Below are 57,671 nucleotides of genomic sequence, written 5' to 3' on the forward strand. Positions count from 1 at the left end.
GAGGGGGGCGGCGGGGTGCCGGGCCGGTTCCCCGGGACCACCGGTGCCGCGGTCGACAACTGTGTCACGGCCTATCCCTTGCTGCGAAAGGCTCGGAACTGCACGATGCTGAGCAACGCGATCGCGACGAACAGGACGTAGCTCGCCGCCGACGCCGTGCCGTAGTTGCCGAAGCCGAATTCGTTGTAGGTGAAGTAGCTGACCGACAGCGTGGCGTCGAGCGGCCCGCCCCTGGTCATGACGAACGGCTCCTCGAAGAGCTGGAGGAAGCCGACGGAGAGCAGGACGGCGCCCAGCAGGAGCGTCGGCCGGAGCATCGGCAGCGTCACCCGCCAGAACCGCTGCCACGCGTTCGTGCCGTCGACCTGGGCGGCCTCGAGGACGTCCTGCGGGATGGTCTGGAGTCCGGCCAGGAAAATGATCATCAGCGTGCCCATGTTGCGCCACACGGCCATGAGGATCATGGCCGGCATCGCCCAGGCCGGATCGGCCAGCCAGTCCGGCCCGCTGATCCCCACCCAGCCGAGCGCGGTGTTGATCAGGCCGTCGGGCTGGAGGATGAACCGCCAGACGACCGCGACGGCCACGATGCTGGTGACGACCGGGGCGTAGAAGCCCACGCGGAACGCCGTGCGGAACCGGGTGATGCCGTTGTTCAGCGCCACCGCGAGCGCGAGCGCCGCGATCATCGTCAACGGGATGCCGACGGCGACGAAGTACGCAGTGTTGAGCATCGACCGGACGAACTGCGGGTCCTGGAACAGGGCGACGTACTGGTCGATGCCCACGAACGCGACTGCGAACGGCGTCTCGATGTCGCTGTTGCGGAAGTCGGTGAACGACATCCCGAACGAGCTGAGCAGCGGAAAGACCATGAAGACGGCGAAGCTCAGCAGGAACGGCAGCGCGAACGCGTAGGCGATCACCGCCGTCCGGCGGCGCCGGCCGGCGGGACCGAGGCCACCGGAGCGACGACGCGCCCCGGTGACCACGGCCGCTGGTGCGGTCGTCACTCGCCGGTGCCCAGGGAGTCGGCCGTGGCCTGGAGCTCGGCCAGCGCCGTGGCCGGGTCCTTGCCGCCGCGGACGACCTGCTCGAGCTGCGTGTCGGCGGCCGCCGAGACCTCGGGCCATGCGGTGAGGGCCGGCGGGGTCTTCACGTTCTCCAGCTGCTCGCCGAAGACCGAGACCTTCGGGTCCTGCGTCAGGGCGCTGTCCTCCCAGGCCGCCTGCTGCGCCGGCAGGTCGTTCACCGTCCGGAACCACTCGACCTGGACCTCGGGCTGCGACAGCCACTGGATGACCTTCCACGCGGCGTCGGCGTTCTCCGCGTTGTCGAAGACGACGAGGTTCGCGCCCGCGGCGAACGACGTCGACGTGCCGCCGGGCGCGGCGGGAATCCGAGCCACCGCGAACTTGTCCGCGAACTCCGGCCCGCCCGCGGTGAGCAGGCCGGGAACGTCCCACGGCCCGCTCAGGAACATCGGCACCGAGCCGTCGACGAACCGCGACGCGACCGAGCCGGTCTCGGTGTCCGGATTGGGGTTGGCCAGCCCCTCGGTGAAGAAGCCGGCGACGAACTCCAGCGCGCCGGCCATCTCGGGGGTGTCGAACGTCCACTCCGTCTGTTCGGCGTTCATCACCTCGCCGTTGTTCGACCACACGAACGGCAGGATGCTCAGGAACGAGTTCCAGCCGCCCGACGGCAACGAGATCGCGTACTCGGCGCCGTTGGCCTGGTAGGCGCGGGCGAGCTCGCGCAGGCCCTCCCAGTCGGTCGGGAACGTGTCGAAGCCAGCGGCCTGCATCAGGTCCACCCGGTAGAAGATGAGGCGGGTCTCGACGTACCAGGGCACGCCGTAGTGGGTGCCGCCGAGGTCGGTGGTCCCGACCGAGAACGGGAACATGCCCGAGGTGTCGATCCCCTCCGGCGTGGGCTGCAGCGCCTCGCGGAACGTCGGCATCCAGTCCGTCCCCAGCATCCCGATGTCCGGCGTCGTGCCGCCGGCCACCGCCGTCTGGTACTTGTTCTGCGCGGAGTCCCATGGAACCGCCGTGACGGTGATGTCGACGTCGGGGTTCTCCGCCTCGAACGGCGCCAGGAAGTCCTGCAGCGCCTCGCCCTCGGTGCCCTGCGCCCAGATCGTGACCTCACCGGTCGCCGGTCCGTCGGAAATCTCAGCGGCGACGGCGTCGTCGTCCTCGGCATCGCTCTCGCGACCGCAGGCACTGAGAAGCGCGGTCGTCATGAGGGCGGCCGCTGCGACCGTCATCCAGCTGCGTCGGATCATCGTTGGTCCTTCCTTCGATACCGCGGGGCCTGGCGCGAAATCTAAGCGCTTAACATTCGCCCGTCAAACGGGATGGGTAGCGGGCCATCACGAGGACTTCTGGAGCGTCACCACGATTGCAATCGTGGTGACGCTCCAGAAAACGTGGTGACGTGCCCCGGATCGCGGCGAAATCTCACCACGTGGACACCGCGCGGCACGGCAGTCGATGCTCGCCCGTCGCCGGCCCCCGTCCTCCTGACAGCGCCCAGGGCCGCGGCTCATGTCCCGGCCGGAGGAGGGCAGCCGCAGGTCCCGCCGACGACGAGCACCGACCGGAGGGGCTCGTGGACGTGCGCGTCCGGCACGCCGGCCAGGGTGTCTACGAGAATGCGCACGGCGAGCCGCCCGATCGCCTCCATGGGCTGGCGCACGGTCGTGAGCGCCGGCGACAGCAGCTCCCCCGCCACGATCCCGTCGAACCCGGTCACCGCGACGTCGCCGGGAACCGTCAGCCCCTCGGCGCGGAGCGCGTCGATCGCCGCGAGCGCGCTCTGGTCGGTGTCGCAGACGAGCACGTCCGGCAGGTCGCCCCGCTCGAGGAAGCCGCGGACGGCGGCGGCCGCGGTGGGATCGTCGCCGGGGTGGCTGCGAGTGACCGGAGGAACCGGCAGCCCGGCGTCGCGGAGCGTGGCCGTGAAGCCGTCGAAGCGCTGCCGGAACTCGGGCGTGCCGAGCTCGCCGAGGTATCCGAACCGGCGGTGGCCGTGGACGGTCACGAGGTGGCTGGTGAGGTCGGCCATCCCCTGCCGGTTGTCGACGTAGATGGTCCGGACCCCGTCGACCCGCACCTCGCCGCCCAGCTCGACGACGGGGATGCGGCCGGAGACCTGCTTCAGCGCGGTCTCGCCGACCGCGCCGGCGAAGGCGATCAGCCCGTCGACCCGCCCAGCGACATCGATGACCTGCGACAGATGCGGCGCCGCCCGCGTGCCGCCGATCATGAGGGCGTAGCCGCGCCTGCGGCACTCGACCTGCACGCCGCGCTGCACCTCGTCGGCGTACAGCGGGAACAGCCGCGCGGTGGGCATGTCCGTCGCCTGCTCGTCCGTCGCGTCGCTGTCGAGCAGGTAGTCGAACGCGTACAGGCCTATCGCGCCGGTCCGTCCCCGCGCGAGGCCACGGGCGGCGGCGCTGGGCACGTAGCCGAGCTGGTCGGCCGCCGCCATGACGGCGGCCAGGGTGTCGGACTTGACGCGATCGGGCTTCGTGAACGCGAACGAGACGGTCGCGATCGACACACCGGCGAGCTCAGCGACGTCGTAGAGCGTTGCCTTGCGTGCCACCTGGAGCCCTTCCCACCCGTCCGCGCCTCTCCGACGCGTTCAGGGTAGTCCGCGGCGCCGGGGCCGGCGGTATCAACGTCTCGTCACCGTCGCCACCACCGGGACCGCGCCGCTGCACCAGCTGCTCGGCTCCGACTCGCTCGGATTCGCCGACGCCCGCGTCGAGTCGCTCGAGGCCGGCATCGAGTCCGCACGAGCCCTCGCCGTCACGACCGACATCCCCCAGAGCTGAGCCCGTCGTCACACGTTCAGGGTCAGGCGCGTCGTACCGGGTTCGGCCTGGACGACGGTTCGGGTGCCGGCCAGCTCGACACGCCACGCGACATCGTCGCGGTCGGAGCTGACGTCGATGCGCGCGCCCTCGCGCCGTACCCGGTAGGTGACGCGTGCGTCGTCCTCGGGCGCGGGCACGACGAGGGTCGAGTCGTGACCGTCGGCCAGCTCGTACAGGCGCAGCGTGATGCCGTCGGCGTAGTCGTAGTCGGGCCGGTCGTCGACGGCGCCGAAGGGCAGCACGGAGTCCGGGCGCACCAGCACCGGCGCGCTGTCGAAGCCGTACGTCTCGGTCACCCACCGCGGTCCGGTCACCTGCGTGCCGTCCAGCAGCGACGTCCACGTCCCGGCCGGCACGTAGTACGACACCGAGCCGTCCGCGCTCATCACCGGCGCCACGAGCAGCCGGTCGCCCAGCAGGTACTGGCGCTCCAGGTACGTCGTCGCCGGGTCGTCCGGGAACTCCAGCACCAACGGACGCAGCATCGGCACGCCGTCCTCGTAGGCCTCCCGGGCCATCGCCGACAGGTACGGCATCAGCCGCAGCTTCAGCCGGGTGAAGCGGCGCAGCACGTCGACCGCCTCGTCGTCGAAGGCCCACGGGACACGGTACGAGGTGGAGCCGTGCAGCCGGCTGTGCGACGACAGCAGCCCGAACGGGATCCACCGCTTGAACACCGCCGGGTCCGGGAGGTTCTCGAACCCGCCGATGTCGTGGCTCCAGTACCCGAACCCGGACATCGCCAGCGACAGGCCGCCGCGCAGGCTCTCGGCCATCGAGGCGAACGTGGAGTCGTTGTCACCGCCCCAGTGGACCGGGAAGCGCTGGCCGCCGGCGGTGGCCGAGCGGGCGAACACCACCGCGCCGCCGTCGCCGTGGCGTTCCCTGAGCGCGTCGAAGACCGTCTGGTTGTACAGCTGCGTGTAGTAGTTGTGCATCCGCTCCGGGTCGGCGCCGTCGTCCCACACCACGTCGGTGGGCACCCGCTCACCGAAGTCGGACTTGAACGCGTCGACGCCCATGTCCATGAGCCGGCGCAGGTGTGAGGCGTACCAGGCGCGCGCCTCCGGGTTGGTGAAGTCGACCAGGCCCATGCCGGCCTGCCAGCGGTCCCACTGCCAGACCGACCCGTCGGGCCGCCGCACGAGATAGCCCTTCGCCGCGCCCTGCGCGAACAGCGGCGAGCGCTGCGCGATGTACGGGTTGATCCACACGCAGATGCGCAGCCCGCGGGCCTTGAGCCGGGCCAGCATCCCCTCGGGATCCGGGAACGTCCGCGGGTCCCACTCGAAGTCGCACCAGTTGAACTCCCGCATCCAGAACGTGTCGAAGTGGAACACGCTCAGCGGGAGGTCGCGCTCGGCCATGCCCTCGACGAACGACGTGACGGTCGCCTCGTCGTAGTCGGTGGTGAACGACGTCGACAGCCACAGGCCGTACGACCAGGCCGGGACCCGGGCCGGACGGCCGGTGAGCGCGGTGTAGCGCCGCAGGATCTCCTTCGGGGTCGGCCCGTGGATGACCAGGTACTCGAGCTCCTGGCCGGCGACGCTGAACTGCGTCCGTGACACCAGCTCCGAGGCCAGCTCGAACGACACCAGGCCCGGGTGGTTGACGAATACCCCGTAGCCGGCGTTGGTCAGGTAGAACGGGACGTTCTTGTAGGCCTGCTCGCTGGCGGTGCCGCCGTCGTTGTTCCAGATGTCGACGGTCTGCCCGTTCTTCACCAGCGGACCGAACCGCTCCCCCAGCCCGTACACCACGTCACCGGGCGCAAGGTCCAGCCGCTGGGCCACGTGGTGGACGCCGTCGGGCGTGGTCATGAAGCCCATGCCCTTTGTGCTCGACGACGTGAGGACCCGGTCCCCGGCCACGAAGTCGACCCGCCAGTCATCGCCGCGGACCACTCGCGCCGTCAGCCCGCCCGAGGTCAGCTCGGCGACGTCGTCGCCGGCGTGTGTCGTCACCGGAACGCTCGCGGCACCGGGCAGTTCGAACGACGGCGGCCGCCGCAGCCCTCCGGCGTGGTGGACGATCCGCACGGCGACGACGTCGGGCATGGGCGAGGAGAACCTGACGGTCGCCAGCGGCCGGTTGAGCACGTCGCCACGCCGGCGGATCCGCTGGGTGGGTGCGTAGACCGTGAGGGTGCTCTCCGTCGTCTCGACGTCGTAGGCCTCGGCCGGGTGCAGGGCGGTGACTCCGGGTCGAATGCCCCAGTAGCCGTCGGTGAACTTCACGCTCTGGTTCCTTTCAGGTGTCTCACTTGACCGCGCCGGCGGTGATGCCCCGGGCGAGCGTGCGCTGGAAGATGAGGAAGAAGACGATCGCCGGGACCACGCCGAGCAGCGCGGCGGCACTGGTCGTGGTCGCGTCCATCAGCCGGTCCCCCTCCAGGACGCCGAGGGCGACGGGCACCGTCTGGTTGTCGTTGGAGATCAGGAAGATCAGCGGGATGAAGAACTCGTTCCACGTCCAGATGAAGAAGAAGATGAGCAGGACGGACAGCGTCGGGCGGCTGATGGGGAAGACGACCCGCCACAGCGTCTGCCACTTGCTCGCCCCGTCGAGAGCGGCCGCCTCGAGCACCTCCTTCGGGAAGGTGCCGAACACCGAGGCCAGCAGGTAGGTGCCGAACGCGCTCTGGATCACCGTGAAGATGATGATCACGGCCAACTGGGTGTCGTAGAGGCCGATCTCCTTCGAGATGTAGTACAGCGGGTAGATCAGCGTCTCCTGCGGCAGCATGTTCGCCATCAGGAACAGCACCACGATCGACAGTCGTCCCCTCACCCGGCCGATGCCCAGCGCATAGGCGTTGAACAGCGAGATGAGGACGCCCAGGACAGCGACCGAGCCCGCGATGAAGAACGAGTTCCACAGCTTCTGGCCGAAGTTCACCCGGTTCCAGAAGTCCACCATGCCGGTGGTGTAGATCTCCGTGGGCAGGCTCAGCGGCCCGGCGGTCGAGTAGTCCGCCGGCGACTTGAACGCGTTGAGGACGATGACGCCGAACGGGAACAGCATCACCACCGCGCCGGCGACGAGGACCGCCAGTACGATCCAGCGCACCGCGCCGCGATGATGGCGGTCGCGCCGGCGGCCCGTCGCCGGCGACGGCTCCGCGGGCGGCCCGGCCGCCGTCGACGTGGACTCCAGCGTGGTCATCACCCGCGGTCCTTTCGCTCGCTCGCCGCCTGGGCACGGATGAACACGATGCTCAACACGATGATGATCAGCGTCAGCACGGTGGCGATGGCGGCTCCGTAGCCGACCCGCGCCTTCTCGAAGAAGTTCTGGTAGGCGAAGTACGACGGCACGTTGGTGGCGTTGCCGGGGCCGCCCCTCGTCAGCACGAAGATCGGGCCGAACACCTTGAGGGCTGCGATGGTGCAGGTGAGCGTGACGACGAACGTCTCCGGCCGGATCTGGGGCAGAGTGATGGCCCGGAACCGCCGGAACCAGCCCGCGCCGTCGATCTCCGCGGCCTCGTACAGCTCCGGGTCGACGCGCTGCAGCGCCGCCATGAAGATGACGACGGGGTAGCCGATCTGGACCCAGACCATGATCGCCATGACGGTCGGCATGGCAGTGTCGGGATCGCCGAGCCAGTTCTGCGCCAGGCCGTCCAGGCCGACGGCGTCGAGCAGGCCGTTCAGCGCCCCGTTGTCGGGACGCAGGATCCAGCCCCAGACGATGCCGGCGACGGCCACCGGGATGATCTGCGGCAGGTAGTACATCGCCCGCAGCGCGCTCGCGCTGCGGCCGCCGAACCGCTTGCCGATGACGTCGAAGAGCACCGCGGCCAGGATGAGCCCGATCACGGTGGGCGCGATCACCATTGCGACGATCATCGCGACGGAGTTGCGGAACGAGGCCCAGAAGGCGTCGTCGGCGAAGAGCTCGGTGTAGTTGTCGAACCCGATCCAGGTCAGCTCCCCGATGCCCGGCCACTTGGCGAGGCTCAGGCCGAGGTTCATGAAGAACGGGACGACGATGACACCGAGGAAGAGCAGGCCGCCCGGGAGGAGGTACAGCCAGTACGCCCGGCCGCCCTCGCCGATGCCGGAGGCCACCCGGCCGCGCGAGCGCGGCCGGGTGGGTGGGGTGGATGGTGTCGCGACCACGGGTTCCTCCGGCGATCAGCCGGTGATCTCCGCGACGCCGGCGTCGTAGGGCGCCTTCAGCTCCTCCAAAACGTCCGCGGGCGACGCGCTCTGGTTGATCAGCTGCTGCAGCGCGGCGACGAGGACGTCGTAGTAGCCGGCGACCGGCCAGTCCGGGTAGAAGGCGAGCCCGTCGGAGTCGTTGACCTCGTTGAAGAGCGTGATGAGCTCCTGGCTCTTCGGGTCGGTGATGTCGGCCGGGTCGGCGGCGACCGGCACACCGCCGTTGTTGCCGAGCAGTGCCTGGATCTCCGGGCGCATGGTGATGTCGATGAACTCGTAGGCCAGCTCCTTGTTCTCCGAGCCCGTCGGGACGACCCAGATGTTGCCGCTGGAGCCGGGGTGCAGGTCGGACTCGGGGAAGGTGAACACGCCCCAGTCGAAGGTGTCGGCGATCTCGTCGACGAACCGGCCGTACCACCAGGAGCCGGAGTAGACCATCGGGTACTCGCCGGCCATGAACGCCGTGCCCATGTCCTCGGCGGTGAGGCTGGCGGACTCGCCGCTGACGTAGCCGGCCTTGATCCACTCGTCGAACGTCTCGGCGCCGTAGCTCAATTCGGGGCCGGTGAAGTCGACGGGGTTCTCGTACAGCTGGTAGTCGTTGACGAACTGCCGGTCGGCCTGGGTCAGCGCCAGCTCGTAGAAGAGCTGACCGGCCGGGTACTCCGCGCCCGACATGGCCAGCGGCGTGACTCCGGCGGCGACGAAGGTGTCCATCGCGGCCAGCAGGTCGTCATAGGTCGTCGGCACCTCGACGCCGTGCTGGGCGAAGAGATCCTTGTTGTAGTAGACCATGACGAACTCGCCATAGTTCGGGACGCCGTACCAGGCGCCCGAGCCCATCACGCCGCGCTCGTCGTAACGGGCCGTGGTCTGCAGGCTCTCGGAGAGCTGCTGGTCCCAGCCGCGTTCCTCGGCGACGCCGGTGATGTCGGTCAGCAGCCCCTGCGAGGCCAGCAGCCCGGCCGAGGCGTTGCCCTTGTTGTACTCCATGATGTCCGGCGCCTCGTCGGAGTTGAGCACCATGTTCGCCGTCTGGCGGATCTGCTCGAACCCCTTCTCCTCGAACTCGACGGTGGCGCCGGTCTCTTCCTCGAAGATGCGGATCGCCTCGGCCCAAGCGACGCCCATCGCGCTGTTCGCGCCCTCGTAGTGCCACAGCCGCAGCGTTTCGCCGCCGCCGTCCCCGCTGCCGGTCGAGCTGTCGTCGTCGCCGCCGCATGCGGCGAGGACGAGGGCAGTGGAGGCGAGCACGGCGGCGCCGGCGAGTCTTCTCCTGGTGAACATGTCGCTCCTCGGTTCTGGACGGTCTTGATCAGCTCGTGGTGGGTGCCGGGCCGGTGGTCGCCCCGACGTCGAGCCGGCACGGGATGAGCTCGTGCAGGGTCGAGGCGCCCGTGGCCGCGACGGCCGGCGGTCCCTCGATCCGGGCGAGCAGGGACTCCACGCCGAGGCGGCCCAACCGGGCGCCTGGCGCGGCCATGGTGGTCAGCCGCGGGTGGCTCAGGGCGCCCACCTGCGGCGATGAGACGACCGACAGCACCGACACGTCACCGGGAATGCGGCGTCCGCCGTCGACGATCTGTGCGACAGCACCGAAGGTGGCGTTGTCGTTCAGGGTCACCAGCGCGGTGAGATCCGGGCGCTCGGCGAACAGCTCGGCGACCGCCGCCCGCCCAGCGTCGGCGGTCTCGTCGCAGTGCCGGATGGCGGTGAGCAGGCCACGCTGCCGCGCCTCCCGCTCGAAGGCCGCCAGCACCCGGACCGTCGGTCCGTAACCGGCCTGGAGGCTGCCTCGGGAGTGGCTGAGCAGCCCGATGTGCCGATGCCCCAGCCCGGTCAGGTGGTCCAGGGCGTCGCGCACCGTGGCGTCGAAGTCGATGTCGGCGTAGGGCAGGCCGGCGGGGTCCGCGGTCCGCCCGATCAGCGTGAACGGCGTGTCGCCGCGCTGCAGCTCCACCACACGTGGGTCGTGGAGCTTCACCTCCATGACGACGACGCCGTCGACGAGTCGCTGCCGGACCAGGTCGCGGGTCTCCGCCTCGTCGTCCGCGCCGGTCGGCCAGAGCACGAGGTGGTAGCCGTGCCGGCGGGCGGTCTCGGCGGCCGACGTCACGAACTCCAGGGCCGTGCCGGAGAGCCCCCGCTCGATGGCCGGGAACAGCAGCGCGAGGATGTGCGACCGCCGGCTGGCCAGTCCCCGGGCCAGCGCGTTGCGCTGATAGCCGAGGGTGTCCATGGCGGCCTGGACGCGCTGGCGGGTGGTGTCGGACACCGGCCGGACGCCGGTGAGGACGTAGGACACAGTGCTGACGGAGACGCCCGCGAGCCGTGCGACGTCCTGCATCGTGGCCATCCCCGCACCTCCTCGTGCGCCGCCGTCGAAGTATCGAAGCGTTTCGTCGAAACGCTTCGATCGCACATTCTTCACAGCCCAGCCGGATCAAATCAAGAGCGGGAGGGTCACAAGATGGCGACGCCACCGTGTCGATCTTGGAGTTGTTCGGCCATCGCGGGGTGAAATGTCCGATAGATGGCCGCACTACTCCAAGATCAACACAAAGCGTCGGGCAGAAAGCAGGGCCGTCGCTCAGGAGGCGCGGACCGGCCCGCAGCTCTGGCCCTCCACCAACCGGCAGGGCAGCAGGACCTGGGTCGGCGTGGGAGGCTCGCCGGCACGGAACTCGAGCTCGTCGATCAGCATGTGCACGCCCAGGCGGCCGAGTTCGGAGCTCTGCGGCTCAAGGGTCGTGAGCTTGGGCCGCATCATCTCGGTCACCCTGGTGGACGAGACCATCGACAAAAGGGAGAAGTCGCCGGGCACCCGCCAGCCGATCTCGTCCAGGGCGTCCATGACACCGACGATGGCGTGGTCGTTCATCACGGCCAACGCGGTGAGGTGTGGCGCCATCGCCCTGAGCTCGTGGAACGCCGCGCGCCCGGCAGCGACGTTGTCGCCGCACAGCCGCTCGAAGTGCTCCACGCCGGCCTCCATGGCCGCGCGGCGGAACCCGTCGGCGGCCCGCACCGTCGGCCCGTACCCGACCGAGAACGCCGACGGGGAATGGTTGAGGAAGCCGATGCTGCGGTGCCCCAGCGCCGTCAGATGCGACACGGCATCCCGAGCGGCCTGCTCGAAGTCGATGTCTGCGTAGTTGATCGAGCCGGGTTCGCTGGTGCGCCCGATCATGCTGAACGGCAGGCCGGCCTGCCGCAGGAGGTCGACCCGCTCGTCGTCCAGGCGGACCTCCATGACCACGGCGCCGTCGATCAGGCCCTGCCCGGTGAGCCGGTCGAGCTGCCGCACGTTGCGCAGCTCGCTGGGCCAGAGCACCAGGTGGTGGTCGCGCTCCAGCGCCGCCTCAGCCGCACCGATGACGAACTCCATCTCGGTGACGCCCATGCCACGCTCAGGGGTCGGGAAGAGCAGCGCGATGATGCGGGTCCGCTTGCTGACCAGCCCCCGCGCGATGGCGTTCGGCTCGTACCCGAGCTCGTCCATCGCCTTCTGGATGCGCCGCCGCGTCGTGGCCGACACCGCCCGGGTCCCGTTGATCGCATATGACACGGTGCTCAGCGCGACGTTCGCGCGACGAGCCACGTCGATCATCCGCGGCGCCACCGACGGCTCACCTCACTGCCTCTGACGCATGGTTCGCGAAACGGCATCCGCAAATCATCGCACATGGGCCTACCAGCAGCGTATGGCCGGTTTCCCCGCTGGTTTCCGGGAACGCGAACAGGAAACCCGTTCGACTCCGGCTATTGACATAGCGGACATCTACTGCCACTTTCGAAGCGCTTCGACTCAGACCGACCACTTCCCCGCTCCTGGACGGCGCCCGCGAGGCCGGCGCGTCCCGACCGAGAGGATGTCGAGCTCATGTCGCCGAGTCCACACCCCAGGCGCCGGCCCGACGAGCCCAGCGGCCTTCGCTGGCGGCTCGTCCGCGCGGCGCGCGGGCTGCTGGCCGTTCTTGTCGTCCCGCTGCTGGCCGCCGCGATCCTCCAGGCCCCGGGGGCGGGAGCCGTGGACGCGGCGCCGCCAGGCGGTGCCGCGGCCGCGGCTCAGAGCGGCCGGTACGAGTACCCGTTCCAGGATCCGTCCCTCAGCCCGGACGAGCGGGTGCGCGACCTGATCGCGCGACTGACGCTGGACGAGAAGGTGGGCCTGCTGCACCAGTTCAGCGGCGCGATCATCAGGCTGGGCATCCCGCAGTTCCGGACCGGCACCGAGGGCCTGCATGGGCTCTCCTGGCTCGGGCCGGCCACGGTGTTCCCGCAGAACACCGGCCTGGCGGCGACCTGGAACCGGGAGCTGATCGCCGACGTCGGCGAGGTGATCGGCAGTGAGACGCGCGCCTACAACAGCGTCGACGCCCGGTTCAACGGCGTCAACGTATGGGGTCCGGTGGTCGACCTGGCGCGCGACCCGCGTAGCGGCCGGGCGTCGGAGAGCATGGGCGAGGACGCGTTCCTGTCGGGCGTGATGGCGGACTTCATGGCGCGCGGGATGCAGGGCCAGGAGGACGAGTTCTACTACCAGACCATTCCGACGCTGAAGCACTTCGCGGCCTACGGGCAGGAGGCGCAGCGCACGTCGTACTCGGCCAACGCGTCGCCGCGAAACCTGTACGAGTACTACTTCCGCGCCTTCCGCTACGGCATCGAGTCCGGCGCGGCCAACGGCGTCATGACGGGGTACAACCTGATCAACGGCAAGCCGGTCATGACGATGCCGGAGCTCAGGTCGGTCGTCTATGACGAGTGGGTCCCGGGCGGCTACAGCGGCGGCAGCTTCTTCAACGTCACCGACGCGGCGTCGCCGGGCAACCTGAGCGGCTCGAACGCGTACTACCCGAACAGCACGCTGGGCCAGGCGGCGAGCATGGCCGACTCGATCGGGAACGGCGTCGCGGCGATGACGCCGTCGGACACCGACACGCCCACGACGCGCCGGTGGATCTACGAGGCGCTGGCGCGCGGCATGATCACCGAGCAGGACATCGACGAGGTCATCTACGGCGTCCTGCTGGTGCGCCTGCACGCCGGTGACCTGGACGTGGACCCGGTGAACCCGTACAAGCGGATGAACAAGCGCAACGCCCTGACCACCGAGGCCAACGCCGCCGTCGCCGCGCAGGCGGCGCGTGAGCAGGTGGTGCTGCTGAAGAACGACGACGACATCCTGCCGCTGTCGTCGTCGAGCGATGTGGCCCTGGCCGGCCCGCTGGGCGACGAGAACTCGACGGACTTCTACGCCGGCACGTACCCCTACACGACGCTGATCAAGGACGAGGTCGAGTCGAAGCTCGACGGCGGCGCCGGCGCATTGTCGTTCAGCCGCGGCGTGGACCTCGTGGCGCTGAAGGTGGCGAACGGGACGGGCGCGCCGGCGGGCAGGTTCGTCGTGACCGGCGCCTCGGCCGGTGCTCCGCTGACCGGCACCGGCACATCCGCCGACGACGCGAACGCCCAGTTCTACCTGTACGACTACGGCTACAACAACATGCTGCTCCGCTCGGCCGCGCACGATCGCTACGTCGCCGCCCGCGGCCCGGGCAACACGCTGGTCGCCAGCGCTGACCCGCCCGGCTACCAGTCCAAGAACCGCGCGACCCAGCAGTGGTTCACCGACCAGAACCTCGGCCTGGTCGGCCAGACCGGCGGGCTGGTGTCGCTCCGGTTCGTCAAGGGGACCGGGATCACGGCGCCGAACCAGGCTCCGAACGTGTTCGTGGACCCGGCGTCGTCGAACGTCCTTCACAACGGGGGCGCGTCGAGCCCGAACCGCCAGTTCGAGCTGGTGACCGTGCGCGACGGTGTCGCCGACGCCGTGGCCAAGGCCGAGGGCGCGGAGGTCGCCGTCGTCGCCGTCGGGGACCAGCCGCACATGACCTCGCGCGAGACGTTCGACCGGCAGAGCACCCCGCCCGGCATCGGGCTGGCCCCGCAGCAGGAGGAGCTCATCGAGGCGGTCGCGGCGGCGAACCCGAACACCGTTGTCGTGGTTGTCGGCAGCTACCCGTTCGACCTGCGGAAGGTGCAGGCCAACCCGAACGTCAAGGGCATCGTGTACACGACCCACGCCGGACAGGAGCTCGGCACGGCGGTCGCGGACGTGCTGTTCGGCGACTACGCACCGGCCGGACGGCTCACCCAGACGTGGTACCCGGGACTCGAGGTGCTGCCCACCATCTCCGACTACGACATCATCAAGGGCGAGCGGACCTACCAGTACTACGACGGCGAGGTCCTCTACCCCTTCGGCTACGGCCTGACCTACACCGACTTCGAGCACACGGACCTGTCCGTGTCGCCGTCGACGGTGGCCAACACCTCCGACACGAGGGTGACCACCGTGGTGACCGTACGGAACACCGGTGACGTCGCCAGCGACGAGGTCGTGCAGCTGTACGCCACGTACCAGGACGCCGGCGAGTCCCGGGTGCAGCACCCGATCAAGACTCTGGTCGGCTTCGAGCGCGTGCACCTGGCGCCGGGCGAGTCGCAGGAGGTCAGCATCGACGCCGACCTGTCGGAGCTGGCCATCTGGGACGTCGAGGCCGGCCGCTTCCACGTGGAGCCGGGCACGTACCGGCTGACGACCGCCACATCCTCGGCCGAGCAGGACGAGCGGGCAGCGGGCGAGCTCGAGGTCACCGGCACACCGCTGCCGGTCCGCGACCTCGGCAAGGTGACCCCCGCTTACACCTTCGACGACTACTCCTTCACCGACCAGACCACGACCGGGCTGCGCGCGGACGTGGTACCCACGTCGGTCCACGAGGACGACTCGTACGGCATCGAGGTGCGCAAGGCCGGCGCCTGGGTCGAGTACGGCGACGTCGACCTGTCCGAGGACCAGGAGGGCATCGTGCTGCGGGCGGCCAACCCGAACGCGCAGCCGGCGCAGGTGGAGATCTGGGCCGGCGGGCCCGGCGCCGACGGTGTCAAGGTCGGGACCGTCTCGGTGCCCCCGACCGGGCACGCCCAGACGTTCGTCAACGTCGGCGCGAGCCTGTCCGGGCTGCCCGGCGGCCGCGACGACCTGTACCTGGTGTTCCCCACCGCCGGTGTCCGGGTGGCCTGGCTGCGGCTCGGCGACGTCGACCCGGTCGAGAACGGCAAGGTGTCGGTGACGTCGAACCACTTCAACAACAACATCGGCACCTCGCTGAGCCGCTTCCACGTCGAGGTGCCGGCCATCGTCCAGCAGCGGCAGGGCAGCCTCCTGCTCGAGGCGGGCATCGACGGCACCGGTGTCGTCGACGGCCCGGTCTCGTGGACGGTGACCACGCCGGACGGCGGCGCCACTCCCCTGGCCACGATCACCGCGTCCGGCCAGCTGACGGCGACGGGCTCGGGCGACGGCACCGTGCGCGCGGTGGCGACCTATGCCACCTCGTCCGGGCCGGTCACGGGCTGGCTCGATGTCGAGCTGCGCAACCAGGGTGTGCCGGCCGGGACCGCGGCGGAGGCCGTCATCATCAGGAGCGGCTGGGACTCCCGCCCGCCGGACATCTCGTGGGGACCGAACCAGTTCACGAAGTTCGGGGCGATCCACGAGTACCAGGGCTCGCTGCTGCTCAGCGCGGTCACCTATCCGTTCACCAACACGACCCGGCCCGTCACGTTCACGGTCGCCGACGAGGACGGCAACCCGAGCGAGCTGGCCACGATCGTCGACGAAGGCCCGGGCTTCGTGGAGGGTCAGACCTCCGGGAACAACAACCGGGCCCACAACGCCACGCTGCGCGCCACCGGCGCCGGCGACGGTGAGGTGTACGTGACGGCCACGACGTCGAACGGCCTGTCCTACACGTCACGGATCGTGATCCAGAACCAGGAGACCCGTGACCCCTACGAGGGCCGCTACCAGGCCGAACTGTTCGACGCCTCCGGGAACGTCTCCGGTGCGGCATCGCACCTGCGGGCCGACAACGTCCACGGCGACGACGTCGGACTCCAGCTGAACCGCATCCGCAACGGCGACTACGCCGTGTACCGCAACGTGGACTTCGGCGACCCCGAACTGCTCGACCTCACGCTGCGCTACCTGAAGGTCTCCTCGGCACCCGCGACCGTCACGGTAATGGCCGATGACCCGGTCGAGGGCACCGAGCTGGGCACGGTCACGCTGACCGGGGAGCACGACCTGACCTCCGCGGAGGACTACGCGAACCCCGTCTACGAGTGGGCGGAGACCACCGTCGACCTCGAGCCGCTCGCGGGCGTGCACGACGTATACCTCGTGTTCACGGTCGCGCCGGAGGTGCCGGACACCGACATCTCCAGCACGTACGGCGCGGTGGCCGGCTGGCTGGACCTCGGCATCAACTGGTTCACGTTCCGCGGCGTCCAGTGCGACCGGACCATCTCCGGACCGCACACCCGGCCGCTCGAGGTCGACTCGGGCGTGACCTGCCTGACCGAGGGCGCCAAGGTGGTCGGCCCGGTGACGGTGGCGGCCGGCGCCGGCCTACTGGCCTCGGGGGCGACGATCTCCGGGCCGGTCACGGCGACCGGCGCCGACGTCGTCGACGTGCGCGACACCCGGATCTCCGGCGGCGTCAGGGTCGAGGGCACCACCGACAGCGTGACGATCTCCGGGAACCGGATCACGGGACCGGTGAACCTGCACGACAACACCACCGTGCCCAGGCCGATCGTGGTGTCCGGCAACAACATCAGCGGACCGGTGGCGTGCACGGGCAACGAACCCGCACCGGTCGACGGCGGCGTGCCGAACCAGGTGGTCGGCCGCGTCACCGGCCAATGCGCTGACCTCTGATCGGGCCGAGCCGGCGGAGGCGGGACTGCCGGGTCCCGCCTCCGCCGGGACGGCCACCCATCGCTCACCCGGCGGGACCGCAGCGCCCTCCGGGTCATTCGGCCAACGCCACCATGTTCCCCCAGGCCGTGGGCCTGGGATCGACGTGGGACACCGAGCTACTGGAACAGGTGGGCCACGTCGTCGGCTTCGAGACCAGGTCGCGCAACGCCAACGCGCTGCGGGTCTGGGCACCCGTGCTGGACGTCGGGGTGAACCCGCTGGCGGGCCGGTTCGAGGAGACCTACGGCGAGGACCCGTTCCTGTGCGGCACGCTGGGCACGTCCTACGCGTTCGGCATCAAGGGCCGCGACCCCTTCTACATCCTGGCCAAGCCGGAGCTGAAGCACTTCTTCGCCTACAGCCACGAATGGAACCGGGCGCGGACGAGCAGCAGCATGAGCATCCGGTCGATGTACGAGTTCCACCTCGTCAGCTACCGGAAACCGGTCGAGGCCGGCGCCGTGCTCGGCGCGATGACGTCGTACAACATGGTCAATGGAGTGCCCACGATCATCCACCCGATCACGCAGACGCTGCGCGCGGAGTGGGCGCCGGGCAACTTCATGTTCGTGCCCGGACGCGTGGGACACCTTCAACCTGTACAACACCAAGGGTGCGCCATACGCGTATCCGCTGGAGCGCCCCGCCGACCACGACACCTCCTACCCGGCCGGGCTGAGCCCCGACCCGGACGACGACGTCGCCGTCCGGAACACGACGGGTGCGCTGCTGCTGATCGCGGGGCTGACGAACTTCAACGACGGCAACGGCGCCGGCTTCAACGGCGCCCTCGCCGCCCGCAATGCCGTGCAGTCCGGGGTGCTCGGCGTGTCGATGGACCACGTCGACCGGGTGGTGCGCGACTGGCTCGCGTACAAGATCCGCACCGGTGCCCTGGACGGCGAGACGAACCCCTACAACAGCTCCGTGATCCCGCCCAACCCGACCCCGAACCAGCTGGAGAGCAGCAAGGAGCTCGCTCTGCTGGCCGCGCGGGAGCAAATCGTCCTGCTCAAGAACCGCGACGGCGTGCTGACGCTCGATCCGCGGCAGGTGCGGACGCTGGCCGTCGTCGGGCCGCTCGCGGACGTCAACCTGCGCGACTACTACAGCCCGCGCCCGCCGGCGCGAGTGACGCCGCTGCAGGGCATCGTGGACAAGCTCGGCGCGGACCGGGTCCGGTTCGACAACGGCACCGACGTCGTGGCGTGGCAGTCGGTGGCGCATGGGACGTTCGTGACGAACGGGACCGGCAACGCACCCATGACAGCGGCCTTCACACCGGCGAACGCACCGATCGAGCGCGGCTACCAGCTCGCCGACGGCTCCCACGTCGGTCCCGGGCAGGCGTTCCACGACTACGACTGGGGCTTCGACCAGCACATGTTCCGCAGCGTCGCCACCGGGAACTACGTCAACAGCAACCAGGCGATCGTGAACAACGCCACCGAGCTGCGGACCTCGCAGGCGACGATGGTCGACAACAACATCTGGAACATCAACGTCAACTTCCACCACCTGCGCAACGAGGACGGGACCCGCTCGATCTACGGCGTCGACTACATCCAGGACGACCAGTTCTACCGGTGGTTCACGAACGGCCGCTACGTGCAGGCCGACTCAGACGTCCAGCGCACGCTGCGCCCAACCCTCACCTACGACGCGTTCGCCGCCGGGGACGAAACCGTGCGCGCGCCGGCCAAGTTCACCGAGCACCTGCTGGAGAGCGGCGCCGAGCGGGCTGCCGCCGCGGCGGGCGCTGCGGACTACGCCGTCGTGGTCATCGGCAACCACGTGCTGACCAACGCCCGCGAGAGCCAGGACCGGCCGGGGCTCGCCCTGTCGCCACAGCACGCCGAGCTCGTCCGTGCCACCGCCGCGGCCCGCCCCGGCAGGACCGTCGTGGTGATCGTCAGTAGCTATCCGTTCGCCGTCAAGGAGATCGAGGACAACCCCGACGTCGCGCCCGTCCTGTACACGTCGCACGCCGGGCAGGCCGCCGGGACGGCGCTCGCCGACGTCCTGTTCGGCGACTACGCGCCCGCCGGCCGGCTCAGCGCCACCTGGCTGGTCGACGAGAGTTCGCTGCCGGCCATGGGCCCGGACGCCGACGGCCACGACGATCACTACACGGTCGACATGCTGGAGTACGACGTCATCTCCTCGAAGCGGACCTACCGGTACTCCGACGCGCCGCACGTCTACCCGTTCGGCCACGGGCTGACCTACACCGAGTTCCGCTACCACGACCTCTCCTACCGGCGGCTGGCGAACGCCGACGCGCCGTTCGAGGTCGGGTTCGGGCTGACCAACACCGGTGCGACGACGAGCGACGAGGTCGTCCAGGTGTACCTGCGTTCGCGGGACTCCGCCTACGGCGACCGGGTGCCGCGCAAGCAGCTCGTCGGCTTCCAGCGGGTCAAGGCGATCGCTCCCGGCGAGACCCGCCGGGTCAGCATCCGGGTCGATCCGCAGGACATGTTCGTGTGGGACGTCGTCCGCCAGCGCCCCGTCGTCGAGACCGGTGACCACGACCTCATGGTCGGCGCGTCGTCCGAGGACATCCGCCTCGATGGCCTGCTGTTCATCAAGGGCGAGCGCATCGGCGGCCTGGATCTGACGACCGTGCGCAACGCCTGGGAGCACTACACGATGAGCAGCGGTATCACGCACTGGGAGGTCTCCAAGCGCAACACCCTGCAGCGCGCCGGCGGCTACCACTCGGTCGGCTCCCGCCGCGACGGCGACTGGATCGGCTTCACCAAGGTGCTGCTGAACGGCGTCAACGGGATCGAACTGCGCGTCGCCACCACGACGCACGACTGGGCCGACCTGACCGGCGCCGCCATCGATATCCGCATCGACGCTCCGGACGGCCCGCGCCTGGGCACCGTCGCCGTCGGCCCGACGGACGGCCTGCAGGACTTCGTCACCCTGCGGGCGCCCCTGCCCGGCCGGCCGGGTACCCGGGGCAGCCACGACCTGTACCTGGTGTTCCGGTCCGGCGGCATCTACCTCGACACCGTCCAGCTGCTGCATGCACGACCACGTGGGGCGTAGCTCCGCGCCGAGCGGAGGCGTGGCGGTCGCCGGGTGGGCCGAGCACCCGGCGATCGCCACACCGCTCTCCGGGGGGCATGCCGCGACGTCGACCGACGAGACAGCAGGAGGAGGCATGAGGAAGAACCGGTTGGCGAAGCTCGCCGCGGAGGCCGCCCCTGAGGTACGCAGGGCCCGGCTACCTTTGTGGCTGCGGCCGGGGGTCCTTGGGCAGGACGACGCCAGTGAGCTGCTCGAATGCCGCGACGACTGCCTCCTGGATACCCGGATCATGCGGCTGGTCGTTGAAGCGGGCGGGCGCGCGTTCGAAGAACAGCTCGCCGCTGACCAGCGCCTCCGGGTCACGCGCCAGGGCGAGCCAGACGATCGTGTCCGCGCCCTCCTCGAGGCTCAGCGGGGCCGCTTCGCCGCTCATCTTCGACCGCACCCAGCCGGGGTGGACGACGTTGACGAGCCGCGATGGCCAGTGTCGCGCGACGTAGAGGCCCAACGCGGTGAGCGCGATCTTGGAACGACCGTACGCGGCACCCTGGTCCCAGTCGGCCCCGCTCTGGATGTCGTCGAGATCGAGCAGGGTGTTCCGGATCGAATCAGAGCCCACATAGACGATCCGCTCCGGGGGTGGCATGAGCGCGGTCAGCAGATACGGCGCGACGGCGTTGACCTGAAGGGTGCGCTCGATGCCATCGGCGGTGAGTTCCCGCGCAGGTGGGGCTCCGGTCCCGGCGTTGTGCACGACGACGTCGAACGGCCCCAGGGCAGCAGCCTGGCGGGCGACATCATGCGTCTCGGCGAGCGAGGCGAAGTCGCCGACGGCGATCTGTGTTCCCTCCGGCGCGTCGCTCAGGTAGTCGTCCGCTCGGACGCGGTTGCGCGCATGGCGGACGACCTCGTAGCCCTCGCCGACGAGCGCGTGAGCCACAGCGGCGCCGATTCCGTCGTTGGAACCGGTGACGAGCGCACGGGGAATGCACCTCGCGTCGGCGGCCGCGGTCATCGGGCCACTTCCGCATGGACGCCGTCCGGCACATCCACGGCGGCGCCCCCGGGAATGACGACGCCGATTCCCCGGAGGCCGAGGCGGTTCTCGGCCCAGGCCGCCGGTTGCGCGGTGGCCACATCGAAGCTGAAGATCTCCACCACCGAGCCGCCAGCGCCCAGATAGGTCATGAGGAAGCCGCGTGGATCGTCGTGGTGGCGGATGTCGCCGATGACTTCGTACCCGACTGATCGCCAGTACCTCGAGGTCGTGTCGAAGTCTGACGCTGTGATGCCGACGTGATCGAAGCGCGGCGGCGCGTCCGGCCCGGGCAGGCCGGCGGCCTCGGCGGCGACCAGCCGCGGCGAGCCGACCCGCTCGTAGGCGAGTGCGCCCCTGACCAGCTCCAGCCGCGCGCCGTCGGGATCGAGGAAGAATGCGATCCGGACGTCGCCGAGCACGTCGCGCGGCGGTGCCGTGACCCGCGTTCCCGCCGCCTCGAGCCTGCTGATGAGGCCGTCGACGTCAGCAGTCTTGAAGCCGGCGTGCCGAATGCCGCCTTGGAGGTCGTCGTCACGCCACTCACCGGGGTCACCGTTCACGACCTGTACGACCTTCACAAGGGCCGGGCCGGCGTCGAACCAGCACGCCGTAGCGGCGCCGGCGTCCGGCCGGTCCACTTCGGCGAGTCCGAGCAGTTCCGCGTAGAAGTGACGCGAGCGGTCCAGATCAGCCGCACCGATCTCGAGGTAGCGAATCCCCGAGTTCACGCCCGATCCCCTGGCAGCGCATTGGTGCGGGCCACTCCCCCGAGCCAGCGCCCGCTCCGCTTCGGTGTCCGCTCCTGAGTCTCGAAGTCGACGCGGACGAGGCCGAATCGAGGGCCGTAGCCCTCTGCCCATTCGAAGTTGTCCAGCAGCGTCCACGCGAAGTAGCCGCGGACGTCGACGCCACCGTGGATCGCGTCGAGCGTCTGCCGCAGGTGCGAGTCGAAATAGGCGAGACGCTCCAGGTCGTCGACGACGCCGTCCGGCCCAGCCTCGTCCGGATAGGCGGCGCCGTTCTCGGTGACGAGGAGCGGCATTCCCGGGTACCGGTCCCGCAGCTGCACGAGGAGGTCGTGCAGGTCGTGGTCGGTGACGGTCCAGCCCATCACCGTGACGGGCGTCCCCTCGGGGACGACATGGACGGCGTCGAGCTCCATCGGCGAACCCGATGCCAGCCCTGTGCCGCCCGCAGCGATGACGTGGCCCCGGTAGTAGTTGATGCCCAGGAAGTCGGTGGGGACGGAGATGACGTCGAGGTCGCCGTCCCACACCCACGGTGTGCCGCCGTACCACTCCACCATGTCGTCGGGGTACCTGCCGCGTAGCACGGGTTCGAGGAACATCCGGTTGAAGTTGCCGTCGAACCGCCGGGCGGCTGCGAGGTCCTCGTCCGAGCCGGACGCCGGCCGCACCGGGGTGAGATCGAGCGAGATGCCGATCTGCCCGCCGGCGGCGACCCGCCCGCGCAGCACCGGAGCGGCGAGCCCATGCGCCAGGAGCAGGTGATGGGCCGCGCGTACCCCGCCGAGCGGGTCGGCGACGCCGGGTGCGTGGATGCCCGCCGCATAGCCCGCGTGCGCGGCGACCTTGGGCTCGTTGACCGTGATCCAGTTCTGGACGACATCACCCAGGGCGCCCGCGACGAGACCGGCGAAGTCCGAGAAGCGGTACGCCGTGTCGCGATCGAGCCACCCGCCGCGGTCCTCGAGCGCCTGCGGAAGGTCCCAGTGGTAGAGCGTGACGTATGGGGCCACGCCGTTCTCGAGGCACGCGTCGACGACGCGCCGATAGTGGTCCAATCCCTTCTGGTTGGCCGGTCCGGTGCCGTCGGCCTGGATGCGGGGCCACGAGATGGAGAAGCGATAGGCGGAGAGGCCGAGTTCGGCGAGCAGCGCGATGTCGGTGGGATAGCGGTGGTAATGATCACACGCGACGTCAGCCATCGCGCCGTCCGCGATCGCTCCGGGAACCCGGGTGAACGTGTCCCAGACGGAAGGACCCTTGCCGTCGACCTCAGGAGCGCCCTCCACCTGGAAGGCGGCGGTCGCCGCCCCCCAGACGAAGCCGGGCGGGAATGGACGTTCGGACGTGGTCATGCACGGACCTCCACGGGTCAGGGGCGGCGGGTGCTCTACGGGTGCGATCAGCCCTTGAGCCCGCCGCTCAGCAGGTCGAGCCGCCAGTAGCGCTGCAGCAGCAGGAACAACGCGATGAGCGGCAGGATCGACAGAGCCGCTCCGGTGATGACGAGCGTGTAGAGCGCCGGCTGGCTCGCTCCCTGGTTGAGCAATGCGAACAAGCCCACCGTGAGGGGGTACTTCTCACTCTCCGACAGCATGATGAACGGGAGCAGGAAGTTGTTCCAGATGGCGACGAACTGCAGCAGGAGCACGGTGATCAGACCGGGCACCATAAGCGGCAGGCCGATCGAGCGAAACAGCCTGAACTCGCTCGATCCGTCGAGGCGCCCCGATTCGAGCAGCTCGTCCGGCACCGCCGCGGTCGCATAGATGCGGCACAGGTAGATGCTGAAGGGACTGATGAGGCTCGGCAGCAGGACGGACCAGTACGTCCCCGTGAGGTCGACCTTCGCCAGCAGGAGGTACTGCGGGATGGCGAGCGTCACCTGCGGCACCAGCACACCGGCGAGGATGAGGCGGAACATCAGTTCCCGGCCGCGGAACCGGTACTTCGCAAGTGCGTAGCCCGCGGCTGCCGAGACCACGACCGTGAGCACCGAGCCCACCCCCGCATACAGCAGCGTGTTGAGCGCCCACCGGTAGAAGGCGTTGTCACCGAAGGCGGTGAGCTCGGAGAGGTTCTCCTGCAGGCCCCCGGTGACGCTGGGCCAGAACGAGAATGTCGTGAACAGCTCGCCGGGCGACTTCGTGGCGGCGATGAAGACCCACAGCGAGGGCAGCACGCAGTACATCGCGCCCAGGACGAGGAGCGCCGTCGCCCCCCAGTTGGTCCGGCCGCGGCGCGAGCCGGCGGGCATGGCCTTCGGCGGACGGCCGACGGTGGCCGGAGCGGCGGTAGGTGTGCCGGCCATCACTGGTTCTCTCCGAACGCGCGTCGCTGCATGACACTCAGCACCAGCAGCGACAGAACGAGGGACGCCCCTGCGAGTGCGATCGAGGTCGCGGCCGCTGAGTAGATGTCGTTGAGGACGAAGGCATCGGTGTAGATCTTCTGCAGCGGCATCCACGACGACGAGATGACGTTCGTGAGCGGGCGGAGGATCTGCGGCTCGGTGAACACCTGGAGCGTCGCGATCAACGAGAAGATGCCGGTCATCACGAGGACCGGCGTGAGCAGCGGGATCTTGATCCGCAACGCGATCTGACGCTCCGAAGCCCCGTCGATGCGCGCCGAGTCGTAGAGCTCCGGGGGGATCGCCCGCAAGGCGGTGAACATGACCACCATGTTGAAGCCGACGCCGCCCCACACGGCGATGTTCGCGACGGACAGGATGACCGTGTCCGGGTCGAAGAAGTCGGGCGGGGGCAGGCCGACCGTGTCGAAGGCCTCCCGGATGGGGCTCACCCGAGGCAGATAGAGAAAGCCCCACAGCAGCGAGGCGATGACGCCTGGGACCGCGTACGGGAGGAAAATGCCCACGCGCGTCGCGGTCCGCAGCCGGACGTTCGGCAGATCGAGGAGCAGCGCGAAGAGCAGGGCGAGGCCGAGCATGACCGGGACCACGATCAGGCCGTAGACGGCCATTCGGCCGAGGGCCGTGTACAGCTCGGGGTCGCTGAGCGACCGCGCGTAGTTGTCGAGGCCCACGAACACCTCGGTTCGCTGACCGAGGATGCCGCCGCCGGTCCGGCGGGACGCGCGCAGGCTCAGCCAGCCCGCATAGATGATCGGCGCCAACAGGAAGGCGGCGAACAGCGCCATCGCGGGAAGCATGAAGAGGTAGGGCGCGCCGCTGGATGCGCGCCTGCGTCGTGCCGGGCCGACGGGCCGGTGGGCGCCGCCCGTCCCGGCATCGGTCGTCGTCAGGTCAGTCATGGCGGCCTTGTCCCTCCGTCGGGCGGGTGGCGCCGCCGGTGGGTCTTCCCCTGCGGGACGGAGGCCAAGGCCACCAGCGGCGGACCACCTGCTTACTCGACGACCTCGTAGCCCTGGGTCTCCAGGTCGGCCACCGTGGCGTCCTGCATCGACCGGATCGCGTCGGTGAAGGAGCCGCCGCTCTCGATCGCCCCCTGGAAGGCCTCGTTGTAGGCGTTGTATGCCACGTTGACGTTCGGGCCCCAGGTGAAGCCGCGTGCTGTCCCGGCGATCTCCGCCGCCAGAGCGAAGAATTCGGGTTGATTGGGCAGCATCACCGGCGGCTCCTCGAGCGCTGGGCCGGTCTGGCCCTCGCTAGCAGCCGGATAGAGGCCGCCGAGCGTGATCATGGCCTCGAGCGCCTCGGGCGACGTGTTCAGCCACTTCACGAACTTCGCCGCCTGCGCGGGATACTCGCATCCCTCGGTGATGGCGGTAGCGGAGCCACCCCAGTAGCCGGTCGCGTCCTCTCCGTCAGACCACTGCGGCATTGGCGCGGCGCGCCACAGTCCAGCGGTGTCGGGAGCCACGCCTTGGAGCACACCGGCACCCCAGACCGCGGAGGGCCAGGCGAGGAGCGTGCCGTCGTTCATCGCCGCGTTCCACTCCGGTGTGTACATCGGCTGATCATCGATGAGATCCTGGGCGACCAGGTCTCCCCAGAACTCCGCGACCCTGGTGGTCGCCTCGTCAGCCATGCCCACGGACCAGGCCTCGCCCTCGTTGGTCCACCACTCGGCGCCGGCCTGCTGCGCCAGGCCGGCGAACCACCCGGGGTCGCCCGACGAGAACGTCGTGAGATAGCGCTCGGGTGCCACCTGGCGCACCTGAGCGGCCAGCGCTGCGAAGTCGTCCCAGGTGCTGGGCACCTCGAGGCCGTACTGCTGGAAGAGGTCCTCGCGGTAGTACAGCATCATCGGCGCGATGTCCTGCGGGACGGCGAACGTCTGGTCGCCGAAGGACGTGAGGCCCCAGGCCGCCTCCGGGAACGCATCCCGTACATCGGCCACGTCACCGGTGAGATCGCGGACCACACCGTTGGAGACCAGCACCGGAAGCGCCTGGTATTCGGTATGGACGAGGCACGGCTCGTTGCCGGCCTCGGCCGCCGTCAGGACACGCGTGATGAGCTCGTCGCCCTGCGCCTGGCGGTCGACCGAGACCTGCTGCTCCGGATTCTGCTCGTTCCAGATCTCGATGACCTGCTCGATGTTGGTCGCCCACGTCCAGAACGCGAGCTCGGCGGGCGCGTCGGCGTCCCCTGCCGCGGTCGCGCCGGTCGTCTCGTTCGCATCCGGCTCGTCACCGCCGCCGTTGCACGCGGCCAGCGCGAGCGCCGTGGCAGTCGCACCGGCTGCGGACATGAGAAGTCTGCGATGCATCTGTCTCCCTCTCCGTTGAGCGGATCGCGACCACGTCGCCGCACAGCTGTCCGGCGCTGTGAACGGTCCCAACGTTGGAGCCATCACGTGAATGTGTCAAGGGCCACAATCCGATGACACGATTTCGTGACCTTCCTGAGAACGGATAAGAGGGCAGGGCACGATTCCATCGAGAACCGCGACGTCTACGGCACACCGATTGCACCGCGGTGACCTGCGCCGCTACTCCGACTGTGCAGCAACCGCGTATTTCCGAGGCGCAGCGAACCTTCGTGACAACTCGCCGGCGCGCGAGTCGGCAGCTGCCGCTCGCGGCTCTTCAAAGCGACCTTGGTACGAGCAGCATTCGTGGTGTTCTCTTGCGGCCGTACATGCGTCGCAGCTGAGAACGTACACAATCACCGCGGTGGGGAGACTCCATGACGTCCACAATCACGAGACCCTCGACTGGACAGAGAGACGGGACCGAGGTCTGACGGCGGCGGAGACCGTGCAGTGGCTCCCCGGGGTCGACCGCATCTGTTACGGCGGCGACTACAACGCGGAACAGTGGCCCTAGGAGGTCTGGTCAGAGTATCGGGCCCGGTTCCTCGCCGTCTTGGTCGTCCCGATCACGACCTCCGATGGTGCTCTGCCGGACGACCAAGGCGGTCGGCAGGGTCACCGCGGCAGCGTCGGAACCCTCGATGACGTCGAGCAGCAGCCGGACGATCTCCGAGCTGATGCGCTCGAACGGCTGGCGCATGGTCGTGAGCGGCGGATCGAGGGTCGCCGCGAGCCCGGAGTCGTCGAAGCCACCGACGGCGACGTCTTCGGGCACCCGGCGACCGGCCGCCCGGAGAGCCGTGAGCGCGCCCGCCGCCATGAGGTCGGAGGCGACGAAGACGGCGTCGAGATCCGGCCGGCGCTCGAGCAGTTCGGCCATCGCCCTGGCACCGCCGTCCCGGCTGTAGTCGCCGTGCGCCACGAGTTCGGGATCGAAGTCCTCCCCCAGCTCCCACCGGAACCCTTCGAGCCGTAGCCGGCCGCCCGGCATGTCCATCGGCCCGGTGATCGTGGCGATGCGGATACGCCCGATCTCGCGGAGGTGCCGGGTCATGTGCCGGGCGCCGCCGATCTCGTCGGCTCCCACGTATCCGATGCGGGCCTCGAAACCCAGTGGCGCGCCACACGCGACGGTCGGGATGCCCTTGCGCGCCAGCGCCTCGGCGATCGGGTTGCCGGCGTGCGACGAGATGAGGAGCACGCCGTCGATGTGCCCGCCGGAGACATACGCCAGCACCTGCTCTCGCTCCTCCGCGGTGGAGGCGACCATGAGCAGCAACGGCATCCCGCGCTTGCTCAGCGCCTGCGCGACGCCGCGCAGCAGGATGGCGAAGTTGGGGTCCTCGAACAGCAGGTGCTGGGGCTCGGTCAGCAGAAAGGCGACCGAGTTGGACCGCCCGGTCACCAGACTCCGCGCGTGGTGGTTGATCTGGTAGCCGGTCTTACGGATGGCCTCCTGCACTGCGGCGAGCGCCTCCGGCGACACCCAGTGACCCCCATTGATGACACGCGAGACCGTGCCGCGGGAGACTCCCGCGGCGGCGGCGACGTCCAGGATCGTCGGTCGCCGTCGACTCGTGCTTGCCATGGCCGGAATCCTCTGCACCGTCGTTCGCCAGATGTGAGTGTGTGACTGTGAGCGTTCCCATCATGTTACGGCAGGCCACGAACGGAGACGCGGGACCGCATCGCGTCGTCGCGGTGTCGCACTCAGTCGCGCCAGGTGCCCGTCCAGTCGTACAGCGCTGCCGTCGTGGCGTACTCGCGCAGATATGCGATCTTGTTCCCTTCGAGTCGGGCGATGGTGGCACCCTCGAACGTGGTCGCAGCGCCCTTCCAGGTGCAGGAGAAGATCCATTCAGCCGCCAGCGTGTCGCCGGCGGCCGTGTCAGACGTGATCGTCCAGCCGTCGACCGCACCGCCGGCTCGCAGCCAGGCAAGCATCCACTGCTCGACCCGCGGCCGTCCTCGGTACACGGGACCGTACGACTCGATGACGACGCAGTCGTCGCTCAAGGTGGCGAGCACGCCGGGCACATCGTGACGGCGCCAGGCCTCGACGTAGGCGTGAAGCTGGTTCATCACCGACCACCGCCTCGCACCGTGGTGCTGAGCACGGCCGCCATGACCGCTGCTGCGATGGCCGGACGGCACCTGCGCGCCACACCCGTACTCCTGAGTTCCATGCCCGTCCCTTTTGGCCGCGATCACTGGCTGTGAACGCTCACGGTTACATCCCACACAGCGGTCGTCAAGACCAGCACTCCCGGTGGCAGGTCGCCTCGAACGCCGCCTTGACCCAGGTTTGTGAATGCTCGTAACGTGACGGGCGTCACTGTGATCGTGCACAGTCCGCTCCGTCCACGCGGGCGGCATGGCCGATACAGAAGGCCGCCGCCGGCCTCCCGACTCACGAGACAAGGACGTCCCATGAGACCACGACGACATCGGCGCTGCCTGGCTACGGTTGGAGTCGCCCTCATGTGCGGCCTTGCATTGGCGCCCGCCACACCGTCGTCAGCGCTCCACGACCGTGCCTTCCTTCCGGTCGCGAGCGACCTCGCCGGCAAGCCATGGGTTTCGGTGACGACCACCAGCGCCGCCGAGACGGCGGAACTCGCCGTCGACGACGACCCCGATACGGCGTGGCTCTCGTCCCGCAAGCTGAAACAGTCACTCGCCCTGGACCTGGGCGGTGCGTACGACAACATCCGCAAGGTCGAGGTCGTCTTTCCGGATGCGCACGGAACGTACCAGTACCTGGTCGAGGTCTCGTCGGACGGAGACACCTGGAACACCGTCGTCGACCGCTCGGACGCCGACCGCCCGGGACGAGGTGAGGAGCACCTCGTCACAGCGCCAGGCATCGCCTATCTGCGCGTGACGATCACGGACGCCTCTCCCGGCGCCGCGATCGGCATCAGTGAGCTCTCCGTCTGGAACTACCTGCGCGACGACCTCGTCCTCGGCGCGGACATCTCCTATGCCGATCAGAACACGGCCCAGGGCCTGACCTACTTCGTCGACGACCCCACCGACGCCGCCGACATTCTGGAGACGGTGAGCGACGCCCGGATGGAATATGTCCGTCTCCGGGTCTTCAACGACCCGCGCGACGAGCGGACCGGCGCCTATCTCGACCCGGACTACCAGAGCCCGGAGCGAACCCTCGCCGTCGCCGATCGTGTCGTCCGCAACGGCATGGGCCTGGGCATCGACTTCCACTTCGCCGACTCGTGGGCCGACCCGAGCAAGCAGGCCAAGCCGACGGCGTGGCGCGAACTGCCCTTCGACAAGCTCACGCGAGCCGTGTACGACTACACCTACGAGAACGTCGAGAACCTCGTCGAGCAGGGCACGACGCCTGACAAGGTCGCCATCGGCAACGAGCTGATCAACGGCTTCATGTGGGGCGGCGAGCGGACCCAGCCGTGGTTCGACGCCTCGGCCTGGTGCGGCAGCTGCTACTTCAACACCGACCCGTCGTTCGTCTCGCAGCCCGGCGGCGGCATCTTGTGGGACTACTGGAGGTCCGACGACGCGGCAGAGCAGGCCGCATACGACGCGGCGTGGGACCGTTTCACGACCCTGCAGGCTGCCGGCATCGCCGCCGTGCGCGACGTCTCGGCAGCCTACGGTGCGGACATCGCGGTCGAGACCCACGTCATCATCGACAACGGCCGCGTGGACAAGACACTCGAGTTCTGGGACCAGTACCTGACCCGCCTCAACGCCAAGGGGCAAGACATCGACGTCATGGCGCACTCGTACTACCCCGAGTGGCACGGGACGGCCGATCACTTCGAGGCCAACCTGCAGGCAGTCGCAGCCGCACACCCCGGTTACGCGCTGGAGATCGCCGAGACGTCGCATCCGGCCAACGACTACGACGGCCGGCCGGTGCCCAATTCGCCGTACCCGAAGTCGCCCGTGGGAGCGGCGGAGGCCATCCAGCGGGTCGTCCAGATCGCCAACGACCTGCCTGACAATCGCGGCGTCGGGGTTCTCGTCTGGGAACCGGCGAACTATCAGGAGATGATCGACTGGGACGACAGCGCCTGGCCGGCGGTGAAGTTCCACGACACGATCAAGATCTACGGCGACAGCGACGCAACCCATGTCTTGGAGGACACCGTCCACCGGTCGATCCGGTTCAAGGACCCGCTGCGCCTTCCGGACACCGTCGAGGTGCTGTCGATGGCGGACGGTTCGGTGGCGCCGGTGCCCGTCGCCTGGGAAGACGTCCCGTCGAGCGCGACAAGCACGCCGGGTCAACTGGTCGTGAACGGTACGACCACGTACGGTCCGGTCACTGCGGTCGTCGACGTTGTCCGCAGGCCCTTGGTGCCGGTCGTCGGGCGATGAGTCACTCGCCGCGGGAGGCGAACGCGCCGCGGCGCAGGACGAACCCGGCCGCCACGAGCGCGAGGACACCGGGCACCGTCAGCAGCAGGGCGGGCGGAAGGCGGTCGGCGACCAGGCCGGTAGCGGCGGAGCCGGCCGCGACGGCTACGAGTCCCGCACCGACGAGGAGCGTGTAGGAGCCCGCGACGGCGCCCGGTCCCGTGACGTCGTCGATGAGGGCGGAGAGGACGACGGCGACGGGACCGCCCGCCATGCCGGACAGGAAGAGTCCCGCGACCAGAGCCGGTGTCAGGTCGATCAGCGTGGCGGCGAGCCCATAGGCGGCCGCGGCGGTTGCGAGCGCAGTGGCGAGCTGGTGGCGGCGCGAGCCGGGCCAGCGGCGGGCCCCATAGCTCAGCGCACCGGCCAGCTCGCCGAGCGCGACCGCACCGAGCAACAGGCCGGACAGCCCGGGCTGGCGGTGGTCGGCCTCGATCGATGGCAGCGTCACCAGCACGATGCCGAAGCCCGCGCCGGAGATGGCGGCCACCGCGAGCACGTACTCGAGTCCGCGGGCCCACGGGCGGGCACGCCCGCCGCCCGGCTTCGCGCAGGACCCGGCCGCACCAGGCGACCCAACCGTGTGCACCCTCACCACGAGGAGGATGAGCAGAGCCGCTGTGCCGAGGGCCAGCTCGGGCCCTGTGACGATGACGCAGAGACTCACGATGATCGGCCCGGCGGCCAGAGCCGTCTGGAAGACGACGGCGAGCAGTGCATACGCGGCGCCGCGGAGGTCGGTCGAGGCCAGTACCGTCGGCAACCAGGCCCGGACCGCCGCGGTAACGGCGGGGACGGACACTCCTGCGAGCAAACACAGCAGAAGCACCCATCCCACCGGCCATCGCGCCACCCCGGCCGCGACGAGTCCGAGCAGCGTCGCGCCGCACGTCGAGCCCGCGCCGATCACCACTCGGTGGTCGGGGTACCGGTCCAGCAGGCGACCTTGCACGACCAGGCCGATGGCGTTGCCGAGACTGAAGAGTCCACTCGCCACTCCCGCGAGCGCGGTGGAGCCGGTCCACTGGCGCATGCAGAGCACCAGCGTCAGCGACAGCATGCCCAGAACGGTGGCGCTGAGGAAGGTGGCCGCGAGCCGGGACGGGACGGCGGGCGTCCGGAGGAGGATGGCGTATCGACGGGCCACGGGCATGCCTCTCGAGGTGCCCACCCACCCGAGGGCCTCGCCCTCACGGACGCCGCGCTGGCTCCGGCATCGTCGATCAGGTCAAGGATAACGCGTGGAGTTATCTGGCCGGTGACGGCTCTGACCGGCTCAGGAAGCGGTCATGCTGGTCATGACCGAATATCCTGGTCCTGTGAACAATGCTGGCAGGCCGCGCCGGCCGACGATCCGCGACGTGGCTGCCGTCTCTGGTGTGTCCAGGGGGACCGTGTCCCGGGTTCTCAACGGCGGTCATTGGGTCAGCCCTGACGCGTTGGCCGCCGTCCAGGAGGCCATCGAGCGCACCGGATACAAGGTCAATCACCACGCCAGAAGTCTGGCGACGCGCCGGTCGAACTCGGTCGTCTTTCTCTTGGCCGAGAAGCAGCATCTGCTGTTCGACGACCCCAACATCGCCGTTCTCCTCCGGGGCGCCGCTGCGGCTCTCGGCGACAAGGACATGTCGTTGATACTGATGACCGCGGGCACCGACGCGGAACGCAAGCGCGCGACCGACTTCATCATGGCCGGCCACGTGGACGGCGTCTTGCTCATCTCGAGTCACCTGGGCAGCCCTCTGCTCCGGCCGCTGCTCGAGGCGCGGATACCGACCGTGAGCTGTGGCCGTCCGCTCGGGCTCGAGGGCAAGCTCAGCTTTGTCAGCGCTGACGACCGCGGCGGCGCGCGGCAGCTGACGGCACACCTCGCCGGCACCGGGCGGCGTCGTATCGCGACCATCACCGGCCCGCTCGACACGTCGGGTGGACGGGAGCGTCTCGCCGGGTACCGCGAGGCCATGGGCGAGGCCTACGACGACGACCTCGTGGTGCGCGGCGACTACAGCCGCTCCAGCGGTTACGCGGGCATGCAGGAGCTCTTACGCCGGAACGACCGCATCGACGCGGTCTTCGCCGCCAACGACCGGATGGCGGCCGGCGCCATGGCCGCTCTGCGGGAAACTGGGCTGCAGGTGCCGTCCGACATCGCGGTCGGTGGATTCGACGACACCGACCTCGCAGCGGCCTTGGAGCCCTCCCTCACCACCGTTCGGCTTCCGTTCGAGCGGATGAGCACTGAGCTCGTGCGCCTCCTGCTGGAGGTGATCGATGGTCAGCAGGGAGCGGCCACCATACTGCCGACGACGCTCGTCCAGCGCGACTCGGCCTGATCACGTACAGCAGGACCTCTCCCGCTTCACCTGGCCGGCACCCTGGTGAAGCGGGAGAGGAGTCCTGGTGATGTCAGGCCAGCGACCGGCGCAGCTCCGTCAGGGCATGGGCCAGCGCATCGGCTCCCGCCCGGTCGGCCGCGCGAGCGGCGTTCTGGAGTTGGACGAGGCCGGCCGTGTGCTGCGGACCGTCGACGAACCGCTCGGCTCGGTCGATCGCCTCCTGGATCTCGATGGCCGGCTCGCCCGTGAGCAGACCGGCGCGAACGGCACGGTCGTAGTGCCACCGCACCCGGTCGAAGTTCGGGACGAAGAGCAGTTCTCCCGTCGCGGTGTCGCGCCGATAGTCGTCGAAGAAGTCCCAGATGTCGGGTGCTGACAAGGGGTAGTTCACGTGCGCGAGGTTGTCGACCGCTGCCAACCTGATGACGACCCCGCGGTCGTTGGAGAGGGTGCCGACGTGCGCGTCCTTCGCACCGATCGTGTCCCACCGCTGACCGTCCAGCGCGATGCCGTAGAAGGGGTTGACCGACAGATCGGGCGCTTGTGGCACGTCCACTCCGTTCAGCGCCCCGTAGGCGCGCACCGCCGTGTAGACGCTCCGTGAGCTGGCTGAGACCGGCACCTGTCCGATGGTGTCGTTCACGCCTTGGAGCATGTAGAACGGCACCTCGTGCTTGGGCGCCGCGACCGCGGCGGCCTGCGCGATCTGTGCGTCGCCGCCTCCGAACGGGGCTCCCAAGCCCGCCACGGCGGCGAAGAGATCGCGCTTCGCCAGCGGCCAGGACTGCGCCTGGCTGGCACCGAGGGAGAACCCGTAGGCGTAGACGCGTCCGGTGTCGATCTGCGGGTATTTCACCGCGAGATGCTCGACGAGCCGCTCGGTCGAGTCCGCATCGAAGTTCCGGAAGCCGAATCGGGTGCCCTGATTCTCAGCGGAGACCATGATCGCGCCGACCTCGGCGACCTGTTCGATCCAGCCTCCTCGCTCGGCGATGTGCTGAGGCATGTCGGTGTTGCCGTGCAGGAGCACGATCAGCGGCAAGGAGCCCGCGGGTGCTTCGGCCGCCGAATCGGGAATGTACTCCTGCCACATGTACTCGCCACTCGACCCCAGCGGGTCGGTCACCGGCGTCTGCCGGACACCCAGATCGTCGAGTCGATAGGAGAACAGGGTGAATCCCTCGCGCGTGACGAAGGGATCGACCCGGCCCGGGTTGTTGGCATCGAGATAGATGCGATAGCTGTGGCTCAGGAGATGGTCCCATGCGGCCGAGAACGCCTCGGCCAGGCCCTGGCCGCCGTCCGCTGAGGCGACGACCCGCACAAGAGGGTCGTCCGGATTCTCATAGACAGTGACCCCGTCCTGAGTGCTCACCGGAACGGCTTGGTTCGCCGACACATACCGCTGCGCCGCGGTCGCGTCGCCGTGAACATAGGCGGGGATCGGCGCATGCGGCGTGACCGTCGAACTCATGGTCCCGCCATAAGTGAAGATGCCGGCGATCGACCACGAGTTCTGCGAGATGACGTTGTTGACGAAAGTGGCGCCCTCGCCGATGCCGATCACCTTCATGTTGGTGTGCTGCCATGTGGCCTGCCGCGGCAACTCGCTGAGCAGCGCGAAGTAGGACGCCAGGTCCGCCTCGGCGTCGTAGCTGACGCCGTTCGCCGGATTGATGACCCACGCTCGCGTCGCGTACTCGGTCAGATGCGTCGCGAGCCCGAGTTCATCGATGAGATCAGCCGCTTCCGCCGCGTCGACCGCCTTGTCGGGATAGACCAGATAGCGCGGCGCGATGGTGGGCTCGCGCTTGGTGAAATCGTACGCCGCTCGCTCGTCGAAGAGCCAGACGTCGGTTCCGACACCGGGAACCGCGACTGGCTCGAGCTCGGACGTCGCCGCCGATGCCTGCGCGGCCACCGCAGTGGACACCAAAGCGAAGGCGACGACCGACGCGGCCAACAGCGTAGTTCTGCGTCTCAGCGACCTCTCGTTCATAGAGCTCTCCTGTCTCGTCATCGAGCCGATCAACTTGACCTTCGGCTGCGTCCCACGCCGGGAGATCGCATGATGCGCAGCTTGACCTGAGCCTGGAGCGCATGCTCAGTGACTTGGGTATCCCGAGCGGGTGAGAGGCTCCTCGGCGGCATTCAGGTGACGGGCCAGCAGATCCACGGCCAGTCGATCCAGCGACAGCGACCCCGGTTCCCGAACGAATGTGCTGGTGAGAACACCGCGCATTCGGAGCACTTCCTTGCAGAAGGCCGCGCCGCCGTACTGGTCCTCCATCTCGACGAGCGGGAGCACCAGGCGATAGATGCGACCGGCGCGGTCGTGGTCGCCGCTCTCGAGCGCATCCCACAAGGCCACGTGCAGATCCGTGAACTCGCAGCCCGGCATCGTGCCGCAGATGCCACGCTGATACTCGTCGAGTGCGTATCGCGCCCCCTTTCCGCCCATGATCCCGAGAACTCCCGTTCCGGGCCGGCTGAGTACCGCCGAGATCGTCTGACTGGAGAGACTCGATTCCTCCTTGATCCAGGACACCGCCTCGATCCGGTCGGCCAGCTCGAGGAGCTGACCCGGTGACAGCGGCGTGCCGGAGGGCCCGTCGGCGTTCTGCACGAACACCGGGAGGCCGCCACCGGCGTCGGCGATGGCCTCGAAGTATCCGACGGTCTCTGTCCACGTCGCGCGTTTCACGTAGGGCGGTACGGCGATGACGGCGTCCGCTCCCGCGTCGGCCGCGTGTTCGGCGAAGACCGCCGCCCCATGGATCGACGGCGCGGAGACGCCGGCGACGACGGGGACGCGTCCCGCAGTGGCCGCGACCGCGGTCTCCACGACGGCGCGTCGCTCGGCATCGCTGAGCGTGAAGAATTCGCTCACGACGACGGGAGTCACGAGGCCGTGGGCACCGGCGACGACGGAGAAGTCGACGACGCGCTCCAGCGCGGCGAGGTCGAGGTGGCCGGTCTCGGTGAACGGGGTCACCAGGACCGAGTACACCCCGCGGAACCCCGGCGTCATGCAGTGGCCCCCGGTCGCGTGGACCGAAGGCCGACGAGGTCGGCGTCGGTCCGCAGCAGTTCGTCCTCGTCCGGTGTCGCGTACGGATCCCCGCCGTGCGGCTCGTCGCCGCTGCCGCCGACGAGGAAGTCCAGGTCGGCGCCTCGATCGGCTTGCAGCACGTGGTCCTCGTAGAGCCTGGCCCAGCCGCGCTCGAAGCGCCGGGGCCGCGCCGCGGCCGCCCGCCTCCGCCGCTGCAGCTCGGCGTCGTCTACCTCCAGCAAGAGGGTCCGCGCCGGCACGTCGAGCGCGATGACGTCGCCGGTCTCGACGAGGCCGAGCGGGCCGCCGGCGGCGGCCTCGGGTGCCACATGGAGGATGACAGTGCCGTACGCCGTGCCGCTCATGCGCGCGTCGGAGATACGGACCATGTCGTCCACGCCCCGCTCGAGCAGCTTGCGCGGGATCGGGAGATTGCCCACCTCCGGCATGCCGGGGTATCCCTTCGGTCCGCAGTTGCGCACCACGAGGACGGTGTTCTCGTCCACGTCCAGGTCCGGATCGTGGATCCGCGCTTCGCACTCCTGGATGGAGTCGAAGACCAGCGCGGGTCCGCGGTGGCGCATGAGTCCGGGGCTGGCGGCGGCCTGCTTGACGACTGCGCCGTCGGGTGCCAGGTTGCCGCGCAACACGGCGGTGCCCGCGCCGACGCCCAGCGGCCGGTCCAGCGGCCGGATCACGTCGTCGTCGAAGCACTCGGCCGCCGTCACGTTCTCCGCGAGTGTCGTGCCCGTCACGGTCAGCGCCTGGCCGGCGAGGTGGTCGAGCAGCCGTCGCATCAGGGCGGGCAGGCCGCCCGCGTGGTGGAAGTCCTCCATGTAGTGCTCACCGGCCGGACGAAGGTTGGCCAGCCACGGCACGTCGCGCATCCACCGGTCGAAGTCGTCCAGTTCGAGCGGCACACCGGCGCGGCCGGCGATGGCGAGCAGATGGAGCACCGCGTTCGTCGACCCGCTGAGCGCGGCGTTCACCTTCACGGCGTTCTCGAACGCGCTGCGGGTGAGGATCCGCGACATCCGCAGATCCTCGTGGACCATGTCGACGATTCGTCGTCCAGCGCGGTGCGCGGCCTGCTTCCGGGCGGCCTCGGGTGCCGGGATCGACGACGTACCGGGGAGCTGCATGCCGAGCGCCTCCGCGACGCTCGCCATGGTCGAGGCCGTCCCCATCACCATGCAGTGGCCGGCGCTGCGCGCGTAGCATCCCTCGGCGGCGAAGAACTCCTCCGGCGCCATCCGGCCGGCCCGCACCTCGTCGGCGAGCTTGCGGGCGTCGGTGCCCGTGCCGAGCGTCCGGCCGCGGAATCGGCTGGTCAGCATCGGCCCACCAGTGAACATCAGGGTCGGCAGGTCCACACTCGCGGCACCCATGAGCTGCGCCGGCGTCGTCTTGTCGCAGCCGCCCAGGAGCACGACGCCATCGACGGGGTTGGCCCGCAACGTCTCCTCCACGTCCATGCTCATGAGATTGCGGAAGAGCATCGTGGTGGGCAGCATGTTCGCCTCGCCCAGGCTGATCGTCGGGAAGACGACCGGGACACCGCCGGCCTCCCACACGCCGCGCTTGACCGCCTCGGACACCTCGCCCAGATGGGCGTTGCACGGATTGAGGTCGGACTGGCTGTTGGCGATGCCGATCAGCGGCTTCCCGGATCGCAGCAGGCCGTCGGGGAACCCGAGGGCCTGCATGTGCCCGTTGCGGACCAACGCCTGCTGGTTGTAGCCGCCGTAGTACCGATTGCTGCGCAGGCGGCGGGACGTCCCTACTGGTGCCACGGTGTCAGAACTCCTTGTCGCTGTGATGGGGGCGGGGCCGGCGACGGCGGGCACTCACTTGACGGCGCCGCTCGTCAGGCCGCTGATGAGCAGCGGCTCGAGCAGGATGAACAAGACCACCATGGGTGCGATCGACAGCAGGCCGGCGGCCATGAGCGCTCCCCAGTCGGCGGTGTACTCGCCGACGAAGCTCACCAGTCCCACGGTCACGGTGGTTCCCGCATCGCCCTGGATGAGTGTCCTGGCGAAGGTGAAGTCTCCCCAAGCCAGAATGCCGGAGAAGATCGCGACCGCTCCGATCCCCGGCCTCGCCAGCGGCAGGACGATCGTCAGGAAGGACCGCAGCCTCGAGCAGCCGTCGACCATCGCGGCCTCTTCCAGCTCGACCGGGATGGAGTCGAAGAACGACTTCATCAGCCACGCCGCGAAGGGGACGATCACGACGGTGTTGGCGATCACCAGGCTGCGCAGCGTGTTGTTGAGCTCGACCTCGCTGAACATCATGAACAGCGGGATGACCAGGAGCGTCGTCGGTATCAGCCGGACGGCGAACAAGCTGTACCCGACGATGAGGCCGACCTTCGAGGCCAGCCGCGAGAGGCTGTACCCCGCCATCGTCGCGAAGACGACCGAACAGACGACCGTCCCGGCCGTCACGGTGGCGGAATTGGCCATCCAGCGCCCCACCGGCCGGAGTTCGAAGACCCGTTGGAAGGAATCGAAGCTGATGGACCCGAGGTCAGGGAGCAACGGCGGTGACGGTGACAACAACTCCCGCGTCGGCAGGACGGCGGTCAGCGCCATCCAGTAGACGGGGAACAACAACACCACGATGATCGCCACGATCAGCGCGTAACGAACGACCATGCTTCTGCTCATGTCTCGACACCACCTCGGGGCCACGGAGTGCGGCAGGTCATCAGAAGAAGCGCCGGCGGACGACGGGGAACAATGCCAGGAGCGCTGACCCGGCCAGCGCCATCGTCACCACGCCGAGTGCGGACGCATGCGGGAGATCGAAGAAGCGGAAGGCCTGGTTGTAGATGGCCACGGCCAACGTCTGGGTCGCGCCGTCTGGACCGCCTCGGGTGATCGCGTACACGAAGTCGAACGTCGTGAAGGTCCACAGCCCGGTGACGATCATCGCCAGCACGGCCGTGTTCTGCACCGCGGGCCACGTCACGTGGCGGAACTGCAACACGGGACCGGCTCCGTCGACCTTCGCCGCCTCGTACAGCTCGTCCGGTACCGACTGCAGCGACGCGAGGAGCATGAGCGTGCACAGCGGGTACGCGCTCCAGACCGTCGGCATCAGGACGCCGATCAGCGCGGTCTGCGGATCGAAGAACCAGGCGATGTTCTCATCGATGACGCCGATCGCACGCAGCAAGTAGTTCACCACGCCGTAGGTGCCGTCGAGCATCCAGACGAAGCCGACGGTGGCGATCGATCCCGGGATCGGCCACGGGATGAGGATCAGTGTTCGAAGCCATCGCCGCCCGGGCAGCCGCCGGCGGATCAGCAGCGCGGTGACGAGCCCGACCACGATGGCTCCGGCCACCGCCGCCAGCGTGTACACCGCCGAGATCCGCAGCGAGTGCCAGGTCTCCGGGTCCGACAGCACGGTGTCGTAGTTGTCCAGGGTCAGTGGCAGGCCGCCGACCTCGCTCATGATCATCGTCTTGCCGTCGCGCAGGCTCAGGTTGACGATCATGTAGATCGGGAAGGCGATGAACACCAGCGACATCGCCAGCGAGGGCGCGAGCAGCACGTACGAGAGCAGGTTGTTGCGCGTCGACAGCGACGGACGCCACCGCGACCGCCTCGGTCCGCCGGTGTGCGCGCCGGCTCGTCGGCGGTCATCGGTGACCAGCGTCATGGATCATCTCCTCCTGTGGCCGGCCCGAGCGGCCTGGTGGGCGGGCCGGCACCCGCCCACCAGGCCCGTCCTACGGTTCGGTGATGGACGACAGCTCCGACTCCAGCTCGGTCAGCACGTCGACGGTCTCGGCATCGGTGGTCAGCAACCGCATCATCGCGTCGATGATCCGCGTCTCGATCTCGCCGAAGTTGGCACGGAAGTTGGCGCTGTCGGGGAACTCCGGCTGCGCGCTCCCGATGGTCTGCGCGACCACCTCCAGCTCGGGCCGCTCCTGGACGCGCTCCGGCGGGACCGATCCGGTGCGGCCAGGGGCGGCATCGATGGCGCCGGCCCACATGCCCTGGAACTCCGGTTCGGCGGCGATCTGGATGAAGTCCCACACGAGATCCTTGCGTTCCTCGCTGATCCCGGCCGGAATCGACAACGAGGTGCCGACGAGGGCCACCGAGTTCTCGAACGGCGGCGGCGCGACCTGGAGCTGCGGTCGCACATCGGCCGGCGACACCTCGTCGAGCGTCGAGATGACCCAGTTGCCGTCCTGCGACATGGCGATCCGCCCGTCCGCGAGCAGCTGCCGGTACCCGCCACCGTCCAGACCGGGTGGCGCCTGACGTGCCAGTTCGCGGTAGAGCTCCACAGCCTCGACGGTCTCCGGCGCCGTGACGCTCCATTCGCCGTCGGTGATCCACTGGCTGCCCATGCCGACGATGAAGGCCGTCACCTCACCGAAGAGGTTGGAGTGGGTGGTCGTCGTGGCACCCCAAGGCGACACGCCCTCCTCGACGCTTCCGGCCAGCGCCTCCACAGTGTCGGCCAACTCGGACGGCGAGGTCGGTGGTGCGTCCACTCCGGCCGCGGCGAGGTAGTCCTCGTTGTAGTACAGCAGCCGGGTCAGTGCGTGCATCGTGAGAGCCAGGTGCTCGTCATCCACCACCCGCTCCTGCTGGAAGTCTTCCCACTCGTCCAGCAGACCGCTCTCCTCGAGCCGGTCGTTCAGCGGCTCGAGCTGGCCGGTCTCGGCGAAGGCGTAGAAGTGGTTGCCCGATGCGATGATGTCCGGAGGGTCGCCGGCCGACAGCTGAGTGACGATCTGGTTCTGGAAGTCCTCGTTGCTGACCGGGTACATGTTGACGGTGACGCCCTCGTGCCGGCTCTCGAACTCCTCGACGATGGCCCGCAGCGCCTCTCCGTGACCGGGCTCATTCGCCTGCCACGTCGGAAAGTCGAGCACGATCGAGCCATCCTCACCACCGTCCTCCGCCGTGCCGTCTCCGCCGCTACACGCGGCGAGAAGCACGGCGGCGCCTACAAGGGCTACAGCGCGCTGCGCGTGACCCCAGCGAACGGTGACGCGGCCCGCCGACGATCGGTCATTCATCGGAGCACCTTCCTATCATTGGTATGTCTTCTGGCGACGCACCATCGGCGTCACCGTTGTGCGCAGACGATGATGATTCCACGAAAGGTGGACGCACCCATAGAGCATCGCCCGTGTATAGCGCACGCTTCGAAACGACAGCGTTCTGGTGTCGTGCTCGTCCGCGACGATTCAGACGTCGCGCACCGAGATATCGGGACGCCTGAAGATCGATTCGTCGAATGGCTCGAGTGGTGGATCCCAAAGGCGCGGGAGCAATGTGCTCCACCGTCGCCGCGGCGCCGGCGGCCCAGGACGCTGTGGTGGAATTGCGCCGACTCTGGCACCGTTCCACAACCTCCTTTGGTTGCCGTTCACTCGCGGATCTTCCCAGCAGACCGTGAGCCGCAGCTGCCGGAGCGCCCGAGGGCTGTGACCGGTCCCAGTTTGGAGGCTGGTCAGCCGTGCGTCAAGCTCGATCGAGCCCGGAATCTCATCAGGCGACCACCTCATGGGCCACGAGCCACCCTTGACATGCGGTTTCCCCGTGAGCCAGACTCCCTGCACATCACGCAGAGCGGCTGCACATTGCGCAGCCCCTCGGTGATGAGCCTCTGCCCGGTCACCGGGGAGAGGGATTTGCGGAGCCCGCCGATGTGCACATCGGGCCCGCTGGGCGCGACGGTCGATCACCCATCTCCTTCCAGATCAATGACGACTCGAATTGGAGTGGATAATGGCAAGGAACCGTCCGATCCGCACCTTTGTGAGTGTGGCCGCAGCACTAGCTGTAGGCGCCGCATCAGGCGGCGCCACTACTCCGGCGGCCGCACTATTCGGCGACGTCGAGATCAAGCCGATCGAGAGCAACATCGCGGAAAGACCGTGGGCTTCTGTCGAGGCAGGCAGCGGCGCCGATTCAAGCAGACTGGCGATCGACCAGAACGCCGATACGGCGTGGATTGCCGCAGACTCCGGTGCGCAGTGGCTGACGCTCGATCTCGGTGGAATCTACGACAACATCCGCAAGGTCGAAGTCGTATTCCCGGACTCCGGCGCGGTTTACCAGTACGTGGTCGAGGCCTCGGGTGACGGCGACGACTGGACGGTGATCGCCGACCGGTCGGACAACGCCGCCCCCGGCCGAGGCGGAGTCGAGCTGTTGACCCGTCCGGACACCCGCTACATCCGCGTGACGATCACAGGGACGTCGCCGGGGGCGACCGTCGGCGTGAGCGAGATCAGCGCCTACAACTACCTCCGCGACGATGTCGTGCTGGGTGCCGATCTGTCCTATATCGACGACTTCCAGAACCGTCAGTACTGGGTACATCCGCTGGAGGAGGATCGCGGGGCCGGACCGTTCCTGCTGGACGTCGCCCAGGACCGCGGCATGGAGCTCGTTCGCCTGCGGATCTTCAACGAGCCCCGCAGTGAGTCATCGGGCAGTCCGGTCAATCCCCCGCGCCAGGGGCCGGAGCGCTCTCTCCAGTCGGCGAAATGGATCAAGGAGCGCGGGCTCGAACTGGCCATCGACTTCCACTACTCGGACTCGTGGGCAGACCCTGGCAAGCAGGCCAAGCCGCGAGCATGGGCCGAGCTCCCGTTCGACGAACTGGTGGATGCCGTCTACGGCTACACCCACGACTACATCCGCCAGCTGGTCGACCAGGGCACGACACCGGACAAGGTGGCGATCGGCAACGAGGTCAACAACGGCTTCCTGTGGGGCAGCGAGGCCGCTGGCATGACCACCGGCCCGGTGGTCGGGACGGCGAACCCGGCCTATTTCCGCAACCAGCCCGGGATCTACCAGTCCCAGCCCGGTGGTGGCCTGCTGTGGCCGTACATGAACTCGGACGACCCGGTCGAGCAGCGACTGTACTCGGAGGCCTTCGACCGCTTCGCCGAGTTGCAGGCCGCCGGTATCCGCGCCGTACGGGACGCCTCTCCGTCGACGCTGGTCGAGATCCACTCGCTGACCGGCAGCGGCATCGGCCCGGTCGTCGGCCCGGGTGTGGGCAACCAGGAGATCAGCGGCATCGAGAAGGCGATGGAGATGTGGAGCCAGACGCTTTCTCGCCTCGAGGACGAGCACGGTGTGTTCCCGGACATCATCGGCCAGTCCTACTACCCCGAGTACCACGGGACGATGGAGCAGCTCGAGCACAACCTGCACACCGTCGCCTCGGCATACCCAGAGGTTCAGCTCGTGGTCGCCGAGACGTCCTACCCGGCCTCGGGCGGTGGTGGCGCACCCATGCCGAACGCGATCTACCCGCGGACGATCCAAGGCCAGGCAGACGCCATCCAGCGGGTGTTCCAGGCCACCAACGACGTCATCAACAACCAGGGCAAGGGCGTCCTGACCTGGGAGCCGGCCAGCTGGCAATCGATGTTCCGGTCCGTGCCGGGCATGGCGAACACCTTCGAGCCGCACAGCTCGATCGACATCTACAACAAGAGCCGCGCCACGCACGTCATGGAGGACCGCGTCTATCGGACCGTGCTGGTCGGCGCCGAGCCGGCGCTGCCCGAGACGGTGCAGGTGCTGACCACCGCTGACGGCTCGATCGCCTCAGTCCCAGTCGACTGGGACGAGGTGTCTGCCGACGGTACCGACACAACCGGTCGGGTCGCGGTCTCCGGCTCGACCGAGTTCGGCGGGGTCACCGCGCTCGTGGACGTCATCGACGACTACGTGACCCCGGCGTGCGGCGAGAGGGTGTCCGGGCGGCACCTCGGTCCGCTGACCATCGACTCCGGTGTCACCTGTATCGAGCGGGCGACGATCGCCGGGCCGGTCACCGTCGGTCCGGGCGCGTCGGTCGTGATCACCAACGGCCAGGTCACCGGCCCGGTGACCTCGCAGGGGGACGGCGTGGTCGTGGTCTGCGGCACTCGAGTGACGGGCCCCCTCACCATCCAGCGCGCATCATCGGTGACCCTTGGCAATCCCATCGTCGGCTGCGAGCCGAACACGGTGACCGGGCCGGTCTCTGTCAACGACGTGTCGGGGTGGAACGTGATCGCGGGCAACCGGATCACTGGTCCACTGGCCTGTTCAGGGAACGATCCAGCGCCGGTCAACAACGGCTCGATCAACACGGCTGGGCGCAAGAGTGGCCAGTGCGCCGGGCTCTAGGCCATTCGACGACCCAGACAACCCCGAGCACAGCATTCCTGCGGAATGCGCAGCCGGTGCCGATGTCGAGCGGAGGAGACGCTGGCCGTCGAGCCCGCCCGGCCGACTGGCCTCCTCCGCCCGCACCTCTGCTCCTCCTGTCGCTACCGCCGAGGCGGCGGCTCCATCCACGCCGCTCAAGCGCACGTCATCCAGTCCGGCTCAAGGGAAGGAAGTAGATTCATGAGTGATCAGACAGTGGGCACCAAAGGCGCGACGCGGCGCCAGCTGCTCAGAGGAGGGGCGGGCCTCGGCATGGGCCTCCTCGCGGCCGGTGTCGTTCCCGAGATCACAGGCGCCTCAGTCGCACGCGCGGCCGACGACGCGACGCAGGAAGGTCGCCAGCGCGCCACCTTCGATTTCGGCTGGAAGTTCGTCCGCGGCGATCAGGACGGCGCCCAGGACCCGGCCTTCGACGATGCCGGCTGGCAGGACGTCGACCTTCCGCACGACTGGAGCATCGAAGGGCCACTGAGTGCCAGCGAGCCGTCAGGAGGGCCGGGTGGCTGGGTGCCGACCGGCATCGGCTGGTATCGCAAGCGTTTCACCGTGCCCAGCTCGCGGCCCGGCCACCGGTTCGTGATCGACTTCGACGGCGCCTACCAGAGAAGTACCGTCTGGATCAACGGACACGAACTGGGTCACCGCCCTTACGGTTACGTCCCGTTCGCCTACGACCTGACCCCGCATCTCGTCGACGGCGACAATGTCATCGCTGTACGAGTGGACAACTCCCGCCAGCCGAACAGCCGGTGGTACTCCGGCTCCGGGATCTACCGGCACACCTGGCTGACCGCGATGCACGACGTCCATGTCGGCCAGTGGGGCACTCAGGTGATCGTGGAGCACGCCGCCGCCGAGACGGCCACCCTGCAGATCAGGACCAGAGTGCAGAACGAGGGCAGCCGCCCCCTTCAGGTCTTCCTGCAGACCGACCTGGTGGACGCGGAGGGACGCACGGTCGCGACGGTCGAGTCGTCCAAGACCATCCCGCACGGGAACGAGCACACGTTCCGCCAGCAGCTCGACGTCGACGACCCCGAGTTGTGGACCGTGGACGATCCGGTGATGTACACGGTCAAGAGCACGGTCCGGACCCGGCCTGGCCCTGGCGGCGAGGCGCTCGGCGTCGTGGACGTCTACCTCACCCCGATCGGCATCCGGACCGCCGTCTTCGACGCGGACCGGGGCCTGCTGATCAATGGCCAGCAGGTCAAGATGAACGGGGTCAACCTTCACCACGACGGCGGCCTGGTCGGCGCCGCGGTCCCCGAGGGCGTCTGGGTCCGTCGCTTGGGAATCCTCAAGGAGATGGGGTGCAACGCGGTCCGGACGGGCCACACGCCGTTCGCCACCGAGGTCCTCGATCTCTTCGATCGCATGGGCTTCCTCGTGATGAACGAGGTGTTCGACGAGTGGAAGGCGCCCAAGCCGCAGGTGGCGCCGAACGGTTACAGCGCCTACTTCGAGGAGTGGTTCGAGCGCGACGTGGTCAACGTCGTGCACCGCGACCGCAACCACCCTTCGGTGGTGATGTGGAGCGCTGGCAACGAAGTCGCCGACCAGTCCCCCGAGGGAGACCCGAACGGGCATGTCACGCTACGGCGGCTCAACGAGGTGTTCCACCGCGAGGACCCGACGAGGTTGGTGACGGTCGGGTGCGACCGGATGGGACACGAGCGACCCGGAGCCGCCACTACCGACGAGTTCATCGCCGAGATGGACATCATCGGCTACAACTACTGCAACCGCTGGCGCAACCGCGCCCATCTGTACATGGAGGTCGACCGCGAGAAGTGGGGCCACAAGCCCATGGTCGGCAGCGAGAGCTCGAGCATGACCACGAACCACAGCCTCGACGTCGAGAACCAGTACAAGTTCATCTCGACGCGTGACTACGCGTCCGGAGACTTCATGTGGACCGGAGTCGACTATCTCGGCGAGACGTCCTCACCCAACAGTCGGGGCTTCGGCGGAGGCGTGCTGAACCTGTGCGGGTTCAAGAAGAACGGCTACCACTTCTACCAGAGCCAGTGGACCGAAGAGCCGATGCTCTACCTCTTCCCGCACTGGAACCAGAACGTCCCGGTGGGACGGCTCGTCTCCGTCCGGTGCTTCACGAACTGCGACTCGGTGGAGCTGTTTCTCCACGGCCGGTCGCTTGGTGTCAAGGGGTACTGGCACCCGGCAATCGGCATGATCGAGTCGTTCGGCAACTACCCGCCGGAGCGGAGCACCCCTCGCACCACCTCGGATCTCAGTCTCGTCTGGGACGTCCCGTACGAGCCGGGCACGCTCCGAGCCGTGGGGCGCAAGCTCAACGATGTCGCGGTGACGACGGAGCTCTCGACGACCTCAGCGCCTGCGGCCGTCAGGCTCTCGGTGGATCGGGACGAGATCACCGCCGACCGGCGCGATGTGGCGCATGTCGTCGCCGAGATCGTGGACGCCGACGGACTCGTGGTCCCCACCGCCAGCAACCGGGTCACCTGGTCGGTGAGCGGGCCGGTGACCTATCTCGGATCGGACAACGGCAACATGTCCGATCTGCAGGACTACCGGCTCACCGAGCGGAACGCCTTCCAGGGCAGGCTGCTGGCGATCCTCCAGGCGCAGGACGAGTCTGGCGAGGTCACGGTGAGCGCCACCGCGCCCGGGCTCGCGGGGGCAACCGCCCAGTTCCGCGTAGACGGGTAGCCGTGGACACCCACTAGGCCGGGTGATCGCGATGGGAGGGGCTCGACATGGGTCGGGAGCCCCTCCCATCGCCGGCGACCGCGCATTGAAGGGCGGCCATCGCATCGCCCGGTCTCAGAGCCGCTACCCACGGCTCCTGCGCGATTCGCAGGGCAGCTGCAATTAGCGCAGCGGCGTAGAGTTGCGCTCGGCCATCGTCGACAGCTGCTCGCACCGCTGAGTGATCGGCGCCTTGCTGGAAGGAAAGTGTGTCCGATGGGTAGAGCCACGGCCCGCGCCGAGGTGCGCTCGCGCGCACCGGGTGGACCTCGATGACGCAGTCGGTTCATCGTGCCGCGGAGACGCTGATGTTCGTCGCTGAACGGCCGCGGAGCGTCGGCGAGGTCGCGCAGCGATTGGGGGTCCATTCGACCACCGCCCTGCGGATCCTCCACGCGCTGCACAGCTGGCGGTTGCTGGACCGTCGGCCCAACGGGACCTACCGTCTCGGCGCGGCAGTCATGGAGCTCGGACAGCGAGCGCTGGAGTCGATCGACATCCGCGACGTCGCCTTGCCGTTCATGCGCGATCTGAACCAGGCCACTGGAGAGACCGTCCACCTGGCGATCCTGGAGAACGGCCATGTCGTCTTCATCGAGAAGATCGAGAGCCAGCACCCGGTGCGGATGTACTCGCGCATCGGCCTGATCGCGCCGTTGCACTGCACCGGCGTATCGAAGGCGATACTGGCTCAGTTGCCGCCTGCCGAGTTGGACGCGCTGATCGACGCGGCAGACCTGACGGCGTACACGCAGCACACGCTCACCACAGCCGATGCCCTTCGAGCCGACCTGAAGCTGACGAGATACCGAGGTTTCGCGGTTGACGAGCAGGAGCATGAGCTGGGTATCCGATGCGTCGCGGCCCCGATCATGCACGCCGATGGCCGAGTGGCGGCCTCGTTGAGCGTATCGGCGCCCGGCGTGCGGGTCAGCAAGAGAAGGCTCATGGAGTTCGTTGCGCCCTTGCAACGGGCTGTCAAAGGCGCGGAGGCAGAGCTGGGACGGCAGCCAGGCTGAGACGCGGGCGCTCGCAGCTGATGTACCTGCCGTCATCCCGTAGCACCGCTGGGCCGGACGCGGGCCGTCGGCGGTGCGGATCTGGTGGCCATCGAGATGACCGGCGTCCCTCCGGCCGGTTGAGCACCAGTGGTTCTCGCCGGAGGATCCAGCGGTCCCTGCACCACCGTGTATCCGTACGGCTCCAGCCGCAACTCGGTGACCGGCACGTCGTCGAGCACGTGGCCGGAGCCCAGCGCCACCACGCGCGCCTGCTCACCGTGGTTGATGACCACGAGGTGCTCGCCGGCACGGATCGCCTCCACGTCGGGATGGGCGGCCGCCAGCACGCCGGTCACTCCGGCGCGCGCGAAGACGTGGCGGGTGACCGCCTGCATGCCGTGATCGTCCGGCAGGGTGGCGAGGTAGTAGGCGGCGCCCACCCCGGCGAGATGCCGCGTGAAGGCGGGCCGGTCCTCGGCCCGTCCGGTGCTGAACCGGGCCAGGACCGTCGCACCGGCAGGCTCGATCTCCTCGGCGTAAGTCGTGCCGGTGTGGTCGGAGCCGTCGAGCCGGAAGGAGACGCGGCTCCGGCCGGGCAGCGCACCGAAGTCCTCCAGCCGGATGCCGAGCGTCGGTCCGAGCTGGGTGAGGAAGCCGCCCTCGCGGAAGGCATCGTGCTCGTCGACGATGTCGGTGAAACCGGCGACCAGGAGATGACCGCCGCCTCGGACGTAGCCGGCGAGGTTGGCAGCGGCCGCCGCTGGCAGGAGGTACTGCACGGGCGCGAGGACGACGTCGTAGGCGGACAGGTCGTGGTCGGCCTTGCGGATGTCGACCTGGACGTGCTGGCGGTGGATGGCCGCGTACCAGCGCACGACGATGTCGGTGTAGTCCAGCTCGACCGGGTGGTCGGGGTTGCTCACCGCCCACAGGTTGTCCCAGTCGAACAGCAGCGCCACCCGCACGTCGGCGGCCGTCATGGCGATCTCCGGTAGCCGCGTCAGTTCCGCGCCGAGCCGCACGACCTCACGCCACGTGCGGGTCTGCGTACCGGCGTGCGGCAGCATCGCCGAGTGGAACTTCTCGCTTCCGGACCGGGACTGACGCCACTGGAAGAACATGACGCCGCCTGCTCCACGCGCGACGGCCTGCATGCTGAGTGCGGCCATCTGTCCAGGGGCCTTGGGCGCGTTGGCCGGCCGCCAATTGACCGCGTTCGTGGCCTGTTCCATGAGGACCCAGGGCTTGCCGCCGCCGAGTGAGCGCATCAGGTCCCGGGTGAACGCCGCTCGGCGGAACGACTCCGGGTCAGCCGGGTCGGGATAGCTGTCGTCTGCGATGAGGTCGAGCTCGTCGGCCCAGCGCCAGTAGTCCAGCGCGGGGAACGGACCCATGAAGTTCGTCGTGACGGGCTGGGTCGCGCCGGAGGCGGCGATGGCCTCGCGCTCCATGACGAGCAGTTCGAGCGTCGCGTCGGAGGTGAAGCGGCGGAAGTCGAGCAGGGCGGCCGGGTTCTGGCTGTACGGGGCGGAGCGCGGCGGCAGGACCTGTTCGAACGAGGTGTAGCGCTGCGACCAGAAGTCGGTGCCCCAGGCGGTGTTGAGCGTGCCGATGTCGCCGTACCGGCGGTGCAGCCACCCCTGGAACGCGTCGCGGGCGTTGTCGGAGTAGTCGTAGGGGACGTGGCAGCCGTACTCGTTGTTGACGTGCCACATGACCACGGCCGGGTGACCGGCGTATCGCCCGGCGATCGTCGTCACCAGCTCGAGCGCCAGGCGCCGGTACACCGGCGACGTCACCGCGTAGTGCTGCCGGCTGCCGGGCCACAGCACGGTGCCGTCGGCCAGCTGAGGCAGCATCTCGGGATAGCGGTGCGTGGCCCATGGCGGCGGCGAGGCGGTGGCGGTCGCCAGGTTCACGGCGACGCCGTGGGCGTGCAGGATGCCGATGACCTCGTCGAGCCAGCCGAAGTCGAACTCGCCCTCGGCGGGCTGGATACGGGACCAGGAGAACATGCCGAGGCTCACGAGGTTGACGCCCGCGGCCCGCATGAGCTCCGCGTCTCGGGGCCAGAGTTCGGAGGGCCACTGCTCGGGGTTGTAGTCGCCTCCGTAGTACACATGGCCTCCTGCGGTCGGGACCGGGCTCGGGCGCGCGGCCGGTGAGCGTGGTCGTTCGTGGCGAGCGGCGATCAGACGGAGCCGCCTCCGCTGCTCTCCCGTTCGATGAGCTCGGGGTCGAACGCGATCTGCTTGACGGCGGAGTCGGCGTTGGCCAGCCGCTCGATCAGCAGCTCCGCGGCGCTCTGTCCCATGGCGAGAGCGGGCTGGCGGACGGAGCTGAGCGGAACACTCGTGTTCGCGGCGAAGTCGCTGTCGTCGTAGCCCACGATGGCGACGTCGCCGGGAATGCGCAGCCCGGCACGCAGCAGCGACTGCATGAGGCCGATCGCTTCCATGTCGCTGGCCGCGAAGACGCCGTCGGGGCGCTCGCCGGCCGGCATTGCCGCGATGCGGTCGCCGGTCTCACGTCCGACGCGCAGGCCGACACCGTCGCCCTCTCGCACGGTGAGCGTGGCTCCGCCGGCCGCCGCCACCGCCTCGCGGCACCCGGCCAGCCGGTCGGCGTTCTGGCGAACACCGAGGGGACCACCGACGAACCAGATGCGGGTGCGGCCGATCGCGATCAGGTGCTCGGTGGCGAGCCGTCCTCCGCCGACGTCGTCGAGCCAGACCGAGTCGAAGTCGCCGGCGTCGTCACGGGCGTCGAGAAGGACGACCGGGACGCCTCGTTGATGCAGCCGGTGCATTGCCGAGAGGTCGTGGGTCACCGGAGTGACCAGAACGCCGTCGACGCGATACTGCTCGAAGTTGGCCAGGTGGCGGGCCTGGCGGGCCACCGATTCGTAGCTGTTGCCGACCATCACCGACAGGCCGGCCCGCTCGGCGACGGTCTCGGCGCCGAAGATCACCTGGTTGAAGAACGGGATGGCCGTGTTGAACACGGCCATCCCGATGGTGCCGCTGCGCACACCACGCAACTGGCGCGCGGGCAGGTTGGGCACGTAGCCGAGAGTCTCGATCGCCGCGCGGACGCGGGCCGCCGAGGCGGCGCCCACGCGTTCGGGACGATTGAGCACGTTCGAGACGGTGCTCACCGATACTCCGGCCAGCGCAGCGACCTCTCGGATGCCGACGGTACCCACCGTTGCCTCACTCTCATCTTGCCGCGCAGATCTCGACGGCCGGTCGCCGCCGAGGCCTGTGCGCCGACGGGCGACGAGCGGGTCGCCCGGTCTCCCTCATCTCGCACGGCTCCGGATGCCGGAGCGATTCATGGTGTCCTCCAGTGACATCATGATGGTCCTGCGGGGCTTTCCTGAACGCCCAGCCCGGCCCGGTGACGCTGCGCGGCTTCGGACACGCAGCGCCCCAGGACCCGTCGCAACGCCTCGGCTCGTCAGCCTCCGGCGACGGGGATCGCCTGGGACTCCAGCGCCTCGATGGTCTTCTGCTGCCCGGTCTCAAGCGCCTCGACCAACGTGCCGGTTCCGTTGATGGCGGCGGCGAATCCGTCGCCGATGTCGCTGTAGGTCTGCGTCATGGTCGGGCCCCACGGGAAGTCGGGGTTGACGTTCTGTGCCGCCTCGGCGAAGACCTCGGCGATGACTTGTCCGCCGAAGAACTCCTCCGGCTGGTTGAGCTGCGGAAGCTGCTGCCCGGCCGTCGTCGCCGGGTAGAGTCCGCCGAGCTCGTTGAGCGCGGCCAGCGCCTCCTCGCTGGTGTTCAGCCAGAGTGCGAACTGCGCCGCCTCGTGCGGGTGCTCCGTCGAGGACGTGACCGCGGCCGTCGAGCCGCCCCAGTTGCCGGCCGCGTTCGTGCCCTCCGTCCATTGGGGCATCGGCGCGACCGCCCAGGCTCCGGCGCTCGCCGCCGCGTTCTGCTCGATGAGCGCGTTGCCCCAGTACGGGCTCACCCAGGTCCAGACCTCGCCGGTCTCGAGCGCCGCCCACCACTCGTCGGACCAGGACGCCATCGGTCGGGCGAGGTCCTCGTCCAGCATCCGCTGCCAGTACTCGGCGACCTGCACCGACTCGGGGCCGGTGAAGTCCACCGTCCATTCGCCGTCGGCCACGGAGAACCACGATCCGCCGGCCTCCCACACCTGGCCGAGGAACCAGTTCACGTCGCTGTCGGAGAAGTGGTGGATGTGGCCGCCCTGTGCCTGGATCACCTTGGCCGCCTCGTAGTAGTCCTCCCACGTCGCCGGCGGCTCGATGCCGGCAGCGGCGAACAGGTCGGCGCGGTACCACATGCCGATGGGGCCGGTGTCCTGCGGGATGGCGTAGACCGCGTCGTTCTCGCCGAAGGTGACCTGCTCCCAGGTCCAGTCGATGAACTCGTCCTGCGCGTCCATCACCCCGGCGCAGTCCGCGAGGTTGACGAGGGCGTCTTGGAGACGGAAGTTGGCCAGTGCGTCGTACTCGATCTGAGCGAGGTCAGGCGCGTTGCCGGCCTCGATGCCGTTGAAGAAGGTCTGGTAGGCGTCGATCCCGGTGGGCCCGGTGACGAACTCGACCTGGATGTCGGGGTTCTGCTCGTTCCAGAGCTCGACCACCTGGTCCATACCGGGCACCCAGGAGTAGTACTCCAGGGTGACCGGTTCACCGGCGGGCTCGCAGGAGCCGCCGCCACCGCCCTGGTCGTCACCGCCCTCGGCCGCGGTGTCGTCGTCGCTGCAGCCGGCCAGGACCAGCGCTCCTGCCAGGGACAGCACAGTCAGCCCGGCTGCCCGTCGTGTCCGTCGCATGTTTCCCTACCTCCCCGGATGTGGCGGCCAATGGATGTGGATGTCACGGCCGCACGGTGTGACTTGCGTTCGTTACTTGACGCCGCCCGTGCCGAGACCGGAGCGCCAGAAGCGCTGCAGGCACAGGAAGGCGATGATCAGTGGCACGACCGAGAGGAGCGCGCCGACGATGACGAAGGTCCGTAGTTCCGCCGCCTGCTGGGTCGCCTGGCTGTTCCAGACGTAGAGACCCAGCGTGACGGGGAACAGCGACTCGCTGCGCAGCATGATCAGCGGCAGGAAGAAGTTGTTCCAGATGTGCACGAACTGGAACAAGTACACGGTCACCAGGGCGGGCGCCATGATCGGCGCCGCGACCCGAAAGAACGTGCGCAGCTCACCGGAGCCGTCGATCCGCGCGGCCTCGAGCAGCTCATCGGGCACACCTGAGGCCGCGTAGACCCGGCTCAGGTAGACCCCGAACGGGCTGACCAGGCTGGGCAGGAACACCGCCCAGAACGAGTTCGTCTGACCGACGTTGCTGAACAGCAGGAACAGCGGCAGCGCGAGCGCCGTCGCGGGCACGAGGACGCCACCGAGGACCACGTTGAACAGCAGTTCCCGGCCACGGAACCGGAACTTCGCGAGCACATACCCCGCCATCCCGGCGAACACGGTGGCGCCAAGCGCCCCGACGCCTGCGTAGAGCAGGCTGTTGAGCGTCCACCGCAGGAACATCCCGTCGCGGTGGGTCGCGACGTCGGCGATGTTGCCGAACAGCTCGAAGTCGGCGAACCACAGCGGATTGGTGCTGTTGAGGTCGGATCGCTGCTTGCTGGCCGCGATGAGCAGCCACCACAGCGGGGCGAGCATGTAGACGGCGAAGACCGCCATGACAAGGAACGGCAGCGCGTCGCCCGCGGCGCGTCCGCGCAGACCGCGGACGAGCCCGCCCGTTTCGGATGGACGCGTGGCCGCGCGCGCGGCGGTGCGGGTGCTCATGCCTGCACCCCGCGCTGACTGATCTTGAGGAATCCGAACGACAGGGCGAACGTCGTGAGCGCCAGGACGACGGAGAACGCCGCGGCCAAGTGGAAGTTCGGGATGTTCGACGTGCCGAACACGACCAGGTTGGGCGTGTAGGTGCTCGTGATCGCCGACGTCAGGGACCGGAAGACCTGCGGCTCGGTGAACAGCTGCAGCGTCCCGATGATGGAGAACACGCCGGTCAGCACGAGCGCCGGACGCACCAGCGGGATCTTCACCGACCACGCCACCCGCACCGCGCCGGCGCCGTCCATGCGCGCGGCCTCGTAGAGCTCCGGCGGCACCGCCTTGAGGGCGGCGTAGAGGATCAGCATGTTGTAGCCGGTGAACATCCAGGTCGTCACGTTCGCCAGCGACCACAGGATGACCGAGCCGGACATGAACTCGATCCGCTCGGTCAGCCAGCCGAACGGCGACAGCGAGGGCGAGTACAGGAAGCCCCAGATGATCGCCGCGATCACGCCCGGCACCGCGTACGGAACGAAGAACACGAGCCGGAAGAACCGCTTGAACCGCAGCCGGCCGGAGTCCAGCAGCAACGCGAACAGCAGAGCCAGCCCGAGCATGACAGGCACCTGCACGATCCCGAAGAGCAGCACCCGCCCGAAACTGGCCAGGAACGCGTCGTCCTGGAACACCCGCGCATACTGGTCGAACCCGCCGAAGACCTCCCTCGGCGCACCGAAGGTTCCTTCCCGCTCCACCTTCAGGAACGACTGGTACACGGCATAGGCGACGGGCGCCAGGTAGAACGCGGCGAACAGGACGAAGAACGGCAGCAACAGCAGCACCGCGGCACCCAGGCGGCCCCGGCCCGCCGCTCCGCGGGGGGACCGTCGTGCCGCGACCGTCGCCTGCGCCATCATCTCGCCTCCTTGCTGCTGGAATGTGTGGTTGTCGCGGGTTCGGCGAGGCGTCGCCGGTCCGGGGCCGTCCGGCCCGGCGACGCCTCGGTACTGCCCGCCCTCAGGCCGCTACAGGTCGCGGCACTGTGCCGACTTCGGGCCGCTCACCGTGTTCGGAGCGCCGTTGTTCACCGGCGCCTCGGCGTTTCCGCTGCACATCAGCGGGCCGTCGATCCTGTTCCCGGCGATCACGTTCCACCAGTCCGTCCCGGTCACCGTGACCGGGCCGGTGATGGTGTTCGGAGCGCAGTCGAGCACCGGGTTGCCGATCGTCACCGATGAGGTCCCGGACGACGTCACCGGACCGTCGATCCGGCTGCCGCAGATCACGACCGCGGCCGCGTCGTCGGCCCGCACCGGACCGGCGATGGTCGCGCCGTCGACCTGGAGCGAAGCGCCGGCACGCACCGACACCGGGCCGGACACCGTCGTTCCGTCCAGGCAGGTCACGCCCTCGGTCGCCGCCAGCTGCCCGGCGTACCGGCCGGAGATCACGCGGTCACAGGCGAGGCCGGCATACGCGTCGACCACGTCGACCTGCGCCGTCACCGACCCGAACTCGGTCGAACCCTGGACCGTGAGCCGGCCGGCCGCGTCGGTGCCGCCGTCCGGCACCGGCTCCCACTCCACGGGCACCGTCTCGGTCGAGCCGTCGGCCGTGGTCAACACCCGTACCGAGTCCGGCAGCTCCACCTCGTCGCCGACCAGCGCGGCCGAGTACACGGTGTCCTCCACGACCTGGGTCGCGCGGCTCTTCGTGAAGATGTCGATCGACGCGTTCGGCTGCCACGTGCGCGTCATCCCGGGCACGGATGTGAACAGGGATTGCCACCGCGCCGGCTCCCAGGCCAGCACGCCCAGTCCCTGGTTGTTCGGGATGTCGTTGGCGATCTGGAACACCCGCTGGAGGGCGTCGGCCTGGCCCTGGATGGTGCGCGGGTACGGCGAGTTCGGCATGGGGGTTCCGCCGCCGCCCGACGCCGGGTACGAGGTCTCCGCGATGTCGATCTTGTAGCCCGGGTGTGCCGCGGCCACGGCGTTGACGTTGAACTCGTAGTGGTCCTGTGTCCCGTGGTACTGCGGGTAGTACGAGTGGGCGAGGACGTCCGGGTCGGCGCCCTTGGCGTTCACCCTGGTCAGGTACTGGTTCCAGAACTCGAGCGTCTTGTCGAGCTGACCGTTGTCGATGATGATGTGGGTCTCGACCTTGACGTCCTCGCCGTGGGCCGCCGACACGTCGCGGACCGCGCGAATCCCCGCCGCGGACAGCGTGGTGAACCGGTCCCACGCCTCGTCGTACAGCCGCTTCTCCTCCGGGTCGTCGGAGCCCCAGTAGTTCCAGAGCAGGCCACCGCCGGGCTGCGACTGGTAGATGTGAGCCTGGTTCCGGAAGTACGCCGGGTTGGTGGCACCGATGTGGGCGTTCTCGCTGCCGTACATGAAGCCGTTGAGGATCTCGTTGCCGATGGCCACCTTGTCCGGCGTGGTGCCCTGCTCGATCAGCCGCTCGATGTAGTCGTAGGTGTAGTCGTAGACCGCCTGGGCCAGGTCGGGGAACTCCAGCTCCGCCCATGCCCGAGGCTTCGGCTGCTTGATCGGGTCGGCCCACGAGTCCGCATAGTGGAAGTCGATGCCGAGCCCCATGTCACGCTCGGCGATCCACTTGGCCACCTCGGCCGACCGATCCGGGCCCTGGTACGGAACGGCCGAGGGGTTGCCGCTGCCCTCGCTGCGCGGCTCGTTCCAGATCCGCAGCCGGATGTACTCGAAGCCACGGTCCTTCAGCACGTCCAGCAGGTGAGGTCCCGCGCCTCGGTCCGCCGCGAGCGGACTCACCCAGTAATTCCGTCCTTCCGCGACGTCGTTGTCGACCCACGAGGCGTCGGCGCCGAGAACGACGTCCTCGCGCAGGTAGTTGTAGACACCGAGCTCGCTGATTCCGACGGTCGCGCCCGGCGACGCTCCCGTGACGGTGACGCGCACGTACCTCGTCCCCGGCTGGGTGAAGAGGTCGACCGATCCGCGGCCGGGCTCGTGATCGGCCGAGTGGTCGGCGATGACGGTCCAGCTCTGACCGTCCGCGGAGGACTCGATGACGTACTGGTAGACGGCGCCGGGATCCGGGAAGACCACCCGGACCTTCCTGACGTTGTCGTAGGCGCCGCCGAGGTCGAGCGTCAGCCACTGGCGCGCGGACGCGTCGTCGGCGATCCATGCGGTCTGGTCGTCCTGGTCGATCGCCAGGCCGGCGGTGGGTGCGCCGCTGCTGACGTCGACGCTCGCCCAGGATTTCGCGCTGATGTTGCTCTCGATCGGCGAGATCTCGGCATCGCCGAAGATCGCGGAAGCCGGGGCGACCGCCCCGAGCGCCGCCGCGCCGCATGCCAGAGCGGCGGCGGTGGTGATGGCGAGTGTCGTGCGGATGGGGTGCTTACGCATCGTTGCTTGCTCCTCATCTCTGCCACTGAGTGAATGAGACCGACTGCCGCGATCCGGCGCGAGAACGCCGGGCGGACCTGGACAGCGCAGCTGTTGTCCGACGGCTGAGGTCGGCCGTCGGCGGGGCCGTCGTCTGGTTCCTGCACTCTGCGGGTGTCGCCCGCCTGAGAAGGAACTCGTCGCATGGGTGCTCCCACGGCCAGCGCCGGCAGGGCGATCCGGCGCGGGCACGTCACGGCACGTCGCCCAAGACGCGCCATGAGCCTTCCGAACAGGGAGACTCT

General features: G+C 68.9%; 38 protein-coding genes and 1 pseudogene. 9 read left to right on the forward strand and 30 right to left on the reverse strand.

Translation table 11 applies throughout. The annotated features are described in order from the left end of the window. Positions 1-71 precede the first annotated feature (71 nt). The 3 genes from E1262_RS01465 to E1262_RS01475 all read right to left on the reverse strand — a co-directional run bounded on the left by E1262_RS01465 (position 72) and on the right by E1262_RS01475 (position 3,615). Positions 72-1,013, reverse strand: coding sequence for a carbohydrate ABC transporter permease (locus tag E1262_RS01465; protein WP_132101276.1), 942 nt, complete (start codon positions 1,011-1,013; stop codon positions 72-74). Next, positions 1,010-2,290 carry an extracellular solute-binding protein gene (locus E1262_RS01470; RefSeq protein ID WP_132101277.1) on the reverse strand — a complete coding sequence of 427 codons (1,281 nt, stop codon included), beginning with the start codon at positions 2,288-2,290 and terminating at the stop codon, positions 1,010-1,012. The genes E1262_RS01465 and E1262_RS01470 overlap by 4 nt, the downstream gene beginning before the upstream one ends. Before the next feature lie 260 nt (positions 2,291-2,550). Beyond that, entirely contained in the window at positions 2,551-3,615 is a 1,065-nt protein-coding gene (locus E1262_RS01475) for a LacI family DNA-binding transcriptional regulator (protein ID WP_132101278.1), read from the reverse strand. Between E1262_RS01475 and E1262_RS01480 the strand changes: the two genes are divergently transcribed. After that, a complete protein-coding gene (locus tag E1262_RS01480; RefSeq protein ID WP_132101279.1) occupies positions 3,605-3,847 on the forward strand; it encodes a hypothetical protein in 243 nt (80 codons plus the stop codon). The two genes, E1262_RS01475 and E1262_RS01480, sit on opposite strands and share 11 nt — an antisense overlap. 8 nt (positions 3,848-3,855) lie before the next feature. Here the strand turns inward: E1262_RS01480 and yicI are convergent, their stop codons facing one another. The 6 genes from yicI to E1262_RS01510 all read right to left on the reverse strand — a co-directional run bounded on the left by yicI (position 3,856) and on the right by E1262_RS01510 (position 11,680). Continuing rightward, entirely contained in the window at positions 3,856-6,129 is a 2,274-nt protein-coding gene (gene yicI, locus E1262_RS01485) for an alpha-xylosidase (protein ID WP_132101280.1), read from the reverse strand. Between the two features lie 22 nt (positions 6,130-6,151). Next, a complete protein-coding gene (locus E1262_RS01490; RefSeq protein ID WP_132101281.1) occupies positions 6,152-7,057 on the reverse strand; it encodes a carbohydrate ABC transporter permease in 906 nt (301 codons plus the stop codon). Beyond that, positions 7,057-8,016 carry a carbohydrate ABC transporter permease gene (locus E1262_RS01495; RefSeq protein ID WP_203453438.1) on the reverse strand — a complete coding sequence of 320 codons (960 nt, stop codon included), beginning with the start codon at positions 8,014-8,016 and terminating at the stop codon, positions 7,057-7,059. Before E1262_RS01495 ends, E1262_RS01490 begins: the two co-directional genes overlap by 1 nt. A 15-nt stretch (positions 8,017-8,031) precedes the next feature. Beyond that, a complete protein-coding gene (locus E1262_RS01500) occupies positions 8,032-9,345 on the reverse strand; it encodes an ABC transporter substrate-binding protein (RefSeq protein ID WP_132101282.1) in 1,314 nt (437 codons plus the stop codon). Between the two features lie 28 nt (positions 9,346-9,373). Next, positions 9,374-10,414 (reverse strand): LacI family DNA-binding transcriptional regulator, encoded by a 1,041-nt coding sequence (locus tag E1262_RS01505; RefSeq protein ID WP_203453439.1) that lies wholly within the window; start codon positions 10,412-10,414, stop codon positions 9,374-9,376. 234 nt (positions 10,415-10,648) lie between these two features. Beyond that, positions 10,649-11,680, reverse strand: coding sequence for a LacI family DNA-binding transcriptional regulator (locus E1262_RS01510; RefSeq protein ID WP_132101283.1), 1,032 nt, complete (start codon positions 11,678-11,680; stop codon positions 10,649-10,651). Between the two features lie 261 nt (positions 11,681-11,941). Between E1262_RS01510 and E1262_RS01515 the strand changes: the two genes are divergently transcribed. From E1262_RS01515 to E1262_RS01525, 3 genes and pseudogenes are all read left to right on the forward strand, one after another. Then, entirely contained in the window at positions 11,942-16,852 is a 4,911-nt protein-coding gene (locus E1262_RS01515; protein ID WP_132101284.1) for a glycoside hydrolase family 3 protein, read from the forward strand. A gap of 113 nt (positions 16,853-16,965) precedes the next feature. Further along, positions 16,966-17,382: pseudogene (locus tag E1262_RS31965) on the forward strand (glycoside hydrolase family 3 N-terminal domain-containing protein); the annotation flags it as partial. Positions 17,383-17,389: 7 nt separating this feature from the next. Next, positions 17,390-19,954 carry a glycoside hydrolase family 3 C-terminal domain-containing protein gene (locus tag E1262_RS01525; protein WP_132101285.1) on the forward strand — a complete coding sequence of 855 codons (2,565 nt, stop codon included), beginning with the start codon at positions 17,390-17,392 and terminating at the stop codon, positions 19,952-19,954. A 178-nt stretch (positions 19,955-20,132) separates the two neighbouring features. On the opposite strand, the gene E1262_RS01530 is transcribed toward E1262_RS01525, so the two are convergent. From E1262_RS01530 to E1262_RS30115, 8 genes are all read right to left on the reverse strand, one after another. Next, the gene (locus tag E1262_RS01530) at positions 20,133-20,951 is read right to left on the reverse strand and encodes an SDR family NAD(P)-dependent oxidoreductase (protein WP_132101286.1); all 819 of its coding nucleotides are present in this window, start codon (positions 20,949-20,951) and stop codon (positions 20,133-20,135) included. Then, positions 20,948-21,703 carry a VOC family protein gene (locus tag E1262_RS01535; protein WP_162605715.1) on the reverse strand — a complete coding sequence of 252 codons (756 nt, stop codon included), beginning with the start codon at positions 21,701-21,703 and terminating at the stop codon, positions 20,948-20,950. Before E1262_RS01535 ends, E1262_RS01530 begins: the two co-directional genes overlap by 4 nt. Then, the gene (locus tag E1262_RS01540; protein ID WP_132101288.1) at positions 21,700-23,076 is read right to left on the reverse strand and encodes a GH1 family beta-glucosidase; all 1,377 of its coding nucleotides are present in this window, start codon (positions 23,074-23,076) and stop codon (positions 21,700-21,702) included. Before E1262_RS01540 ends, E1262_RS01535 begins: the two co-directional genes overlap by 4 nt. A 47-nt stretch (positions 23,077-23,123) precedes the next feature. After that, positions 23,124-24,032, reverse strand: coding sequence for a carbohydrate ABC transporter permease (locus tag E1262_RS01545; protein WP_132101289.1), 909 nt, complete (start codon positions 24,030-24,032; stop codon positions 23,124-23,126). After that, the gene (locus E1262_RS01550; protein WP_132101290.1) at positions 24,032-24,997 is read right to left on the reverse strand and encodes a carbohydrate ABC transporter permease; all 966 of its coding nucleotides are present in this window, start codon (positions 24,995-24,997) and stop codon (positions 24,032-24,034) included. The genes E1262_RS01545 and E1262_RS01550 overlap by 1 nt, the downstream gene beginning before the upstream one ends. 92 nt (positions 24,998-25,089) lie before the next feature. Then, entirely contained in the window at positions 25,090-26,418 is a 1,329-nt protein-coding gene (locus tag E1262_RS01555; protein ID WP_132101291.1) for an ABC transporter substrate-binding protein, read from the reverse strand. 568 nt (positions 26,419-26,986) lie between these two features. After that, positions 26,987-28,051, reverse strand: coding sequence for a LacI family DNA-binding transcriptional regulator (locus E1262_RS01560; protein ID WP_132101292.1), 1,065 nt, complete (start codon positions 28,049-28,051; stop codon positions 26,987-26,989). Between the two features lie 122 nt (positions 28,052-28,173). Then, entirely contained in the window at positions 28,174-28,545 is a 372-nt protein-coding gene (locus tag E1262_RS30115; protein ID WP_162605716.1) for a nuclear transport factor 2 family protein, read from the reverse strand. Positions 28,546-29,046: 501 nt separating this feature from the next. Between E1262_RS30115 and E1262_RS01570 the strand changes: the two genes are divergently transcribed. Continuing rightward, on the forward strand, positions 29,047-30,828 hold the full coding sequence (locus E1262_RS01570) for a glycosyl hydrolase 53 family protein (RefSeq protein ID WP_162605717.1): 1,782 nt from the start codon (positions 29,047-29,049) through the stop codon (positions 30,826-30,828). Between the two features lies 1 nt (position 30,829). Here the strand turns inward: E1262_RS01570 and E1262_RS01575 are convergent, their stop codons facing one another. Then, complete coding sequence (locus tag E1262_RS01575) at positions 30,830-32,020, reverse strand: MFS transporter (protein WP_132101295.1); 1,191 nt, start codon at positions 32,018-32,020, stop codon at positions 30,830-30,832. A 136-nt stretch (positions 32,021-32,156) separates the two neighbouring features. Between E1262_RS01575 and E1262_RS01580 the strand changes: the two genes are divergently transcribed. Further along, complete coding sequence (locus tag E1262_RS01580) at positions 32,157-33,200, forward strand: LacI family DNA-binding transcriptional regulator (protein ID WP_238992792.1); 1,044 nt, start codon at positions 32,157-32,159, stop codon at positions 33,198-33,200. 73 nt (positions 33,201-33,273) lie between these two features. Here the strand turns inward: E1262_RS01580 and E1262_RS01585 are convergent, their stop codons facing one another. The 6 genes from E1262_RS01585 to E1262_RS01610 all read right to left on the reverse strand — a co-directional run bounded on the left by E1262_RS01585 (position 33,274) and on the right by E1262_RS01610 (position 41,161). Then, positions 33,274-35,202 (reverse strand): alpha/beta hydrolase family protein, encoded by a 1,929-nt coding sequence (locus tag E1262_RS01585; protein ID WP_132101296.1) that lies wholly within the window; start codon positions 35,200-35,202, stop codon positions 33,274-33,276. A 105-nt stretch (positions 35,203-35,307) separates the two neighbouring features. Further along, on the reverse strand, positions 35,308-36,234 hold the full coding sequence (locus E1262_RS01590; RefSeq protein WP_132101297.1) for a dihydrodipicolinate synthase family protein: 927 nt from the start codon (positions 36,232-36,234) through the stop codon (positions 35,308-35,310). Continuing rightward, positions 36,231-38,048, reverse strand: coding sequence for an IlvD/Edd family dehydratase (locus tag E1262_RS01595; protein ID WP_203453440.1), 1,818 nt, complete (start codon positions 38,046-38,048; stop codon positions 36,231-36,233). The genes E1262_RS01590 and E1262_RS01595 overlap by 4 nt, the downstream gene beginning before the upstream one ends. Positions 38,049-38,102: 54 nt before the next feature. Then, the gene (locus E1262_RS01600) at positions 38,103-38,927 is read right to left on the reverse strand and encodes a carbohydrate ABC transporter permease (RefSeq protein WP_132101298.1); all 825 of its coding nucleotides are present in this window, start codon (positions 38,925-38,927) and stop codon (positions 38,103-38,105) included. A 40-nt stretch (positions 38,928-38,967) separates the two neighbouring features. Then, positions 38,968-39,927, reverse strand: coding sequence for a carbohydrate ABC transporter permease (locus E1262_RS01605; RefSeq protein WP_132101299.1), 960 nt, complete (start codon positions 39,925-39,927; stop codon positions 38,968-38,970). A gap of 70 nt (positions 39,928-39,997) precedes the next feature. Continuing rightward, the gene (locus E1262_RS01610) at positions 39,998-41,161 is read right to left on the reverse strand and encodes an ABC transporter substrate-binding protein (RefSeq protein WP_162605718.1); all 1,164 of its coding nucleotides are present in this window, start codon (positions 41,159-41,161) and stop codon (positions 39,998-40,000) included. A gap of 898 nt (positions 41,162-42,059) precedes the next feature. Between E1262_RS01610 and E1262_RS01615 the strand changes: the two genes are divergently transcribed. From E1262_RS01615 to E1262_RS01625, 3 genes are all read left to right on the forward strand, one after another. Continuing rightward, on the forward strand, positions 42,060-44,432 hold the full coding sequence (locus tag E1262_RS01615) for a glycosyl hydrolase 53 family protein (RefSeq protein ID WP_162605719.1): 2,373 nt from the start codon (positions 42,060-42,062) through the stop codon (positions 44,430-44,432). A gap of 222 nt (positions 44,433-44,654) precedes the next feature. Then, the gene (locus tag E1262_RS01620; RefSeq protein WP_162605720.1) at positions 44,655-47,168 is read left to right on the forward strand and encodes a glycoside hydrolase family 2 TIM barrel-domain containing protein; all 2,514 of its coding nucleotides are present in this window, start codon (positions 44,655-44,657) and stop codon (positions 47,166-47,168) included. Positions 47,169-47,479: 311 nt separating this feature from the next. Next, positions 47,480-48,226, forward strand: a complete 747-nt coding sequence (locus E1262_RS01625) for an IclR family transcriptional regulator (protein ID WP_132101303.1) — start codon at positions 47,480-47,482, stop codon at positions 48,224-48,226. 32 nt (positions 48,227-48,258) lie between these two features. On the opposite strand, the gene E1262_RS01630 is transcribed toward E1262_RS01625, so the two are convergent. From E1262_RS01630 to E1262_RS01655, 6 genes are all read right to left on the reverse strand, one after another. Beyond that, positions 48,259-50,328: a beta-galactosidase gene (locus E1262_RS01630; protein WP_132101304.1), complete on the reverse strand. Its 2,070-nt coding sequence runs from the start codon at positions 50,326-50,328 to the stop codon at positions 48,259-48,261. A gap of 71 nt (positions 50,329-50,399) precedes the next feature. Then, complete coding sequence (locus E1262_RS01635) at positions 50,400-51,413, reverse strand: LacI family DNA-binding transcriptional regulator (protein WP_132101305.1); 1,014 nt, start codon at positions 51,411-51,413, stop codon at positions 50,400-50,402. A 254-nt stretch (positions 51,414-51,667) separates the two neighbouring features. Continuing rightward, positions 51,668-53,017, reverse strand: coding sequence for an ABC transporter substrate-binding protein (locus tag E1262_RS01640; protein ID WP_132101306.1), 1,350 nt, complete (start codon positions 53,015-53,017; stop codon positions 51,668-51,670). Positions 53,018-53,089: 72 nt separating this feature from the next. Further along, positions 53,090-53,998 (reverse strand): carbohydrate ABC transporter permease, encoded by a 909-nt coding sequence (locus tag E1262_RS01645; protein ID WP_132101307.1) that lies wholly within the window; start codon positions 53,996-53,998, stop codon positions 53,090-53,092. Beyond that, on the reverse strand, positions 53,995-54,909 hold the full coding sequence (locus E1262_RS01650) for a carbohydrate ABC transporter permease (protein ID WP_132101308.1): 915 nt from the start codon (positions 54,907-54,909) through the stop codon (positions 53,995-53,997). Before E1262_RS01650 ends, E1262_RS01645 begins: the two co-directional genes overlap by 4 nt. Positions 54,910-55,017: 108 nt before the next feature. Further along, entirely contained in the window at positions 55,018-57,387 is a 2,370-nt protein-coding gene (locus tag E1262_RS01655) for a glycosyl hydrolase 53 family protein (RefSeq protein WP_132101309.1), read from the reverse strand. Positions 57,388-57,671 lie beyond the last annotated feature (284 nt).

Origin of the sequence: Jiangella aurantiaca (assembly GCF_004349105.1) — a bacterium.
In the GTDB taxonomy this organism is placed as follows: domain Bacteria; phylum Actinomycetota; class Actinomycetes; order Jiangellales; family Jiangellaceae; genus Jiangella; species Jiangella aurantiaca.

Excerpts from the sequence above, each read along its gene's own strand:
- E1262_RS01530 (WP_132101286.1), bottom strand. The coding sequence starts at position 20,951 with ATGACCGCGGCCGCCGACGCGAGGTGCATTCCCCGTGCGCTCGTCACC.
- E1262_RS01620 (WP_162605720.1), top strand. The coding sequence starts at position 44,655 with ATGAGTGATCAGACAGTGGGCACCAAAGGCGCGACGCGGCGCCAGCTG.
- E1262_RS01575 (WP_132101295.1), bottom strand. The coding sequence starts at position 32,020 with ATGCCCGTGGCCCGTCGATACGCCATCCTCCTCCGGACGCCCGCCGTC.
- E1262_RS01655 (WP_132101309.1), bottom strand. The coding sequence starts at position 57,387 with ATGCGTAAGCACCCCATCCGCACGACACTCGCCATCACCACCGCCGCC.
- E1262_RS01500 (WP_132101282.1), bottom strand. The coding sequence starts at position 9,345 with ATGTTCACCAGGAGAAGACTCGCCGGCGCCGCCGTGCTCGCCTCCACT.
- E1262_RS01505 (WP_203453439.1), bottom strand. The coding sequence starts at position 10,414 with ATGGCCACGATGCAGGACGTCGCACGGCTCGCGGGCGTCTCCGTCAGC.
- E1262_RS01470 (WP_132101277.1), bottom strand. The coding sequence starts at position 2,290 with ATGATCCGACGCAGCTGGATGACGGTCGCAGCGGCCGCCCTCATGACG.
- E1262_RS01560 (WP_132101292.1), bottom strand. The coding sequence starts at position 28,051 with ATGGCAAGCACGAGTCGACGGCGACCGACGATCCTGGACGTCGCCGCC.
- E1262_RS01625 (WP_132101303.1), top strand. The coding sequence starts at position 47,480 with ATGACGCAGTCGGTTCATCGTGCCGCGGAGACGCTGATGTTCGTCGCT.
- E1262_RS01645 (WP_132101307.1), bottom strand. The coding sequence starts at position 53,998 with ATGAGCACCCGCACCGCCGCGCGCGCGGCCACGCGTCCATCCGAAACG.
- E1262_RS01605 (WP_132101299.1), bottom strand. The coding sequence starts at position 39,927 with ATGACGCTGGTCACCGATGACCGCCGACGAGCCGGCGCGCACACCGGC.
- E1262_RS01640 (WP_132101306.1), bottom strand. The coding sequence starts at position 53,017 with ATGCGACGGACACGACGGGCAGCCGGGCTGACTGTGCTGTCCCTGGCA.
- E1262_RS01490 (WP_132101281.1), bottom strand. The coding sequence starts at position 7,057 with ATGACCACGCTGGAGTCCACGTCGACGGCGGCCGGGCCGCCCGCGGAG.
- E1262_RS01650 (WP_132101308.1), bottom strand. The coding sequence starts at position 54,909 with ATGATGGCGCAGGCGACGGTCGCGGCACGACGGTCCCCCCGCGGAGCG.
- E1262_RS01555 (WP_132101291.1), bottom strand. The coding sequence starts at position 26,418 with ATGCATCGCAGACTTCTCATGTCCGCAGCCGGTGCGACTGCCACGGCG.
- E1262_RS30115 (WP_162605716.1), bottom strand. The coding sequence starts at position 28,545 with ATGAACCAGCTTCACGCCTACGTCGAGGCCTGGCGCCGTCACGATGTG.
- E1262_RS01585 (WP_132101296.1), bottom strand. The coding sequence starts at position 35,202 with ATGAACGAGAGGTCGCTGAGACGCAGAACTACGCTGTTGGCCGCGTCG.
- E1262_RS01580 (WP_238992792.1), top strand. The coding sequence starts at position 32,157 with ATGCTGGTCATGACCGAATATCCTGGTCCTGTGAACAATGCTGGCAGG.
- E1262_RS01545 (WP_132101289.1), bottom strand. The coding sequence starts at position 24,032 with ATGGCCGGCACACCTACCGCCGCTCCGGCCACCGTCGGCCGTCCGCCG.
- E1262_RS01590 (WP_132101297.1), bottom strand. The coding sequence starts at position 36,234 with ATGACGCCGGGGTTCCGCGGGGTGTACTCGGTCCTGGTGACCCCGTTC.
- E1262_RS01540 (WP_132101288.1), bottom strand. The coding sequence starts at position 23,076 with ATGACCACGTCCGAACGTCCATTCCCGCCCGGCTTCGTCTGGGGGGCG.
- E1262_RS01515 (WP_132101284.1), top strand. The coding sequence starts at position 11,942 with ATGTCGCCGAGTCCACACCCCAGGCGCCGGCCCGACGAGCCCAGCGGC.
- E1262_RS01525 (WP_132101285.1), top strand. The coding sequence starts at position 17,390 with ATGGAGTGCCCACGATCATCCACCCGATCACGCAGACGCTGCGCGCGG.
- E1262_RS01600 (WP_132101298.1), bottom strand. The coding sequence starts at position 38,927 with ATGAGCAGAAGCATGGTCGTTCGTTACGCGCTGATCGTGGCGATCATC.
- E1262_RS01550 (WP_132101290.1), bottom strand. The coding sequence starts at position 24,997 with ATGACTGACCTGACGACGACCGATGCCGGGACGGGCGGCGCCCACCGG.